The 55,610-nt window shown below is 71.1% G+C and carries 54 protein-coding genes and 1 tRNA gene (2 of these 55 cut by a window edge); 29 read left to right on the top strand and 26 right to left on the bottom strand.

Translation table 11 applies throughout. The annotated features are described in order from the left end of the window. Positions 1-25, top strand: a tRNA-Arg gene (locus tag MFF64_RS16310) (it extends 152 nt beyond the left edge of the window). Between the two features lie 110 nt (positions 26-135). Continuing rightward, positions 136-927: a class I SAM-dependent methyltransferase gene (locus MFF64_RS16315; protein WP_099900869.1), complete on the top strand. Its 792-nt coding sequence runs from the start codon at positions 136-138 to the stop codon at positions 925-927. Between the two features lie 8 nt (positions 928-935). Here MFF64_RS16315 and MFF64_RS16320 read toward each other — a convergent pair whose 3' ends face one another. Further along, positions 936-1,904 carry a class I SAM-dependent methyltransferase gene (locus MFF64_RS16320; RefSeq protein WP_238191545.1) on the bottom strand — a complete coding sequence of 323 codons (969 nt, stop codon included), beginning with the start codon at positions 1,902-1,904 and terminating at the stop codon, positions 936-938. Positions 1,905-2,426: 522 nt separating this feature from the next. Between MFF64_RS16320 and MFF64_RS16325 the strand changes: the two genes are divergently transcribed. Then, positions 2,427-2,765 (top strand): hypothetical protein, encoded by a 339-nt coding sequence (locus tag MFF64_RS16325; RefSeq protein ID WP_133123552.1) that lies wholly within the window; start codon positions 2,427-2,429, stop codon positions 2,763-2,765. 77 nt (positions 2,766-2,842) lie between these two features. On the opposite strand, the gene MFF64_RS16330 is transcribed toward MFF64_RS16325, so the two are convergent. From MFF64_RS16330 to MFF64_RS16345, 4 genes are read right to left on the bottom strand one after another with little or no spacing between them, the layout of a single operon-like run. Continuing rightward, the gene (locus MFF64_RS16330) at positions 2,843-4,459 is read right to left on the bottom strand and encodes a hypothetical protein (protein WP_099904190.1); all 1,617 of its coding nucleotides are present in this window, start codon (positions 4,457-4,459) and stop codon (positions 2,843-2,845) included. Next, positions 4,456-6,423, bottom strand: a complete 1,968-nt coding sequence (locus MFF64_RS16335; RefSeq protein WP_238191547.1) for an NAD-dependent epimerase/dehydratase family protein — start codon at positions 6,421-6,423, stop codon at positions 4,456-4,458. The genes MFF64_RS16330 and MFF64_RS16335 overlap by 4 nt, the downstream gene beginning before the upstream one ends. Beyond that, entirely contained in the window at positions 6,420-7,319 is a 900-nt protein-coding gene (locus MFF64_RS16340; RefSeq protein ID WP_238191548.1) for a transketolase family protein, read from the bottom strand. The genes MFF64_RS16335 and MFF64_RS16340 overlap by 4 nt, the downstream gene beginning before the upstream one ends. Continuing rightward, positions 7,319-8,176, bottom strand: a complete 858-nt coding sequence (locus tag MFF64_RS16345) for a transketolase (protein ID WP_238191550.1) — start codon at positions 8,174-8,176, stop codon at positions 7,319-7,321. The genes MFF64_RS16340 and MFF64_RS16345 overlap by 1 nt, the downstream gene beginning before the upstream one ends. A gap of 390 nt (positions 8,177-8,566) precedes the next feature. On the opposite strand from MFF64_RS16345, the gene MFF64_RS16350 reads away from it, so the two are divergent. The 3 genes from MFF64_RS16350 (at position 8,567) to MFF64_RS16360 (ending at position 11,173) form a co-directional block, all read left to right on the top strand. After that, entirely contained in the window at positions 8,567-9,697 is a 1,131-nt protein-coding gene (locus MFF64_RS16350) for a polysaccharide deacetylase family protein (protein ID WP_238191551.1), read from the top strand. Positions 9,698-9,756: 59 nt separating this feature from the next. Continuing rightward, positions 9,757-10,926: a L,D-transpeptidase gene (locus MFF64_RS38020; RefSeq protein ID WP_309296455.1), complete on the top strand. Its 1,170-nt coding sequence runs from the start codon at positions 9,757-9,759 to the stop codon at positions 10,924-10,926. A 73-nt stretch (positions 10,927-10,999) separates the two neighbouring features. Then, positions 11,000-11,173 carry a hypothetical protein gene (locus MFF64_RS16360; RefSeq protein WP_165795693.1) on the top strand — a complete coding sequence of 58 codons (174 nt, stop codon included), beginning with the start codon at positions 11,000-11,002 and terminating at the stop codon, positions 11,171-11,173. Between the two features lie 227 nt (positions 11,174-11,400). On the opposite strand, the gene MFF64_RS16365 is transcribed toward MFF64_RS16360, so the two are convergent. The 3 genes from MFF64_RS16365 to MFF64_RS16375 form a co-directional block, all read right to left on the bottom strand. After that, positions 11,401-11,844: a DUF421 domain-containing protein gene (locus MFF64_RS16365; protein ID WP_238191553.1), complete on the bottom strand. Its 444-nt coding sequence runs from the start codon at positions 11,842-11,844 to the stop codon at positions 11,401-11,403. A 28-nt stretch (positions 11,845-11,872) separates the two neighbouring features. Further along, positions 11,873-12,391 carry a hypothetical protein gene (locus MFF64_RS16370; protein WP_099901503.1) on the bottom strand — a complete coding sequence of 173 codons (519 nt, stop codon included), beginning with the start codon at positions 12,389-12,391 and terminating at the stop codon, positions 11,873-11,875. Positions 12,392-12,660: 269 nt separating this feature from the next. Further along, complete coding sequence (locus tag MFF64_RS16375) at positions 12,661-13,020, bottom strand: hypothetical protein (RefSeq protein WP_133123329.1); 360 nt, start codon at positions 13,018-13,020, stop codon at positions 12,661-12,663. A 194-nt stretch (positions 13,021-13,214) separates the two neighbouring features. Here MFF64_RS16375 and MFF64_RS16380 point away from each other — a divergent pair, with 194 nt between their 5' ends. From MFF64_RS16380 to MFF64_RS16405, 6 genes are read left to right on the top strand one after another with little or no spacing between them, the layout of a single operon-like run. Then, entirely contained in the window at positions 13,215-14,807 is a 1,593-nt protein-coding gene (locus MFF64_RS16380) for an ABC transporter substrate-binding protein (protein ID WP_238191555.1), read from the top strand. 10 nt (positions 14,808-14,817) lie between these two features. Next, positions 14,818-15,759 (top strand): ABC transporter permease, encoded by a 942-nt coding sequence (locus tag MFF64_RS16385; protein ID WP_099899654.1) that lies wholly within the window; start codon positions 14,818-14,820, stop codon positions 15,757-15,759. Then, positions 15,756-16,679 carry an ABC transporter permease gene (locus MFF64_RS16390; RefSeq protein WP_099899652.1) on the top strand — a complete coding sequence of 308 codons (924 nt, stop codon included), beginning with the start codon at positions 15,756-15,758 and terminating at the stop codon, positions 16,677-16,679. The genes MFF64_RS16385 and MFF64_RS16390 overlap by 4 nt, the downstream gene beginning before the upstream one ends. Beyond that, the gene (locus MFF64_RS16395; protein WP_238191557.1) at positions 16,672-17,682 is read left to right on the top strand and encodes an ABC transporter ATP-binding protein; all 1,011 of its coding nucleotides are present in this window, start codon (positions 16,672-16,674) and stop codon (positions 17,680-17,682) included. The genes MFF64_RS16390 and MFF64_RS16395 overlap by 8 nt, the downstream gene beginning before the upstream one ends. Next, positions 17,679-18,674: an ABC transporter ATP-binding protein gene (locus MFF64_RS16400; RefSeq protein ID WP_099899650.1), complete on the top strand. Its 996-nt coding sequence runs from the start codon at positions 17,679-17,681 to the stop codon at positions 18,672-18,674. The genes MFF64_RS16395 and MFF64_RS16400 overlap by 4 nt, the downstream gene beginning before the upstream one ends. Positions 18,675-18,709: 35 nt before the next feature. Further along, positions 18,710-19,849, top strand: coding sequence for an amidohydrolase/deacetylase family metallohydrolase (locus MFF64_RS16405; RefSeq protein ID WP_099899649.1), 1,140 nt, complete (start codon positions 18,710-18,712; stop codon positions 19,847-19,849). A gap of 14 nt (positions 19,850-19,863) precedes the next feature. On the opposite strand, the gene MFF64_RS16410 is transcribed toward MFF64_RS16405, so the two are convergent. Further along, on the bottom strand, positions 19,864-20,784 hold the full coding sequence (locus MFF64_RS16410; RefSeq protein WP_099899647.1) for a LysR family transcriptional regulator: 921 nt from the start codon (positions 20,782-20,784) through the stop codon (positions 19,864-19,866). A 95-nt stretch (positions 20,785-20,879) separates the two neighbouring features. Between MFF64_RS16410 and MFF64_RS16415 the strand changes: the two genes are divergently transcribed. The 4 genes from MFF64_RS16415 to MFF64_RS16430 all read left to right on the top strand — a co-directional run bounded on the left by MFF64_RS16415 (position 20,880) and on the right by MFF64_RS16430 (position 26,168). Beyond that, positions 20,880-22,379, top strand: coding sequence for a CoA-acylating methylmalonate-semialdehyde dehydrogenase (locus MFF64_RS16415; protein ID WP_099899645.1), 1,500 nt, complete (start codon positions 20,880-20,882; stop codon positions 22,377-22,379). Between the two features lie 107 nt (positions 22,380-22,486). After that, positions 22,487-23,629 (top strand): isobutyryl-CoA dehydrogenase, encoded by a 1,143-nt coding sequence (locus MFF64_RS16420; RefSeq protein WP_099899643.1) that lies wholly within the window; start codon positions 22,487-22,489, stop codon positions 23,627-23,629. Positions 23,630-23,685: 56 nt separating this feature from the next. Then, entirely contained in the window at positions 23,686-24,573 is an 888-nt protein-coding gene (mmsB, locus tag MFF64_RS16425) for a 3-hydroxyisobutyrate dehydrogenase (protein WP_238191559.1), read from the top strand. A gap of 1,232 nt (positions 24,574-25,805) precedes the next feature. After that, positions 25,806-26,168: a response regulator gene (locus MFF64_RS16430; RefSeq protein ID WP_238191561.1), complete on the top strand. Its 363-nt coding sequence runs from the start codon at positions 25,806-25,808 to the stop codon at positions 26,166-26,168. A gap of 138 nt (positions 26,169-26,306) precedes the next feature. Here the strand turns inward: MFF64_RS16430 and MFF64_RS16435 are convergent, their stop codons facing one another. Next, entirely contained in the window at positions 26,307-26,792 is a 486-nt protein-coding gene (locus MFF64_RS16435) for a GNAT family N-acetyltransferase (RefSeq protein ID WP_238191564.1), read from the bottom strand. A 280-nt stretch (positions 26,793-27,072) separates the two neighbouring features. After that, positions 27,073-27,987 (bottom strand): outer membrane protein, encoded by a 915-nt coding sequence (locus MFF64_RS16440; RefSeq protein WP_207768079.1) that lies wholly within the window; start codon positions 27,985-27,987, stop codon positions 27,073-27,075. Positions 27,988-28,205: 218 nt separating this feature from the next. Here MFF64_RS16440 and MFF64_RS16445 point away from each other — a divergent pair, with 218 nt between their 5' ends. From MFF64_RS16445 to MFF64_RS16470, 7 genes are all read left to right on the top strand, one after another. Beyond that, positions 28,206-29,642: a cobyric acid synthase gene (locus MFF64_RS16445; protein WP_238191566.1), complete on the top strand. Its 1,437-nt coding sequence runs from the start codon at positions 28,206-28,208 to the stop codon at positions 29,640-29,642. A 210-nt stretch (positions 29,643-29,852) separates the two neighbouring features. Next, positions 29,853-30,344, top strand: coding sequence for a DUF1800 family protein (locus MFF64_RS16450; protein ID WP_273557155.1), 492 nt, complete (start codon positions 29,853-29,855; stop codon positions 30,342-30,344). 5 nt (positions 30,345-30,349) lie between these two features. Further along, a complete protein-coding gene (locus MFF64_RS16455; RefSeq protein ID WP_099901290.1) occupies positions 30,350-30,667 on the top strand; it encodes a DUF1501 domain-containing protein in 318 nt (105 codons plus the stop codon). Between the two features lie 6 nt (positions 30,668-30,673). Next, positions 30,674-30,961 (top strand): hypothetical protein, encoded by a 288-nt coding sequence (locus MFF64_RS38025; RefSeq protein WP_099901288.1) that lies wholly within the window; start codon positions 30,674-30,676, stop codon positions 30,959-30,961. A 172-nt stretch (positions 30,962-31,133) separates the two neighbouring features. Further along, positions 31,134-34,427: a helicase-related protein gene (locus MFF64_RS16460; protein WP_238191570.1), complete on the top strand. Its 3,294-nt coding sequence runs from the start codon at positions 31,134-31,136 to the stop codon at positions 34,425-34,427. Positions 34,428-34,534: 107 nt separating this feature from the next. Continuing rightward, positions 34,535-36,025, top strand: a complete 1,491-nt coding sequence (locus MFF64_RS16465) for a DUF2252 domain-containing protein (RefSeq protein ID WP_238191572.1) — start codon at positions 34,535-34,537, stop codon at positions 36,023-36,025. Between the two features lie 490 nt (positions 36,026-36,515). Beyond that, a complete protein-coding gene (locus MFF64_RS16470; protein ID WP_238191574.1) occupies positions 36,516-38,216 on the top strand; it encodes an IlvD/Edd family dehydratase in 1,701 nt (566 codons plus the stop codon). Between the two features lie 120 nt (positions 38,217-38,336). Here the strand turns inward: MFF64_RS16470 and MFF64_RS16475 are convergent, their stop codons facing one another. The 6 genes from MFF64_RS16475 to MFF64_RS16500 form a co-directional block, all read right to left on the bottom strand. Beyond that, positions 38,337-39,329, bottom strand: a complete 993-nt coding sequence (locus tag MFF64_RS16475; RefSeq protein WP_099905862.1) for an energy transducer TonB family protein — start codon at positions 39,327-39,329, stop codon at positions 38,337-38,339. 4 nt (positions 39,330-39,333) lie between these two features. After that, positions 39,334-39,813, bottom strand: coding sequence for a protein TolR (gene tolR / locus MFF64_RS16480; protein WP_099905864.1), 480 nt, complete (start codon positions 39,811-39,813; stop codon positions 39,334-39,336). A gap of 62 nt (positions 39,814-39,875) precedes the next feature. Continuing rightward, complete coding sequence (locus tag MFF64_RS16485) at positions 39,876-40,568, bottom strand: MotA/TolQ/ExbB proton channel family protein (RefSeq protein WP_099905866.1); 693 nt, start codon at positions 40,566-40,568, stop codon at positions 39,876-39,878. Between the two features lie 39 nt (positions 40,569-40,607). Next, positions 40,608-41,150 carry a Tat pathway signal protein gene (locus tag MFF64_RS16490; protein ID WP_425324396.1) on the bottom strand — a complete coding sequence of 181 codons (543 nt, stop codon included), beginning with the start codon at positions 41,148-41,150 and terminating at the stop codon, positions 40,608-40,610. A 299-nt stretch (positions 41,151-41,449) separates the two neighbouring features. Then, the gene (locus tag MFF64_RS16495) at positions 41,450-41,893 is read right to left on the bottom strand and encodes a photosystem reaction center subunit H (protein ID WP_099905868.1); all 444 of its coding nucleotides are present in this window, start codon (positions 41,891-41,893) and stop codon (positions 41,450-41,452) included. Positions 41,894-41,924: 31 nt separating this feature from the next. Beyond that, positions 41,925-42,329: a response regulator gene (locus MFF64_RS16500; RefSeq protein ID WP_099905870.1), complete on the bottom strand. Its 405-nt coding sequence runs from the start codon at positions 42,327-42,329 to the stop codon at positions 41,925-41,927. A 247-nt stretch (positions 42,330-42,576) separates the two neighbouring features. On the opposite strand from MFF64_RS16500, the gene MFF64_RS16505 reads away from it, so the two are divergent. From MFF64_RS16505 to MFF64_RS16515, 3 genes are all read left to right on the top strand, one after another. Then, positions 42,577-43,590, top strand: coding sequence for a WD40 repeat domain-containing protein (locus tag MFF64_RS16505; protein WP_099905872.1), 1,014 nt, complete (start codon positions 42,577-42,579; stop codon positions 43,588-43,590). A gap of 4 nt (positions 43,591-43,594) precedes the next feature. Beyond that, positions 43,595-43,861 carry a hypothetical protein gene (locus MFF64_RS16510; protein ID WP_099905874.1) on the top strand — a complete coding sequence of 89 codons (267 nt, stop codon included), beginning with the start codon at positions 43,595-43,597 and terminating at the stop codon, positions 43,859-43,861. Positions 43,862-43,993: 132 nt separating this feature from the next. After that, positions 43,994-45,223: a peptide ABC transporter permease gene (locus MFF64_RS16515; protein ID WP_238191576.1), complete on the top strand. Its 1,230-nt coding sequence runs from the start codon at positions 43,994-43,996 to the stop codon at positions 45,221-45,223. On the opposite strand, the gene MFF64_RS16520 is transcribed toward MFF64_RS16515, so the two are convergent. The 5 genes from MFF64_RS16520 to argB all read right to left on the bottom strand — a co-directional run bounded on the left by MFF64_RS16520 (position 45,147) and on the right by argB (position 48,261). Continuing rightward, positions 45,147-45,479 carry a hypothetical protein gene (locus tag MFF64_RS16520; RefSeq protein WP_207767980.1) on the bottom strand — a complete coding sequence of 111 codons (333 nt, stop codon included), beginning with the start codon at positions 45,477-45,479 and terminating at the stop codon, positions 45,147-45,149. The genes MFF64_RS16515 and MFF64_RS16520 overlap by 77 nt on opposite strands. A gap of 396 nt (positions 45,480-45,875) precedes the next feature. Then, a complete protein-coding gene (locus MFF64_RS16525) occupies positions 45,876-46,298 on the bottom strand; it encodes a metallopeptidase family protein (protein WP_238191578.1) in 423 nt (140 codons plus the stop codon). Between the two features lie 20 nt (positions 46,299-46,318). After that, a complete protein-coding gene (locus MFF64_RS16530; protein WP_165795711.1) occupies positions 46,319-46,465 on the bottom strand; it encodes a hypothetical protein in 147 nt (48 codons plus the stop codon). Further along, on the bottom strand, positions 46,462-47,193 hold the full coding sequence (locus MFF64_RS16535; RefSeq protein WP_099902586.1) for a pyrimidine 5'-nucleotidase: 732 nt from the start codon (positions 47,191-47,193) through the stop codon (positions 46,462-46,464). The genes MFF64_RS16530 and MFF64_RS16535 overlap by 4 nt, the downstream gene beginning before the upstream one ends. Before the next feature lie 129 nt (positions 47,194-47,322). Then, positions 47,323-48,261 carry an acetylglutamate kinase gene (gene argB, locus MFF64_RS16540; RefSeq protein WP_099902584.1) on the bottom strand — a complete coding sequence of 313 codons (939 nt, stop codon included), beginning with the start codon at positions 48,259-48,261 and terminating at the stop codon, positions 47,323-47,325. 291 nt (positions 48,262-48,552) lie between these two features. On the opposite strand from argB, the gene MFF64_RS16545 reads away from it, so the two are divergent. Further along, entirely contained in the window at positions 48,553-48,762 is a 210-nt protein-coding gene (locus MFF64_RS16545; protein WP_099902582.1) for a hypothetical protein, read from the top strand. An 18-nt stretch (positions 48,763-48,780) separates the two neighbouring features. On the opposite strand, the gene MFF64_RS16550 is transcribed toward MFF64_RS16545, so the two are convergent. After that, entirely contained in the window at positions 48,781-49,557 is a 777-nt protein-coding gene (locus MFF64_RS16550) for an MOSC domain-containing protein (protein ID WP_238191580.1), read from the bottom strand. 332 nt (positions 49,558-49,889) lie between these two features. On the opposite strand from MFF64_RS16550, the gene clpB reads away from it, so the two are divergent. Next, positions 49,890-52,526: an ATP-dependent chaperone ClpB gene (gene clpB, locus MFF64_RS16555; RefSeq protein WP_099906612.1), complete on the top strand. Its 2,637-nt coding sequence runs from the start codon at positions 49,890-49,892 to the stop codon at positions 52,524-52,526. 51 nt (positions 52,527-52,577) lie between these two features. Here clpB and MFF64_RS16560 read toward each other — a convergent pair whose 3' ends face one another. Next, complete coding sequence (locus MFF64_RS16560) at positions 52,578-53,282, bottom strand: haloacid dehalogenase type II (protein ID WP_099906610.1); 705 nt, start codon at positions 53,280-53,282, stop codon at positions 52,578-52,580. Positions 53,283-53,443: 161 nt separating this feature from the next. Here MFF64_RS16560 and MFF64_RS16565 point away from each other — a divergent pair, with 161 nt between their 5' ends. Beyond that, positions 53,444-53,653: a hypothetical protein gene (locus tag MFF64_RS16565; RefSeq protein ID WP_238191583.1), complete on the top strand. Its 210-nt coding sequence runs from the start codon at positions 53,444-53,446 to the stop codon at positions 53,651-53,653. Between the two features lie 378 nt (positions 53,654-54,031). Here the strand turns inward: MFF64_RS16565 and MFF64_RS16570 are convergent, their stop codons facing one another. After that, on the bottom strand, positions 54,032-54,691 hold the full coding sequence (locus MFF64_RS16570) for a YoaK family protein (protein ID WP_099906608.1): 660 nt from the start codon (positions 54,689-54,691) through the stop codon (positions 54,032-54,034). A 14-nt stretch (positions 54,692-54,705) separates the two neighbouring features. After that, a protein-coding gene (locus MFF64_RS16575; RefSeq protein WP_238191585.1) for a bifunctional acetate--CoA ligase family protein/GNAT family N-acetyltransferase crosses the window boundary here: on the bottom strand, positions 54,706-55,610 show its 3' portion. The gene runs 1,837 nt beyond the window's last position; only the last 905 of its 2,742 coding nucleotides appear in the window; the start codon falls outside the window, past its right edge; its stop codon occupies positions 54,706-54,708.

Genomic DNA, 55,610 nt, shown 5'->3' on the forward strand with positions numbered 1-55,610 from the left:
CTTTCGAATCCTTTCGGGCGCGCCACTTCACTTCTTCACTCACACTCAAAATGCCGGGCCGCTTGTGCCTCCGGCCGACACTCCCGGCAGGCTGGCTCGGCGCACGAGCGGCCTCACCGATCAGGAACTCGCCGGATGAGCACGCACGCCACGCGCCGCAACCTGGTCGAGCAGGAGGCGGAACGCTTCAAGCCGCCGGTCTTCCGCCCCCGGCGCTCCCGGTGGGACGACCTGCTCGCGGCGGGACGGCGCTTCCTCGATCTCCAGGCCGGGTCGGCCTGGCGCGACATGCGGGTGGAGCTGTCCAAAGCCTCCGGCATCGTGCTCGATGTCGGCTGCGGCGCCCAGGTCTTCCGCTCGCTCCTGCCTCCGGCGGCGCGCTACCGCGGCATCGACACCCGCGACGCCCTCGACCGGTTCGGCTACGCGGTGCCGGACACCGAGTATTTCGAGGGGACCGACTGGAACGTCCCGCCCGAATCCGTCGACGTCGTCCTCTGCACCGAGGTCCTCGAGCATATCGAGACGCCGGCGCCCTTCGTCGACAACCTCTTCCGCTGCCTGCGGCCCGGCGGCCGCCTCGTCATCACGGTGCCGTTCGCGGCCCGCTGGCACTTCGTCCCCTACGATTACTGGCGCTACACGCCGTCCTCGCTGGACCTGCTGCTGCGCCAGGCGGGGTTTCGCGACGTCCGCGTCACGGCCCGCGGCAATCCGGTCACCGTCGCCTGCTACAAGGCGATGGCCCTGTGCCTGATCCCGCTCATGGGCGAGGGCGGCCACCCGGCGCGCCGGCTCCTCGGCGCGGCCCTGCTGCCACTCCTCGGCGGGCTCGCCGTGATCGGCACCCTGTCGCTTCGCTCGGACTGGGGCGAGGATTGCCTCGGCTACACCGTCACGGCGCGCCGGCCCGACGCGGGCTCATAGCGGCTCGGTCACAGCGGCTTGCGCGCCACGCTGAGGAGATTGCCGACATTCAGGCCGACGCTCCGCCGACCCAGGCCCAGGGCCTCCGCGGCGGCCAGGGCGGACGGCTTGAGCGGTCCCGGCAGGGGCAGCAGGCGCAGCCAGTAGCGCAGTGGGTATCGATTCCGGATGGCGCCGGTCGCGATCTCTCCGAACCCCGCCTCGTCGAGGAGGCGGCGCAGGCTCGCCGGGCAGAACAGCTGCATGTGCTCGATGTCGATGATCGGCGAGCGGCGGCCGAGGAGCCGGTTGATCGGCGCCCGGTAATCGTGGGTGACGAAGGCGATCAGCCCGCCGGGCCGCAGCAGGTCATAGGCAGCCTGCGTCAGGCCGCGCGGATCGGGGACGTGCTCCAGGGTCTGGAAGCAGCACACCAGCGACAGGCTGCCCGGCCGGTGCGCGCCGGGCTCGAACACCCCGACCCGCAGGTGCGGGCGGAGCGCGGCGGGGGCCGCCGCGACGGCGTCGTGCGAGGGCTCGACACCGATGACCTCGGCAAACCCGAGATCCAGCAACTCCTGCAGGAAGACCCCGCTGCCCGCACCGATCTCGAGAGCCGTGCCGCCGCGATGCTCCGCGCCGAGCCGGGGCGCCAGAGCCTGCGCATAGGTGCGCGCCGCGTAGCGGGCCTCCTCGGCGCTGTCGTAGCCGGCATCCCGATAGGCACGCGCCAGGGCCTCGGCCCCCGGTGCCTCGGCGGCGAACACGGTCTCGCAGGTCTCGCAGCGGACCAGGCGGAACGTCATGAATTCGGGGACTTTTCGCGAGGCGAAGCTGAGCGCGCCGATCCGGGCGGGGTCGATCGAGGCCGACAGGAAGGCCCGCGCGGCGTGCTCGGGCGCCCCGCAGACCGGGCAGTCGCGGCCCTGGAGTCCGTCCAGGATCGCGGCCGGGGCAGTGATGGTCTGGCTGTTCGGGGTCACAGGCGACGTCCTCACGATCGGGATCGCGGCACGATGGCGGACGCGGGACGCGGCGGCTCGCCGCCCGCGCCCCGTTGATCCTCTGCCCGTTCGTCCGTCTTCCGCATGGTAAGGTCGATGAAACGGTATTCTTGGTTAGCGGATCCTTAAAAGATCCGGGCGGTGCCGGCCCGCGCCCTGTCTCGGCTCATGACATCCCGGCTCATGCGACGACCATCGGGTCGAAACCCGGCCAGCGCGACCCGGCGAACGATCGGTGAGGGGGCGGCCACCGTTCAGCGACCGCCTGTCGAACATCCTCGCCTCACTCTTCGACTTGAGGCGTAGTTTGAAGCGATTCAATGCCAGAATAATTATTGTATTTGACGTTGAATTCTTCTACGGTCTTGTCTTTCAAGCAAAGGCTGGGTGGGACGTATGACCGGTTACGGAAGGCGCCTGCGAACGAACTCCATCCTGGTTTCGGCATGCTTATCAGTTTTTTGTCTCACCCCTCTGGTCGGGCAAGCGCGCGCTGAGGGTGCTGGTCGAAAAGCGTTGATCGCTCTCGAGAAAAAAAGGATCAAGGGAGCGGATTACGTTCAAGTCCATCCGTTCTTTGGCGACTTCACAGGAGATCGACAGGAGGATGCGCTCACCGTTTCCTATTATCATCCCAAGGATGGCGGCAATTCGGATTCGATCGAGGTGAGCCTCTACCAGGGAACGAGCAACGGATTTCGATTCATCAGGACGGTTCCCGATGTGTACGGCCAGTCGCCACGGGCCGCGAAGTTCAGTCGCGGCCGGATCAGGATGACGCTGACGACCTTGGGCCCGAACGATGCGCGGTGCTGTCCCTCTGTGCCCAAGGAGTATGTCATTGCGGCACCATAGTGCCCCCAGCGCCGCGTGAACGCCTGGAGGGCGTCGCAAGCCGTCCTTCGCCTGGTGAGGCGATCGGGTTCTCGACCCTAGAACGCCTCCCCGGCACGCTCCTGGTGCGCCGGGTGATCGGGCCAGCACGGGCCCTGCGGCACGAGCCGCACCAGCGCCCCGGGCCTGGCGAGGACGCGGCCGGCGAGGCGTCCCTCCAGGGCGTCGATCCGGGCGATGTAGTGGAAGAGCGGCCCGTCATTGGGTGGGGTCCGGGCGGCGGCCAGGAGGTTGCAGGCGCTGATCGAGAAGGCCGGGACGACCATGGCGCGGGTCACCTCGTAGAGGGGCGTGACCGCGCCGATGCCGAGGATCGCCACGGCGAGCGCCGCGGACCGGCCGTGGAGCCTCGGCACCGCCGTGCCGACCCGCAAAGCCATGAGGGCAAGGGCCGGGATCGAGGCGCGCATGACGAAATCCGCCCCGCCGAGCCGGTAGAGCGGCGCCAGCAGCAGGAGGCCGAGGACGAGTCCGGTCTCCCGCCTCGTCCAGCGGTCGGCACCGAGGATCGACCCCGGCCCGAGGCCGAGGACGACCAGGGCCGGGACGATCTCGATCGTGAGGAAGAGGACGTACCGGGAGGCGAACTCCCCGGTCATATCCTGGAATCCGTGCGGGACGCGGCCGGCATCCGCTCCGAGATAGATCGCGACCGGCAGGAGCCCGAGTCCGGCGAGGCCCACGGTCGCGACGGCGCCGGGCGTGAGCCGGCCCGCGGCCCGGTCGACGAGGAGCGCGACGATCAGGAAGGGCAGGGCGCCGATGGCGCTCAGCGGCGACCAGAATACGCACAGGCCGAACACCACCGCCAGCGAGGAGGCCCGCAGGGCCGAGGCGCGCCAGAGGCAGTAGGCTCCGACGAAGATCCAGCCCGAGGCCGCGTGGTTCGGTACCCAGAAGAGTTGCGTCACGTGGGACGAGAATTGCAGGTTCCCGAGCCATTGCTCGAGATGGATGCCGGGCGTGGTCGGACCGCCGAGCTTCCACGCGCCGACGACGTCCCAGCCGCTGAACGCGACGAAGACCGCGAGCAGCGCGAGGCCCTGCCGGTGCGACGGGGCGAGGCGGGCGAAGCCGTAGAACAGGCAGCCGAACAGGAGCGCGTTCTGTGCGAGCAGCGCGCCGTGCGCCCCGTACAGGCCGGCGACCTTGCCGATGGCCGCCGGCAGCAGGTAGAGCCCGAGCGGCGCGCGCAGCATCGTCGGGTCGCCGGCATAGAGGTAGCCGACCGGCCAGGGCTCGGCGACGAGGTCGCGCAACACCGCGTCGCGGATCAGCCAGTCGTCGTTGGCGAAGAACAGGTGGGTCTGGCCGCCGAGCAGGCAGAGCCCGATCCCCGCCGCGAGGGCGGCCGTGAGGAGCGGCCCGTCGATGGGCGCGCGGGTCCGCGCGAGGTCGCGCAGGACGAGGAGCAGCGCCGCCGACAGGAGGGCGACCGTGCCCGCCGCGAGCGGCGCGCTCGCCAGATGGGTGGCGAGGAACAGGAGGTTGGGGGCGGCCGCGAGCACCAGCACGATCGCGAAGGGCAGGTGGCCGAGGCCGGCCCCCGCCGCGCTCCGGGTGGAGGGCCGGATTCCGCCATCGTCCCTGACCGCGTCCGGTGCGGCGCGGTCGCGGTGCAGGGCGGGGGCGTCCTGTGCGAGCGCGCGGGTCATGGACGTGCTCTCCCCTCGGGCGGCAGGTCGGTCGCGACGCCGCCGCGGATCAGCGCCGCTCGGATCAGGCGCGGGCGTCCCTTCACCTCCTCCATGATCTTCGCCACGTACTCGCCGATCAGCCCGATCGCGAACAGGTTCAGGGCGCCGAAGAACAGGATCGCCAATTGGGTCGAGACCGCACCGCGCGGGGCGATGTCCGGCACGAGCAGATGGGCGGCGACAAGGATCGTCCCGATGAGGCCGGCGAGGCCGAGCAGCACGATCCCTGCGGCGGTGAGCATCTTCAGCGGCGTGTTGCTGAACGAGAAGATGCCGCGCTTGGCCCATTCGAGGTTGGAGAGAAGATTGTTCGTGCTCGTGCCGAACATCCGCTTCGGGCGCACGTAATCCACCCCGGTCTGGCGGAAGCCGACATAGGCGCGAAGCCCCCGCATGAACAGGTCGCGCTCCGGGCAGTTCAGCAGCCAGCCGACGACGCGCCGGTCCATCAGCGAGAAGTCGCCGGCATCGTGCGGGATCCGCACGTAGCTGAAGGCGGCGAAGACCCGGTAGAACGCCTTGTAGAGCAGGCCCCAGACCAGCGGCATCTCGCGCTTGACGCGGCGGCCATAGACCACGTCGTGGCCCGCGACCCAGGCCTCGTAGAACGGCGCGATCAGCTCGGGCGGGTCCTGCAGGTCGCCGTCGAGGAGCACGCAGGCCTGGGCGGTCGCCAGCTCCATGCCGCTGCGGAACGCCATCTGCGAGCCGAAATTGCGTGAATGCGTGATGCCGAGCACGTGCGGGTCGGAGGCCGACAATTCGCGGATCCGCTCGCCGCACCCGTCCGGGCTCGCGTCGTTGACGAAGATGATCTCGTAATCGACGTCGATCTTGCGGAACACCGCCGTCAGGCGGGCATGCATGATCGGCACCGCCTCCTCGTCCTTGTAGCAGGCGATGATGGCGGCGATGCTCCTGCGCCGCGTCGCGCCGGCCTTGGTGAGCCCGGACAGGTCCGCCCCGGCCTCGCGCATCCAGGCGGCGGTGCGCGCGAGCCCCTCCGCGAGCGAGGTCTCAGGGCGCCAGCCGAGCAGGCGCTCGGCTTTCTCGGGGTTCGCCTGCCAGCGCGCGAGGTCCCAGGCGCGGGGCGCCATCGCGCCGAAGCGAGGGGGCTCGGCGATGCCGAACAGGTCCTTCGCCGTCAGCGCCAGGTCGCCGATCGTCGTCTCGATGCCGGTGCCGATGTTGAGCGATTCGCCGTAGAGGTCGAGCGACATCTTGGCCGCCGCGCGCACGAAGGCCTGGCAGACATCCTCGACGTAGACGAAGTCGCGCGCGATCGTCGGGTCGACGAGGTCGGGATAGCCCCCGTCCATCCCGCGCGACACCACGGCCGGGATCAGGCGGCCGGCATCCTCGTACGGGCCGTAGACCGAGTAGAGCCGCAGGTTGACCACCGGCCAGCGCCGCGTCTTCCCCGCATAGGCGAGGTACTGCGCGGCCGCCGCCTTGGAGACCGCGTAGGCGCTGTTGGGGACGAGGGCCGCGTCTTCCGCCGGGGCGGCGGAGTTCAGGCCGTACTCGGACGACGAGCCGGCATGGACGTAGGCCGCGAGGGTGCCACCCTGGGCCAGCCGCTCGACGCGCCCGACGAGGGCGGTGAAGTTGGTGGCGTAGATCAGGTCGGCGTCGGTCTCGAAGGAATAGGCGCCGTAGGCGATGCAGTCGAACACCGTCGCCGGGCGGATCGCCTCGACGAAGTTGGCGGTGGCCGCCTTGTCGGTGAAATCGACCGCGACCAGGTGCGAGGGGTCGATGCCGCGCAGGCGCGGCGCCGGCAGGACGCGGGCGACGGCGTAGACGTCGCGGCGCCGCGCCAGGATGTGGCGGAACAGGTTGCACCCGACGAAGCCCCCCGCGCCGAGCACGGCGATGGGACCCTTGAGGGTGTCGATCCAGTCGGCGGCGGAGCCGTTCATGCCGAGAGCCTCTGGCGGAGCGACTCCGGATCGAGGCCGCTCTCGCGCCGGTGGAAGCTTTGCGAGCCGTAGGTGCCGGACGGGTAGCCGGCGGCGGCGACCGGGCGGAAGCCCGCCACCGCGATGCCGCCCTCCAGGCACCAGGTGGCGAGGCTCTGGCCGAGGCCGCCTTGCGCGACGTGCTCCTCGACGACACAGAGCGTGCGGCCGGACAGCGCCTCCACGAAGGCCCGCGGCGGCGGGCTCATCGACAGGGGCAGTTCGCTCACGGCCCACACTTCCGGCCCGTCCTCCGTACCGTCCGCGAAGGCCGACCAGGCGAGGCCGGCCATCGGCCCCACCGCCACCACGATCGGCCCGCGTCCCGCGCGCAGGCGGCGCCAAGGCGCGTAGGGAGGCGCGGTGCACCCCGCCGGCACCTCGCCGCGCCCGAGCCGGACGTAAGCGGGCCCAGGATCGCCCCCGGCCGCCTCCACCACGGCAGCGACATCGGTGTCGAAGGCGGGCACGAAGATGCGCAAGGACGGCAGCGTCGAGAGGATGCCGTAATCTTCCAGCGCGTGATGGGTCGGGCCCATCACCCCGTAGGCGTAGCCGCCGCCATTGGCGAGCAGGCGCACCGGCAGGCGGTGAAGGCAGACGTCGTTGCGGATCTGCTCGAAGGCACGGGCATAGCAGAACGGCGCGATGGTGTAGGTCCAGGGCTCGAGCCCCTCGCTGGCGAGGGCCGCCGCCACCCCGATCATGTTCTGCTCGGCGATGCCGGCGTTGAGGAAGCGCGCGCCGAGCGCGTCGCGCAGCGGCTCCAGGGCGCCGAAGCCGAGATCGCCGGTGAGGAAGACGAGGTCGGGGCGCGCCGCCCGGGCGACGAGCGCCGCGCAGAGTTCGCGCCGCATCAGGCATTCTCCCCGGTGCCGAGGACCGCGTCGCCGAGGATCGCAGCTTGCACCTGCTCCTCGGTGAGCGGCAGGTAGTGGCTGTCCAGGCGCCCCTCGATGGCGGGCACGCCGTGTCCCTTCACGGTGTGCAGGACGACGACCACCGGCCGGTCGGTTCCGGGCGCGAGGGCACGGCGCATGGCGGGAAGGTCGTGCCCGTCCGCCTCGCGGATCTCGACGGAAAAGCCGGCCAGAACCCGCCCGATCGGGTCGAGGGAGGCGACCTCGTCGGTCGTGCCGAAGCCCTGGAGCCGGTTGTGGTCGATCAGGATCGTCAGGTTGGACAGCCGCCGGTGGGCGCAGAAGATCAGCGCTTCGAGGGTCGAGCCCTCCTGCCACTCGCCGTCGGAGGTCAGGCAGAAGACCCGGCCCTCCCGGCCCTGCAGCCGGGCCGCGAGGGCGAGCCCGCCGGCCAGCGAGAGGCCGTGTCCGAGGCTGCCGGTGCCGAAGCGGATTCCGGGGAGGCCGCGGGCGGGAGGATGGCCGGGAAGCCGGGTACCGTCGGTGTGGAAGCTGTCGAGCTCGGCGTCAGTGATCAGGCCCCGGCTCCACAGGGTGACGTAGAGCGCGCCCGCCGCGTGGCCCTTCGAGAGGACGAAGCGGTCCGCGTCAGCCAGCATCTCGTGATGCACCAGCATCATCGCGTCGAGGGCCGAGAGGTTGCCGCCGACATGGCCGACGCCGGCCGTCCGGTGCATGGCGAGCAGTCGCCAGCGCGCCAGCCTCAGGAGACCGGGCGCGAGCGGCGCAAGGCCCGCCGGGACGGCGCCGTGCGGCGGGGTCTCCGCCCGAAGGGTGTGTCCGCGCCGTGCCATCCGCCCGAGATTCCGCTGCCCTCCGGCGACGGAACGACGGCCGTGGTTAGCGTCGGGTTAAGGGGCGCGTCGCCGCGATGCGCCGCGACGGCGCGACCATCCTGCCCGCCTTCTTCTTCCGGGTCGACCGCTGAAGAGACGGGCGCGATGCCGTTGGTGCGACCCGTCGATGCCCGATCTATACAGGTCTTTCCTGGCGAACAGGCCGGCTGTGTCGGTATTAATCGTGATTAACCATGCCGGCCGCGTGATCGCCGGCTGCTCCGTGAGAGGCGAGTCACACAGTCAGGTCCCGAAGCGACTGCGGCGGAAAGATGGCGCGTTTACCTGTGACTCAGGTTTGCGTGGGAAATTGTCTGGGATGGTCGTTCGGCGTGGCGGAGTTAGTTCGTGCGTTGCTTCAAGCTCCTGCTGCTGTCCGGAATCCTGTGCCTGCCGCCGGCCCTCGCCGCGGCGGAGGAGTGCCGGCCCGGAGCGCTCGGCACCGCGCGCACCCTCGAAGTGCCGTTCACGCAAGGGCCGGTCGGCAGGGCGAGCTACGGCCGCACCCTGCCGCTCGAGCGCGGCGAGGTGGTGCTGACCTTCGACGACGGGCCGCTACCCCGGCGCACCAACGCCGTGCTCGACGCCCTCAAGGCGGAATGCGTCAAGGCGACGTTCTTCGTCATCGGCAGCATGGTGGCGCAGTTCCCCGACACCCTGCGCCGGACCGCCGCCGAGGGCCACACCATCGCGAGCCACACCTGGTCGCACCGCTATCTCGACCGGGTCCGCAGCCCGGAGGTGCGGCGCGACCAGATCAATGGCGGACTCGAGGCCGTCCGCACGGTCCTCACCGACGACGAGCCGACCCTGTCGCCGTTCTTCCGCTTCCCCGGCCTCGGGCACAGCCCCGCCCTCGACCGTTACGCGACGGCGCAGAGGCTGGTGCCGTTCAGCATCGACGTCGACGGCGACGACTGGAAGAAGATCACCCCGGCCGCGGTGATGGAACGCGTGCTCAAGCGCCTCGACGCGGCGGGGCGGGGGATCATCCTGCTCCACGACATCCAGCCCCGGACCGTCGCGATCCTGCCCGAGCTGCTGCGCCAGCTGAAGGCGCGCCATTACCGCGTCGTCCACGTCGTACCGGCGCAAGCTGATACGAGAGCCGCCCTGGCGGCGCTCGACGCCCCGCAGGGGCGCCCGATCCGCCTCGCCCTCGACCGGCTCGGCGCCCGCATGGCGTCCATGCGCGTGGCCGCCCGCACCCCGGAGGGCGCGCCGGCCTCCGTCGCCGAGGACGCGCCGCTCCTGCTGCGGGCGGGCCTGTTCGAGGAGGCGGAGGTGCCGTCCACGCCGCCGGCCCGCGACCAGACCCGGTCCGGCGAGGCGGTGCGCGTCGCCCTCGTCGCCGATGCCGGGCCGGGCGGCGGTCCCGCGCCCCGGGACGGCTGGAGCGGGTTCGTGGTGATCGGCACGGCCCCGCAGGCCGGGGGCTTCCGCGCCGTCGCCGAGGCGGGACGCCCGCCCGCGCGATGAGCCCTGCCGCGTCGAGCCAGCCCTTTCCCCGTCAAGCCCCTCTCCGGAAAGCCTTCACGATGCGACGTCTCGGCCGGCTCCTGCCCGCCCTTCTTCTCTGCAGCGCGAGCGCCGCCCAGGCGATGAGCGCCGACGAGTCGCCGGCGGGCTGGTGGGCGCCGACCCTGCGGGATTGCGCCGATCCGGCGAGCCCGCGGGTGTTCGAGATCCGGCTGAAGCCGGCCGGCGCGGCGCGGCTCGAGGCGCACGACCTGCGCTGCCGGATCGACAGGGTCTCCGACACGGCGATCGGCTACCGCCTGCACATGCGCTGCTTCCGCTCGGCCGAGGATCTGCGGGCGGAGGCCCATGCCGAGCCTCGGCAGATCGTCGTCGATGCGATCGGCCCGGTGACCATGCGGGCGGACGGGCAGCGCGTCTATCGCTGCCGCTCGCGCCCGGCCGCCGCCATCGAGGCGCTGCGCAGCCCCGTCGCGGACGAGGCGCCGGCCACCGTTCCGGCCCTGCCTCTGCCGGACGCGCCCATGCGCCTGGCCGCGCTCGCCCCCGAGCCGGCTCCTTCCACGCCAATTCTCGCCACGCCAATTCTCGCCACGCCAATTCTCGCCACCCCGCTTCCTGCGGCACCACCCCCCGCCGTGCCGCCTCCTGCGGCGCCGCCTCTCGCCACGCTGCCTCTCACGACTCCTGGTCTCGCGCCGGACGCACCCGCGCGCTTGGCCGCGCTGCCCGCCGAGCCACTGCCGGTGCCCTCAGCGCCACGCCTCGCGCCGCCCGTCGCCTTGCCGGCTTTGCGGCGCGGCAAGGTGGTCGGCTACCCGGGCTCCCAGGCTCCCGGCACCATCGTGGTCGATACGGCGGCGCGCCTCCTCTATCTCGTGCGCGGCGACGGCACGGCGGTCCGCTACCGGGTGGCGGTCGGGCGCCCCGGCACGACCTGGAAGGGGGTCCAGACGGTCACCGCCAAGCAGGAATGGCCGCAATGGACGCCGACGCCGGAGATGCGGCGCAGCCGGCCCGGCCTGCCGCGCACCGTCGCCGGCGGCCCGCGCAATCCGCTCGGGGCGCGGGCGCTCTATCTCGGCTCCACGCTCTACCGCATCCACGGCACCACCGATCCGGGCTCGATCGGCCGGGCCGCGTCGGCCGGCTGCTTCCGGATGCTGAACGAGGACGTGATCGAACTCTACGGCTTCGTGCCCGTCGGCACGAAGGTCGAGGTCATCTGACGCTCTCTCGGAACGATGCGCCGGCCTCCCGATTGCCCCCTGCAGCGGCACATGTGCTGACAAGGAGGCATCGATGGCCAAGGACGACGAAGACCGGCCGGCGAAGATCTCGAACGGCCCCAACGCCCGTCCGCGCGACGAGACGATCGCCCAGACTGGCCCGGGCCTGCCGAACGACAGCAGCGCCCCGGTCACGATCGACGAGGAGGAGGCGAAGCGGATCGAGGAGAAGATCCGGTCGATCTGAGGTCGGAGCGGCGGTTGCGAGTCAGCCGATAGGGCAATGTTGGCCGGCCTCTCATGATTGGGAGCCCGTTCGTTTGACTCCAAGAGATTTCACGCCCTCCTGGTCGTTCCGGGCAGCGAAAGCGCGGCCCGGAACGACCAGGAGGGCGTTCATAGTGTCGAGAAAGTTAGGTAAGCCAGGCAGACTTCATGGCACCCATCGCCGAGAGAGACCGGCTCGATCTCGCATCATTTCTGCTTGGTCACGATGGTGATGCCGCCGGTATGCTCGATGATCGCCGACTGCACCTCCGCGAAGCTGCGGACGCCGTTCTGGCGCATCTCCGCGACCACGTCGCGCTCGTCGATGCGCAGGCGGTGCATCTGGTGCCAGTCCCAGGTGCCGTTGGAATAGATCACGACCGGCGTGCCTTCCGCCACCTGCCCGACCACCGGCCACCACAGCTTCAGCCGCGATGCCGCGAGATGCATCCCCGCGACCGTGCAGGCGGCGAGCACCGCTCCGGTGATCGAGCGATCGGCGCCGAGGATCGGCTGCACCGCCATGCCGCCGAACAGAAAGACCACCGCCATGTCGAGGGGCGTGGCCGAGCGCATGATGCGCCGCGTGGTGACCCGCAGCAGGATCAGGATGATCCCGTACATCAGGGCGGCAGTGAGGACGGTGCGCATCGGGGGCTCGCATCTTCCGAAGAAGCGGTCACGGATAGATCAGGAGAGGCAGATCGACCGGCCGGCCGAGGGCCGAGACCCTGGCCGCGACGGTGCCGGCCTCGCGCGGCGACAGCATCAGGGTGATGTCGCCGCGGCGCTCGGGCCCGAGGCGGAAGCGGTAGGTGACGCCACCGGGCGTCGCGTCCACCGCCTCGGCCCGGGGCTGGGTCGCGGTCACCGAGACATGCTCGAGGAAAGCGGCGTTGAGGCCGATCGCCAAGTGTTCCCCGTCGAGGTGCTCCGCGTCGAGCGGCCGGGTGATCGCGACCCGCATCTGCGAGGGCAGGCCGGCGCGCAGGAAGCGGTCGTAGCGCAGCACGATCGGCGTGTCCGGCACGGCGCGTTCGGCATGCGCCAGGGGGCCGTCGCCGAACAAACCGGCGAGGCCCGCCGCGATCACCACGCCGATCGCGCTCTGAACGCCCGTCTGGAACCAGTTCCAGCGCCGCTCGAACACCGGAAAGGTCCGGATCTCGGTCGCGGTGTCGTCGGATTGGCTCAGCATCGGGGCGTGCTCCGCGTCGGACCGGCGCGCCCGGACGCGGCACCCGGTGCGAACGGCATCGGGTCGCGAGCACGCCGCACCCGGCCGGATCTTCGTGCGTGAGATACGGTCATGCTCACGATAAATCGAAGGTCTCTGCGCCCATGCGTCGTTCGAACCCCGCCGGACATCAGGTGATCATCCTGCGGAGACGGTCGGACTTGCCGGCCTCAACGTGCGGATCCTGAGGGGGTTCGCCTGCAGCGCGCTTGAAGACATCTCACGCTGGGTCAGGCTGGCATCTCGAACGCCACGCCGACGCGGCCGCGCCGACGCCACACCACGCGGCAGCGGCGCATCACGACCTCGCCGGCGATCGCCAGCGTGAACCCGTCCGGTACCACGAGGCCGGCCGGGACCGTGAGCGTGGCGGCGAATGCCGTAAGGTTCGAGACCCGGCAATCGACTGCGGGCGACGGCGAATCGAAAATGATCTCACCGTAGGATCCCATCGGCCCGTCCCTCGATGCCGACGACACGTTCATCGTCAGGTCCGAACGCTCGCACGAAGAGCAATGATCGCTCAAAATTGCCGATTGTTCGCGCAGGAAATCGACCAGAGGCGATAGACACGAGGGCTTAGGGCGCATGGATCCGGCCCCGCCGCGCGCCTCCACCCTGCAGGCTCTGGCGCGAAGCTTGCTCCCTCGGCGAGCGTGACCGTGACGACCCCCGCATTCCGCCTTGACCGAGAGATCGGACCGGGGCGAACCTCGCGGGAGAGCCGGCCCTTTCGGGGCTCGGGCACGGCTCACGACCAGAGGCCCCGCAGGCAGGATACGCCATGGACCGCAGGACGTTTCTGAAAGGCTCGGCCGCCCTCGGTGCCGCCGGCATGGCGCCTCAACTGGCCGCCCCGGCGCTCGCGCAGCCGGCGAAGGTGCTGCGCTTCGTGCCGCAAGCCAACCTGGCGAATTTCGATCCGATCTGGGGGACGCAGTACGTCGTCCGCAACGCCGCCGCCCTCGTCTGGGACATGCTCTACGGCGTCGATGCGCAACTGAAGCCCCAGCGCCAGATGGTGGAGTCGGAGGAGGTCTCGGCCGACGGCCTGACCTGGACCTTCCGGTTGCGGCCCGGCCTCAAGTTCCACGACGGCGAGCCCGTCCTGTCGAAGGACGTGGTGGCGAGCCTCACCCGCTGGATGGCCCGCGACCCGATGGGTCTCATGATCCGGGCAGTGCAGGTCGAACTCAGCCCCGTCGACGATCGCACCTTCCGCTGGCAGCTCAAGAAGCCCTTCCCCAAGCTCCTGCTGGCCCTGGGCAAGAACAACGCCCCGTGCGCCTTCATCATGCCGGAACGGATCGCCAAGACCGATCCGTTCACGCAGATCACCGAGTATGTCGGCTCGGGACCGATGAAGTTCGCCCGAGCCGAGTGGGTGCCCGGCGCCCGCGCGGTGTTCGAGAAATTCGCCGATTACAAGCCGCGCGACGAGCCCTCCTCGTGGCTGGCCGGCGGCAAGCGCATGCTGCTCGACCGGGTCGAGTGGGTGATCATGCCCGATCCCGCTACCGCGTCGGCGGCGCTCCAGAACGGCGAGGTCGATTGGTGGGAGAACCCGATCCCCGACCTCGTCCCGCTCCTGCGCAAGAATGCCAACATCAACGTCGACATCGCCGACCCCCTCGGCAATATCGGCTCGTTCCGGATGAACCACCTGCATCCGCCCTTCGACAACCCGAAGATCCGCCAGGCCGTCCTCATGGGCATGAACCAGGAGGATTACATGCGGGCGCTGATCGGTGACGACGACAAGCTGTGGAAGCCGCTGCCCGGCTTCTTCACGCCGGGCACCCCGCTCTACAGCGAGGCGGGCGGCGCCAAGATCGGTAAGGGCGACATCGCGGCGGCGAAGAAGCTCCTGGCGGAGGCCGGCTACAAGGGCGAGCCGGTGGTCTGCGTGGTGGCGCAGGACCAGCCGATCACCAAGAACATGGGCGACGTCACCGCCGACCTGCTCAAGCAGATGGGCATGAAGGTCGATTTCGTCGCCACCGACTGGGGCACCGTCGGCACGCGCCGCGCCTCGAAGGCGCCGCCGTCGCAAGGCGGCTGGAACATGTTCCACACCTGGCATGCCGGCGCCGACTGCATCAACCCGGCGGTCTACCCGGCGATCCGCGCCAACGGCGACAAGGCCTGGTTCGGCTGGCCGGACCTGCCGCCGGTCGAGGCCGGCATCACCGAGTGGTTCGACGCGGCCGATCCCGCGGCCGAGAAGGCGGCGATCGACAAGGTGAACGCCGCGGCGGTCGCCGGGGGTGTCTACGTGCCGACGGGCTACTTCCTCGGCTACCAGGCCTGGCGCAAGACCATCACCGGCGTCGGCAAGGGGCCGCTGCCCTTCACCTGGGGGGTGTCCAAGGCCTGAGGACGATCCCGTGTTCGGCTTCCTCGTCAGGCGCGTCCTTGCCGTCATCCCGGTGATGGCGGTGGTCGGGCTGTTCGTGTTCAGCCTGCTCTCGTTGGCCCCCGGCGACCCGGCGGCGCTCATCGCCGGCGACCAGGCCTCGCCGGCCGATATCGAGCGCATCCGCGCCTCGCTCGGCCTCGACCGGCCGTTCCTGGTCCGCTTCGGCGAGTGGGCCTGGCGCATCCTGCACGGGGATCTCGGCACGTCGATCTTCACCAACCTGCCGGTCACCACCATGATCGGGCAAAGGGTGCAGCCGACCGTCTCCCTGATGCTCGTCACGCTGATCTTCGCCGTCCTGGTCGCGGTGCCGCTCGGCGTCGTCGCGGCCTGGAAGGCGGGGCGGCTCGTCGACCGGCTGGTGATGGGGGCGGCGGTGCTCGGCTTCTCGGTGCCGGTCTTCGTCGTCGGCTACCTTCTGGCCTACGTCTTCGCCCTCGAACTCGGCTGGCTGCCGGCGCAGGGCTACACGCCGATCGAGCAGGGGGTGGGCCCCTGGCTCGCCAACCTCGTCCTGCCGGCGCTCACCCTCGGCCTCGTCTATATCGCGCTGATCGCCCGGGTGACCCGGGCGACGATGCTCGACGTCCTGCAGCAGGATTACGTCCGCACGGCGCGGGCCAAGGGCGTGGCGCAAGGGAGCGTGCTGTTCGTCCACGCCTTGAAGAACGCCGCGGTGCCGATCGTCACGGTGATCGGCATCGGCATCGCGCTCCTCATCGGCGGCGCCGTCGTCACCGAGACGGTGTTCGCGATTCCGGGCCTCGGCCGCCTCACGGTCGATGCGATCCTGCGGCGCGACTATCCGGTGATCCAGGGCGTCGTGCTCCTGTTCAGCTTCACCTACGTGCTGGTGAACCTGGCGATCGACCTCCTCTACACCCTCATCGACCCGAGGATCCGCTATTGAGCGCCGCCCATCCCTTGGCGCCCGAGGTGCCTGCCGGCCTCGCGGTCGCCCAGCCGCTGCCCGACCTCTACCCGCCGCGAAAAGCCTATGGGCGGATCCACCGGACTTGGCGGCGCCACCCGACCATCATGATCGGCGGCGCCATCCTGGTGATCGTCGCCCTGATGGCGATCCTCGCGCCCTACCTCTGGACAGTCGATCCCACCGCGATCAGCACGTCGCGCCGCACGCGGGTGCCCTCGGCCCAGTACTGGTTCGGCACCGACATGCTCGGGCGCGACGTCTATTCCCGCGTCGTCTACGGCGCCCGGGTCTCGCTCCTCGTCGGCTTCGCGGTCGCGCTGCTGGCTTCCCTCGCCGGCCTCGCGATCGGCCTCGTCTCCGGCATGGTGCGCTGGGCCGACGGAATCATCATGCGGATCGTCGACGGCCTGATGTCGATCCCGCCCATTCTCCTGGCCATCGCCCTGATGGCGCTGACCCGCGGCTCGATCGAGAACGTGATCCTGGCGATCACCGTGGCGGAGATTCCCCGTGTCGCGCGGCTGGTGCGCGGCGTCGTCCTGTCCTTGCGCGAGCAGCCCTACGTCGAGGCGGCGGTGACCACCGGCACCCGCATGCCGATGATCATCTGGCGCCACATCCTGCCGAACACGCTGGCGCCGATGACCGTGCAGGCGACCTATATCTGCGCCTCCGCCATGATCGCCGAGTCGATCCTGTCGTTCATCGGGGCCGGCGTGCCGCCCTCGACCCCGTCCTGGGGCAACATCATGGCCGAGGGCCGGGCGCTCTGGCAGGTGAAGTTCTACATCATCCTCTTCCCGGCGATCTTCCTGTCGCTCACCGTGCTCGCCGTGAACCTCGTCGGCGACGGGCTGCGCGATGCCCTCGATCCGCGGATGGCCAAAGATGCCTGATCTCAAGGAATCGGCCCTCCTCTCCGTCGAGAACCTCCAGGTCCATTTCCGCACGCCCGACGGGGTCAACCGCGCCGTCGACGGCGTGTCGTTCTCGATTCAGTCGGGCGAGACCCTGGCGATCGTCGGTGAATCCGGCTGCGGCAAGTCGGTGACCTCGATGTCGATCCTGCGGCTCCTGCCCGAGCCGCCGGCCCGGCTCGCCGGCGCCATCCGGTTCGAGGGGCGCGACCTCCTGAGCCTGCCCGAGCGCGAGATGCGCCGCATCCGCGGCAACGCCATCAGCGTGATCTTCCAGGAGCCGATGACCTCGCTCAACCCGGTGCTGAGCGTGGGCCGCCAGATCGGCGAGACCCTGCGCCTGCACCAGGGCCTGTCGCGGAAGGACGCCGAGGAGCGGGCGGTCGAGATGCTGGCCCTCGTCGGGATCCCGGAGCCGCGGCGGCGGGTGCGGGAATACCCGCACCAGCTCTCCGGCGGCATGCGCCAGCGGGTGATGATCGCCATCGCGCTCGCCTGCTCGCCCAAGCTCCTCATCGCCGACGAGCCGACCACGGCGCTCGACGTCACGATCCAGGCCCAGATCCTCGACCTGATGCGCGACCTCAAGCGCCGGGTCGGAGCCGCCATCATGCTGATCACCCACGATCTCGGCGTCGTGGCGGAGGTCGCCGACCGGGTAGTGGTGATGTATGCCGGTCGCAAGGTCGAGGAGGCGGCGGTGCGCGACCTCTTCCGTACGCCCCGCCACCCCTACACGCGCGGCCTGATGGGCGCGGTGCCGCGCCTCGGCGCCGCCGAGAGACCGGGCGCGCCCCAGCGCCTGGCGGAGATCCCCGGCATGGTGCCGAGCCTGAAGACCCGCATCGACGGCTGCGTCTTCGCCGGCCGCTGCCCCTCCGTCACCGATCTCTGCCGCAGCCACGCCCCGGCCCTGGAGCCGAAGGCGCCGGGCCACCTCGCCGCCTGCCACTACGCGCCGAAGGACGCGCTCGCCGCGTGAGTCAGCCCCTCCTCGCCGTCAACGACCTGCGCAAGCACTTCCTGCTCGGCGGCGGCCTGCTGGGCCGCGGCGCCCGCAGCCTGAAAGCCGTGGACGGCGTCTCGTTCACCCTGGAGAAGGGGGAGACCCTGTCCCTCGTCGGCGAGTCCGGCTGCGGCAAGTCCACGGTCGCCCGCAGCTTGATGCGGCTGTTCCCGCCGACCTCCGGCCAGGTGGTACTCGGAGGACAGCGCATCGACGACCTGTCCGCCGGGGCGCTCCGGCCCCTGCGCCGGCGGATCCAGATGGTGTTCCAGGACCCGTTCTCCTCGCTCAATCCCCGGATGCGGGTGCGCGACATCCTGGCCGAGCCGATCCGCAATTTCGGCCTTGCCCGGAATCGCGCCGATCTCGACGGGCGCCTCGCCGCCCTGATGGAGCGGGTCGGCCTGCCGCGAGAGGCCTTGTCGCGCTTTCCGCACGAATTCTCCGGCGGCCAGCGTCAGCGCATCGGGATCGCCCGGGCGCTGGCCGCCGAGCCGGACCTGATCATCTGCGACGAGGCGGTCTCGGCCCTCGACGTCTCGGTCAAGGCGCAGATCGTCAACCTGCTGCAGGACCTGCAGCGGGAACTGGATCTGGCGTTGCTGTTCATCTCGCACGACCTCGCCATCGTCGAGCACATGACCCACCGGGTGGCCGTGATGTATCTCGGCAAGATCGTCGAGATCGGCCCGCGCCGGGCGATCTTCCTGGCGCCGAAGCACCCCTACACCCAGGCGCTGCTCTCCGCCGTGCCGGTGCCGGAGCCCGATGCCGGGCGCACCCGCATCGTCCTGCGCGGCGACGTGCCGAGCCCGATCAACCCGCCGAGCGGCTGCCGTTTCCACACCCGCTGCCCGCACGCCTTCGCGCGCTGCCGCACCGAGGAGCCGCAACTCGACAAGGTCGGCGGCGACCATTTCGCGGCCTGCCACCTCGACGGCGCCGCCATGCCGGCGCAGGCCGCGTGACCGGTCCATCGCCCCTGCTCGAGAAGGAAGAAAACGTGCAGCACGAGCTGATCCTGCGGGGCGCCCGCATCATCGATCCCTCGCAGAACCACGACGGCCTCGCCGACGTCGCCTTCCGCGACGGCCGCGTCTCGGGCTTCGGCCGCGACCTGCCGGCGGGGGAGGGGACGGTTGTGCGCGAGATGAACGGGGCGATCGTCACCCCGGGCCTCATCGACCTGCACACCCATGTCTACTGGGGCGGCACCTCGCTCGGCATCGACGCCGACGAATTCTGCCGGGTCTCCGGCGTCACTACCTCGGTCGATACCGGCAGCGCCGGGCCCGGCAATTTCCCGGGCTTTCGCAAGCACGTGATCGAGCGCTCCGAGGCCCGCATCCTCGCCTACCTGCATGTCTCGTTCGCGGGCATCTACGGCTTCTCCAAGACCGTGATGGTCGGCGAGAGCCAGGACATGCGCCTGATGGCGCCTCGGGAGGCGGTCGCGGTGGCCGAGGCCAACCGCGACGTGATCGTCGGCATCAAGGTGCGGGTCGGCGCCCACGCCTCGGGCACGCAGGGGACGGCCCCCCTCGAGATCGCCCTCCAGGTCGCCGAGGAGACCGGCCTGCCGCTGATGGCCCATATCGACGAGCCGCCGCCGAGCTACGAGGCGGTGCTGGCGATGCTGCGCCCCGGCGACGTGCTCACCCACGCCTTCCGGCCGTTCCCGAATTCACCGGTGACGGCGCAAGGAGCCGTGAAGCCGGCGGTGCGCGAGGCGCGCGAGCGCGGCATCCTGTTCGATATCGGTCACGGCAAGGGCTCCTTCGCCTTCAAGACCGCCCGCGCCATGCTGGCCGGCGGCTTCCAGCCCGACACGATCTCCTCGGACGTCCACGCGCTCTGCATCGACGGTCCGGCCTTCGACCAGGTCACCACGATGTCGAAGATGCTCTGCCTCGGCATGAGCCTGACCGAGGTCGTCGCCGCCTCGACGGTGAATGCCGCCGTGGCGCTCCAGCGCATGGAATACGGCAGCCTGAAGGTCGGGTCGCTCGGCGACGCGACCGTCCTGGCCGTGCGGGAGGGGGAGTTCGACTACGTCGACGTGCTGGGCGAGCACATGACCGGGGACCGGCGGATCACCTCGGAGGGCGTGGTGCTGCGCGGGCGGTGGTGGCATCCGGTGTGAGGGCCTGAAACGCCTCACCCCCCAGGCGCGAACAGCTCCCGCTCCGCCTCCACCACCGCGTAGATGTGCTCGGCGACCGCGCGGATGCGGGCGAGGTCGCGGCTGTCGGCGTGCATCATCAGCCAGAAGCTGCGAGTGAGCGACACCGCGTCCGGCAGCACGCAGGCAAGGTCAGGGCGCCGGGCGGCCATGAAGCAGGGCAGCACCGCGAGGCCGAGACCCGCCACCGTCGCCTGCAATTGGGCGTTGAGGTTGGCGCTGCGCAGGCGCGCGCTGGCCCCCGGCGCGACCTGGTGCAGGTAGTCGAGTTCCGGCGAGTAGAGCAATTCGTCGATGTAGCCGATGAAGCGGTGGCCCTCGAGGTCGCGGCGCTCCCGGATCGGCGGATGCGTCGCGAGGTAGGCGGGGGCGGCGTAGAGCTTGAGCGCGTAATCGGTGAGCTTGCGCCCGACGATGCGGCCCTCCGGCGGCAGGCTCAGGCCGATGGCGATATCGGCCTCGCGCTTCGACAGGCTGAACAGCCGGGCGGTGGCGACGAGTTCGATGTCGAGCTCGGGGTGGCGCTCGATGAGGGCGGTGAGGCGGGGCGCCAGGAAGGCGCTGCCGAAGCCGTCCGGCGCGCCGATCCGCACCGTCCCGACGAGCTGCGACGCCGCCCGGCCGATCGTCGCCTCGCCGTGGATGATCTCCGATTCGATCGCATCGGCGGTCGCCACCAGCGCCAGGCCGGCTTGCGTCGCGGTGTAGCCCGAGGCGCGGCGGTGAAAGAGCTTCTCGCCGAGGCGCCGCTCGAGTCGGTCGATCCGCCGGATCACCGTGGCGTGGTCGACCCCGAGCCGGCGCGCCGCCGCCGAGACCGTGCCGGCCCGGTGCACCGCGAGCACGAAGCGGTAATCGTCCCACACGTCCCCTTTGGGCCCATCTCGTTCCCGCATCTGCGCACACCCGTTCCGCTCTCCCGCCCCTTCCGCTATGGGGATCGCCAGGGCAAGGTGGCCCCAACACACGATCGATCCAGGGAGGATCCCTCATGGCGCGCGAAGTCGGGCACTTCATCGGCGGCGAGCACGTTCCCGGCCGCTCGGGCCGGTATTCCGACATCTACCAGCCGATGACCGGCGAGGTGGTCGGGCGCTTGGCGCTGGCGAGCCAGGCCGAGATGCGCACTGCCATCGAGAACGCCGCCAAGGCGCAGGTGACGTGGGCCGCCACCAACCCGCAGCGTCGCGCCCGCGTCATGATGCGCTTCCTCGACCTCGTGGCGCGCGAGATGGACAGCCTCGCCGACCTGCTCGCCCGCGAGCACGGCAAGACCATCCCCGACGCCAAGGGCGACATCCAGCGCGGCGTCGAGGTGGTGGAGTTCGCCTGCGGCATCCCGCACCTGCAGAAGGGCGAGTACACGGAGGGCGCGGGCCCCGGCATCGACATCTACTCGATGCGCCAGCCGCTCGGCGTCGTGGCCGGCATCACGCCGTTCAACTTCCCGGCGATGATCCCGATGTGGAAGTTCGCCCCCGCCATCGCCTGCGGCAACGCCTTCATCCTCAAGCCCTCGGAGCGCGATCCGGGCGTGCCGATGCGGCTCGCCGAGCTGATGATCGAGGCAGGGCTCCCGGCCGGCATCCTCAACGTCGTCAACGGCGACAAGGAGGCCGTCGACGCGATCCTCGACGACGACATCATCCAGGCGGTCGGCTTCGTCGGCTCGTCCGACATCGCCCAGTACGTCTATGCCCGGGCGACCGCGAGCGGCAAGCGCGCCCAGTGCTTCGGCGGCGCCAAGAACCACATGATCATCATGCCAGACGCCGACATGGACCAGGCCGTCGACGCTCTGATGGGCGCCGGCTACGGCTCGGCCGGCGAGCGCTGCATGGCGGTCTCGGTGGCGGTGCCGGTCGGCGAGAAGACCGCCGACGCCCTGATGAGCAAGCTGATCCCGCGGGTCGAGAGCCTGAAGATCGGCCCCTCGACCGACCCGAGCGCCGATTACGGCCCGCTGGTGACGAAGGCCGCCCTGGAGCGGGTGCGCAACTACGTCGAGATCGGCGTGAGGGAAGGCGCCAAGCTCGCGGTCGACGGCCGGGCCTTCAAGATGCAGGGCTACGAGAACGGCTTCTACATGGGCGGCTGCCTGTTCGACCACGTGACGCCGGAGATGCGGATCTACAAGGAGGAGATTTTTGGGCCCGTGCTGTCGGTGGTGCGGGCCAAGGACTACGCCGAGGCGCTGCGGCTGCCCAACGAGCACGAATACGGCAACGGCGTCGCGATCTTCACCCGCGACGGCGACGCAGCCCGCGACTTCGCCGCCAAGGTCCAGGTCGGGATGGTCGGCATCAACGTGCCGATCCCGGTGCCGCTCGCGTACTACACCTTCGGCGGCTGGAAGCGCTCGGGCTTCGGTGACCTCAACCAGCACGGGCCCGACGCCGTGCGCTTCTACACCAAGACCAAGACGGTCACCCAGCGCTGGCCGTCGGGGGTGAAGGAAGGCGCGCAGTTCTCGATGCCGGTGATGCAGTAAGCGCACCCCGACGCGCAGATTTCCTCCTCTCCCCGCCCGCGGGGAGAGGGGACACCCGCGCCTCTCCGGCCGGGCAAAGACCAAATCCGAACAGGAGAACCGCCGCCATGACCCTGTTCACCCTCCCCGAGGACCAGGTCGCCATCCGCGAGATGGCGCGCAGCTTCGCGGCCGAGCGGATCGCGCCGCACGCCCTCGACTGGGACGAGCGCAAGCACTTCCCCCTCGACGTGCTGCGGGAAGCCGCAGGGCTCGGCATGGGCGGCATCTATATCTCCGAGGAACATGGCGGGTCGGGGCTCACCCGGCTCGACGCCGCGCTGATCTTCGAGGCGCTGAGCCTCGGCTGCCCGACGGTCGCGGCCTTCCTGTCGATCCACAACATGGCCGCGTGGATGATCGACAAGTTCGGCTCGGCGGCTCAGCGCGAGCGGTTCCTGCCCTCGCTCTGCCGCATGGACGCCGTGGCGGCCTACTGCCTGACCGAGCCGGGCTCGGGCTCGGACGCCGCCTCGCTGCGCACCACCGCCCGGCGCGAGGGCGACCATTACGTCCTCAACGGCGCCAAGCAGTTCATCTCGGGGGCCGGCGCGGCCGACCTCTACGTCACGATGGTCCGCACCGGCGAGGCGGGGCCGAAGGGCATCTCGACCCTGGTGGTGCCGGCCGATGCGCCGGGCCTGTCCTTCGGGCCGAACGAGCGCAAGATGGGCTGGAACGCCCAGCCGACCCGGGCGGTGATCTTCGAGGAGTGCCGGGTCCCGGTCGCGAACCGCCTCGGTGAGGAGGGCATCGGCTTTCGCATCGCCATGGCGGGGCTCGACGGCGGCCGGCTCAACATCGGCGCCTGCTCGCTCGGCGGCGCGCAAGCCGCCCTCGACAAGAGCCTCGCCTACATGGCCGAGCGCAAGGCCTTCGGGAAGTCCCTCGACGCGTTCCAGGCCCTGCAATTCCGCCTCGCCGACATGGCGACGGAGCTCGAGGCCGCCCGCGCCCTCCTCTACGGCGCCGCAGCCAGCCTCGACCGGGGCGATCCGGACGCCACCCAGCGCTCCGCCATGGCCAAGCGCTTCGCCACCGATACCGGATTCCGGGTCGCCAACGAGGCGCTGCAGCTCCACGGCGGCTACGGCTACCTATCGGAATATGGGGTTGAGAAGATCGTCCGCGACCTGCGCGTGCACCAGATTCTGGAGGGCACCAACGAGATCATGCGGGTGATCGTGGCGCGGGGGCTTGTTGCGGGCTGACGATCAGGCCTTCAGCTCATCACGAAAGCAGACATCAGCAGAGGAAACGCTGAGCCATGACGCAGATCGCCTTCCTGGGCCTCGGCAACATGGGTGGCCCGATGGCCGCCAACCTCGTCGCGGCCGGGCACGCGGTGACGGGCTTCGACCTGGTGCCGGAGGCGCTCGACGCCGCCCGCACCGCCGGGATCGCCGTGGCTTCGAGCGCCGAGGCGGCGGTGAAGGGGGCCGAGGTCGTTGTCACCATGCTGCCGGCGGGCAAGCACGTGCTGGCGGTCTACGACGCGGTGCTGCCGCACGTGGCAAGCGGCGCCCTGATGATCGACTGCTCGACCATCGACGTCGCCAGCGCCCGGGGGGCGCACGAGAAGGCGCAGGAGCGCGGCCTTGCCGGCCTCGACGCCCCGGTCTCCGGCGGCGTCGGCGGCGCCAAGGCGGCGACCCTGACCTTCATGGCGGGGGGGACGCCGGACGCTTTCGCCCGGGCCGAGCCGATTCTCGCGAAGATGGGCCGCAAGGTGGTGCATTGCGGCGAGGCCGGCGCCGGCCAGGCGGCCAAGATCTGCAACAACATGATCCTCGGCATCTCGATGATCGGCGTCGCCGAAGCCTTCGTGCTCGCGGAAAAGCTCGGCCTGTCGCATCAGGCGCTGTTCGACGTCGCCTCGACCTCGTCGGGCCAGTGCTGGTCGCTCACCACCTATTGTCCGGTCCCCGGCCCGGTGCCGGCCTCGCCCGCCAACAACGATTACAAGCCGGGCTTCGCCGCCGCCCTGATGCTGAAGGACCTGCGCCTGGCGCAGGAGGCCGCCGCGGGCTCCGGCGCCGCGACGCCGCTCGGCGCCCACGCGGAGGCGATCTACGCCGCGTTCGAAGCGGCAGGGCAGGGCGGCGCCGACTTCTCCGGCATCATCCGACACCTGCGCGAGGCCGGGCGGGACTAAGCAACATTGCAGGGCGCTATGTTGCTTGGACTCTTGTCTTTGCGTCGCTTCCATTGCCGAGCGGGTGACCGCGTCGGCAAATGATGCTCAGGCCCGCTCCCTAAGCGCCGCCGAGGACGAGATCGAAAGGTCGATCGCGGCGGCCTCTCCCGCGGCGGCCTCCCCCTCGCAAGTCGAGGCTCCCGGGCAGCCTCTCCATCCGTTCACGATCGGATGCGAGGCCTGGGGGCACCTTGCGGCGCGTGGGCGCTTAACAGAAGACAAAGATCCTAACTCGCTTTCGGTGTAGGGCCGATCGCATCGGATCGGGCGAAAGCGCGTCGATGGGTGGAGACGAGAAGAGGCTGCTTCGTGCTCGGCCGCCTGCCGCAGCGCATCTCGATGTCTCGTCGTCAGATACTTGGCCTTCGGATGCCTATCCTTTCGGCGTCGGCGAGAGGGCCCGGCGCATCCGTACCCACGATTGCGGCATGCCGGGCGCGTATGCCCGGTGCGTGGACGATGTCTCGATCTCCCTCGACTCGCTCGCCTGCGGTTTCGCGGCCGCGCGGCGAGAGCCGGTCATCACCCCCAGCTCCGAGACGACCGACGGGCTCGACCGCCGGGCGGCTATGCGCAGCGACAACAACGCGGGCTGGCTCAACCTGATCCTGCCCGAGGATCGCGGGCACGCGCTCGCCCGCATCCGGCGGGTACTCGCGGGCGAGCGCGTCGATGTCGAGGTCCGCGTCCGGCGACCTAGCGACGGCGAGGTGCGCAACACCGACTTTCCCATGCACGATGCGGCCGGCGCAGTGCGCTGGCTCGGCGGCCGGGACATCACGGAGGAGCGGGACACGGGGGGCGCGCGGCGCGCGCATCCGGCTCGACGGGCCCGAGGTGAAGCTGCGCAGCTCGGTCATCCAGACCCTGGCCCTGTCGCTGCACGAGCTGGCCACCAATGCCCGCAAGGGCGGCGCCCTCGCGACCGGGCGGGGGCGCCTCGCGGTGACGTGATCGGTCCACGAGGCGGGCGAGGGCCCGCGGCCGGTCGTGGACTGAACCGAGCACGAGGGCACTCCGGTCGCGGCCGGAGCGGAGCCGGAACAGCGCGGCTTCGGCCGCGAGCTGATCGAGCCGGAGCTCCCCCACGCGCTCAAGGACCGGACGCACTACACCCTGAGCGAGGGCGGCGTGCATTGCTCCATATATCTGCCCCTCGCCAAACGACCTCGACGCGAGGGAGCCCGATCATGACCAGGCTGGACACGCCTCGCGGCTACCGGGTGCTGCTGGTGGAGGACGAGTACTTCATCGCCATGGAACTGGCCGACCTCTTCCGGCGCCGGGGCGCCGAGGTGCTGGGACCGGTACCGACGGTCGACCAGGCGCTCGACCTCATCGCCGCGACCTCACGGCTCGACGGTGCCGTGCTCGACATCAACCTGCACGGCGAGATGGCCTACGACGTCGCCGACGTGCTGGAGGCGCGCAAGGTGCCGTTCGTCTTCGCCACCGGCTACGACCGCGAGGTTCTGCCGCCACGCTTCGCGGGTGCCCGCGTCTGCAACAAGCCCGTGGTGGCGGAGCAGGTGGTGCGGGCGTTGCTGGGGTAGGCGGTACCGGGCTCCAGGCGAGCCCGTCCGGCGGCGATACTCGGCCGTCGATCCGTCTCGCCACACTGGGACGGCGGTGGTTCGGGATTCTCCGATGTGACGATGCCGCAGACCTGCGCCCAGCTCGCACGGGGCAGGCTAACACCCCGCGAGCGGAAGCTCGAAGCGTGGACCACCAGGCGAGAGAGCCGCGAAGCCGAGCATCCGGTAGAATGATTGCGCGCGATGGTTGTCGGGGTGGGTCCCGACCACGAGCCGGGCGCACCCTTGTGCCTCAGCCTCGGTTCTCGCCGCGTTCACCAATGACCGTCCGGCTCCGGAGCCTCTGGCCGCAGGGGCGACGAAGAGATGGTGAAGGTCCATGGCGCGAGCCGCATATTGGGCACGATACAAGCGGATGAGAAGAGCATAGCCGGTCAAGCCCTGCTCTCGCTCTACAACCAGCGCCGTCGCCCAGGGCGGCGAGGCAAAGAGATCTGACCGAAGGGTTTCGGCGTCGGTGGTCGCGCGGTCGCCGTGATGCGCGGCCAGCTGACAGATCAGCCCGGCCAGCGCCTCGGCATCGTCCGGGACGGCGTGACGGATGACGATGGCGGTCCGCATCCGGGAAGGGTTGTCCAGCATGAGCATCGCCTTGTGATGATAGGCGCCGCAGCGTGAAAGTTTGTTTGATCCGCTGCGTCGATCAACCTGGCACTCAGGCGGACATCTCTCTGCGTTACTCAGGGTTCCGCTGAGCGGCCCTGGGATGACGAGTGGGGTTCGTTCGATCCGCTGATCGCACCTCGAGCCGACACGCAACAAAAACGGCCGCCGGGCAATCACCCAGCGGCCGTAGAGACGGGCGGTCCTCAGCAGGCCCGCCAAAGCGGCTCAGCCGATCTGTCGATCAGAGGCCGTTGAATCAGAGGCCGTTGAACTTGTAGCTGAACCCGGCGCGGACCAGGTTGCCCTCGGTGTGGAAGCGCGAGGTGTAGGAGCCGCGGGGCTGGGGGCCGACGCCGCCATTCACCGCCAGCGCGGTGTTGTTGACGAGCACGTTGCGGCTGCCGAGGTCGTAGTGCAGGTACTCGGCCTTGATCGTCACGGCCTGGGATTGCACGCCGAGCAGGCTCAGCAGGCTGAAGCGCGCCAGGAACGAATCGGTCGGCAGGGCGTACTCGATACCGCCGCCATAGGCGTAGCCGGTCGCGAGGTCGTTGTAGCGGCCGGTATAGGCCAGGGCCAGCGGCGGGGTGGCACCGGCCGTGGTGTAGAAGTTGGCGCGGTAATCGACGCCGCCATAGGCGAAGCCGCCCATGCCATAGACGAAGAGGCGGTCGAAGGCGTAGCCGGCGCGGCCGACGACGGTGCCGAGCCAGGACAGCTCCTGACGGAAGGCGCTCGGGTCGGGGAAGCCGCCATTCGCGGCGAGCTGCGGGCCGAGATAGAAGGTGTTCTTGTGGATGTCGGTCCAGGCCCAGTCGGCCTGGACGCCGACCACGAAGCCCGAGCCCGGCGTGAACTGGTAGTTGTAGCCGAAGCCGCCGCCGATATTGGCGAGGCCGTCCTGCTCGTTGCGCACCGACGGCGGGCGACGCAGGGTCGCGACGTTGCCGATCGTGTTGGTCGGCACGAGGTCGTTGCCGAGCGTGGTGATGCGCTGGCGGTCGGTGAAGGTGTAGTCGGTGTGCAGGCCGGCATAGAAGCCGGTCCAGGTGAAGACCGGCACCGGCGTGAAGACCGGCGGCGGGGCGACGCGGCGCGGCAGGTCCGCGGCGGAGGCCGCTCCGGCGAGGAGCGACGTCGCGGCGCCGGCGAGCATGAACTTCTTGAGCACTGGAGTACGCCCCGGTTGAGCGAAATTATGGCCGCAGGCTAGCTTGGGCGTGGCCCGGCGCCTATGACCGCCGTGCCACACCCGGCGGTTGACCGACCGGGTTTCCATTTTTTTTCCGTGTGCTGCCGCACAGGGCGGCCGGCGACCCGCGAGGAGCCATGCCCGCAGGAGACTTCCCCGCAGGAGACCTTCCCGCACGAGAGGGCGCGAGGGCCCTGATGATCCAGGGCACCGGCTCGGATGTCGGCAAGTCGCTGATCGTCGCCGGGCTCGCCCGCGCCTATGCGCGCAGGGGCCTGCGGGTGCGGCCGTTCAAGCCGCAGAACATGTCGAACAACGCCGCCGTCACGGCCGACGGCGGCGAGATCGGCCGGGCCCAGGCGCTCCAGGCCCGGGCGGCGGGTGTCGCTCCTTCCGTGCACATGAACCCGGTGCTCCTGAAGCCCCAGAGCGAGACCGGCTCGCAGGTGGTGGTGCAGGGGCGGATGGTCGGCACGGCGCGGGCCCGGGAGTTTCAGGCCTGGAAGCCGCGGCTGCTCGCGGCCGTCGTCGAGAGCTTCGGACGCTTGCAGGCGGAATCCGATCTGGTGCTGGTCGAGGGCGCGGGCTCGGCGTCGGAGGTGAACCTGCGCCGGGGCGACATCGCCAATATGGGGTTCGCCCGTGCCACCGGCACGCCGGTGGTGCTCCTCGGCGACATCGACCGCGGCGGGGTGATCGCGAGCCTCGTCGGCACCAAGGCGGTGATCGACCCGGAGGATGCCGCGATGGTGCGGGGCTTCCTCGTCAACCGCTTCCGCGGCGATCCGGCGCTCTTCGCCGACGGCATGAGCCTGATCGCCGCCCGCACTGGCTGGGAGGCGCTGGGGCTGATCCCGCACTTCCCGGACGCCGCACGGCTGCCGGCGGAGGACGTGCTGGGTCTCAAGGGCGCCGAGCGCCCGGGCGGGAAGGTCGTGGCGGTGCCGGTCCTGCCCCGCATCGCCAATTTCGACGACCTCGACCCGTTGAGAGCCGAGCCCGGGGTGAGCGTGGTGCTGGTCGAGCCGGGCCGGCCGATCCCGGCCGAGGCGGATCTCGTGCTGCTGCCGGGCTCCAAGACCACGATCCCCGACCTCGCCTTCCTGCGCGAGCAGGGCTGGGACATCGACATCCTCGCCCATCGCCGCCGCGGCGGACGGGTGCTCGGCCTGTGCGGCGGCTACCAGATGCTCGGCACGACCGTGAGCGACCCGCAGGGCATCGAGGGACCGTCCGGCACGGTGGCGGGCTTGGGCCTCCTCGACGTCGCGACGGTGCTCACCGCCGAGAAGCGGCTGGCGGCGGCGCGCGGCGTCAGCCTGCCGGACGAGACGCCGTTCACCGGCTACGAGATGCATGTCGGCGAGACCGAAGGGCCCGACGCGGCCCGGCCGCTGCTTCGCCTCGCCGACGGCCGCGCCGATGGTGCGGTCTCGGCCGACGGCCTCGTCTGCGGCACCTACGTGCACGGCCTGTTCTCCGACGAGGGCCAGCGCGCCCTCTGGCTCGACCGCCTCGGCGCCGTACCGGGGCCGGAGGCCTACGAGGCGGTGATCGAGCGCGTGCTCGACCGCTTCGCCGACCACCTAGAGGCGCATGTCGATTGCGACCGGCTGCTCGCTTTGGCGGACTAAGCAAGATTGCGGCACGCAATTTTGCTTGGTCTCCTGTTTTCGCGTCGTTTCTGCCGCCGAACCGGCGACCGCTCCGGCGAATGATGCTCAGGCTCGCGATCCGGGCCGACGGGCGGTGAGACCGCCCGTGCGCCGTTTCAGCGGCGGGCCTCCGTCCTGGCCGGCACCGTCCCCCTGCCGGGCGGGGCGGACCTGTCCTCCGCGCCGACGCTGCTCACCGCCCTCCAGGTCGAGGAGCACAGCCGCAAGCTCGCCCGGACCTTCCTCGACCAGGATGGCGACCTGTCGCGCTTGGCGCTGGCGCTGATCGAGGCGCCGGAGGCCTGGGACTCGGTCCAGCGCAAGATCCGCTCGCCGCAGGAATTCCTGGTCGCGGCTTTGCGCGGGCTCGCCCTCGCGCCGGATCCGCGGATGGTGATGGGCGGCCTCACCGCGCTCGGCCAGCCGTTCTGGTCCGCCCCGGCGCCGAACGGCTATCCCGACGAGGCCGGGGCCTGGGCCTCGCCGGAGGGCCTGCGCGCGCGGATCGACCTCGCCGCCCGGATGGGCCAGCTCGCCACCGGTGCCGATCCGATGGCGTTCGCCGAGGCGGTGCTGGGGCCTCTCGCGACCGACGAGACCCGCACGGCGCTCCGCCGGGCCGAGAGCCGGGCGCAAGGTATCGCCCTCGTTCTGATGGCCCCCGAGTTCCAGCGACGGTGACCCCCATGGCCGATGTCTGCGAATCCCATCCGACCCGCCGGGCGATTCTCGGCACCGCCGGGGCGCTGTTCGCCTGGGGCGCGCTTCCCCGCACCGCCACCGCGGCGCCGGGCAGCCGCGACGCCCGCCTCGTCGTGGTGATCCTGCGCGGCGCCCTCGACGGGCTCTCGGCGGCGCCGCCGCTCGGCGACCCGTCCTATGCCTCCTTGCGCCCCGGCATCGCGCTCACCGGCGACGGGTCCGGGGCGGCTCCGCCCCTCGACGGCTTCTTCGCTCTGCATCCGGCGCTGCCGACCTTCGCCCGGCTCTACGCCGCCCGGTAGGCCCTGGTGGTGCATGCCGCCGCCACCGGCTGCCGCGAGCGCTCCTACTTCGACGGGCAGGACGTGCTCGAGAGCAGCCAGCCCGGCCCCGGCCACACCGCGAGCGGCTGGCTCAACCGCCTCGTCGCGGCCCTGCCGGCCGGGGAGGGCCGCGACCTCGCCCCGACCACCGACGTGCGGGCGGTCGCCAAGGGCCTGGCGGCGGACCTGTTCGGCCTGTCTCCGGCAGTGCTCGCCCGCAGCGTCTTCCCGGGGACGGAGCTGTTGCGGCCGGTGGGTGGGCTGGCGGTGTAGGCGGCATCGGGCGGCCATCCCGGAGCCGGGAACAGCGATCCGGTTCGGCCGCCCCGTACTCCCCCACATCATTCCTGTGCATGCGACAGCCTTCCTGTGCATGCGACAGCCCTGGCCCGGACCCACGGCAGCCGACGGGCGTTTCCCGGTCCAGAGAACAGGAGGGGGGCCGATGGCGAAGCGCAAGGTAAGCCGGCGCGCGAAGGTGGGGGCCGAGGAGGGCGTGGCGCCGCTGGTGCCGCCCGGGGCCCTCGCGGTGGCGCTGCTCGGCCTGCGCGACCGGGGCCGCCCCCTCGTCCACGTCGCCCGCGATGCCCGCCGGCTGGAGGAGATCGCCGCCCTGCTGCGCGGGCTGGCGCCCGGCCTCGGCGTCGCGGTCTATCCGGAATGGGACTGCCTGCCCTTCGACCGCGCCTCGCCCTCCCGCGGCACGATGGGGGCACGGGCCGGCGTGCTGCGCTGGCTCACCGATGCCGACCATCTGCCGGACATCCTGCTCACCACCGCGCCGGCTCTGATCCAGCGGGTCCCCCCGCCCGAGACCTGGGCCGAGGCCCGGGTCGAGATCACCGCCGGCGACGCCCTCGAGCCCGGCCGCTTCACGGCGGAGCTGCAGCGCCTCGGCTACATCCTCGACGACCGGGTCGACGAGCCCGGCGAGGTGGCGGTGCGCGGCCGGACCATCGACGTGTTTCCGGCCGCCGCACCGCGGCCCTGCCGCATCGAGCATGCCGGCGGCAAGGTCACGGCGATCCGCACCTACGATCCGGTCTCGCAGCGCTCCCTCGACGAGGTCGGGACCCTGGTGGTCGACCCGGCGACCGAGATCGTCCTGGCGCCGGATTCGCCCGTGTGCCTGCGCCCCTTCACCGGCCAGGAGCACCAGCTCCCGACCCTCTACGGCCGCCTCGTCACGGTCCTGGATTACGTGCCGGAGGCCCGCCTGGTGGTCGAGGCGGGGGCGGAAGGCCGCGCCGAGGCCTTCTTCGAGCAGATTGCCGAGGGGCGAACCTCGGAGGCCGCGACCCGCGGCAAGGCGGCGCCGCTCTACCTCTCGCCCGCCGAGTGGCGGGAGACCCGCGACGCCCGCAAGGCCGCCGTCGCCAACGACGCGGATGCCCAGTCCATCGCGGTGCCGGCCTTCCTGCGCGAGCGCCGGCCGGGTCCGGCCTTCTCGGCCTACCTGCGCGAGCGCCTGAAGGCCGGCGAGCGGGTCGTGCTCGCTGGAGACGGGGCCGCGCTCAAGCGCTTGTCGCGCCAAGCCGCCCGGGCGGCGGAGCGCAGCGTCCGCCCGGTGCCCGCCTGGTCCGAGGCCGTCGCCGCCAAGGCCGGCGAGATCGTGGCCCTGCCCGCCCCCCTCGATGCGGGGTTCCGGGTGCCGGACCTCGGCGCCACGGTGATCGCCGCGCCGGACGTCTATGGCGGCACCTCCGTCAGGCCCAGCGCCGGCCAGCCGGTGATCCTGCCGATGGGCGAGGTCGATCTCCGGGTCGGCGACGTCGCGGTGGACCGCGACCATGGCCTGTGCGTGTTCGAGGGGCTGGAGCGCGTCGCCACCGGCGACGGCGGCAGCACCGAGGCCCTGCGCCTGCGCTTCGCCCACGACGCGATCCTGATGGTGCCGGTGGCCCAGGCCGACCGGATCTGGCGCTACGGCTCGGAGGAGGAGGCCGTCACCCTCGACAAGCTCGAGGGCGGCACCTGGCCGAAGCGCCGGCTCACCACCGAGGCGGGACTGGCCCGGGCCGCCCGCGCCATGCTGGAGGCGGCGGAGATCCGCAGCACCGCCAGGGCCCCCGCCCTGGTGCCGCCGGAGCGCGAGATGGAGCGCTTCGGCGCCGGCTTCGGCTTCCCGCTCACCCCCGATCAGGCGAAGGCCGTCGACGGGGCGCTCACCGATCTCGCCGGCGAGCGGCCGATGGACCGGCTGGTCTGCGGCGATGTCGGCTTCGGCAAGACCGAGGTGGCGCTCCGCGCCGCCGCGGCGGCGCTGCTGGCCGGCAAGCAGGTCGCGGTGGTGGCGCCGACGACCGTGCTGGTGCGCCAGCACCTGCGCACCTTCGAGCGGCGCTTTTCCCGCTTCGGCATCGGTGTGGCGCAGCTCTCGCGCCTCGCGAACCCGGCTGAGGCCAAGCGCGTGCGCCAGGGCCTCGCCGACGGCTCGATCCGCCTCGTGATCGGCACCCACGCCCTGGCCGGGCGCGGCGTGCAATTCGCCGATCTCGGCCTCGTGGTGATCGACGAGGAGCAGCGCTTCGGCGCCGCCCTGAAGGAGCGTCTGCGGGTCATGGCGGGCGACGCCCACGTGCTGACGCTCACCGCGACGCCGATCCCCCGCACCCTGCAATCGGCGCTCGTCGGCCTGAAGTCGCTCAGCGTCATCGCGACGCCGCCGGCGGTGCGCCAGCCGATCCGCACCATGCTGACCCCGCTCCACGACGACACCCTGCGGGCGGCGCTGATGCGCGAGAAGGGCCGCGGCGGCCAGAGCTTCGTCGTCTGCCCCCGCATCGAGGAGATCGGCCCGATGGCCGAGCGCCTGAAGCGGCTGGTGCCCGAGCTCGAGACCGTCGTCGCCCACGGCGAGATGAAGCCGGCGGCCCTCGACGAGATCATGGTGCGCTTCGCCGACGGCGAGGGCGACGTATTGCTCGCCACCTCGATCATCGAGAGCGGGCTCGACGTGCCGCGGGCCAACACGATGCTGGTCCACGATGCCGAGCGCTTCGGCCTCGCCCAGCTGCACCAGCTCCGCGGCCGCGTCGGCCGCGGCCAGCGCCGGGGCGTCACCTACCTGCTGACCCGGCCCGACCGCGACTTGGCCCCGGCGGCGGAGAAGCGCCTGCGCACGCTGGAGGCCCTCGACCGCCTCGGCGCGGGTTTCGCCATCAGTGCGCGCGACCTGGATCTTCGCGGCGCCGGAGACCTCGTCGGCGAGAACCAGGCCGGCCACGTCAAGCTCATCGGCCTCGGCCTCTATCAGCACCTGCTCCAGCTGGCCTTGCGTGCCGCCAAGGGCGAGCCGGCGGAGGATTGGGCGCCGGAGATCAATCTCGGCCTCGCCGGCGACGTGCCGGAGGATTACGTGCCCGAGCCCGAGGTCCGCCTGAGCCTCTACACCCGTCTCCTGCGCCTCGGAAGCGCGGAGGAGGTCGAGGCCCTGCGTGGCGAGGTCGAGGACCGGTTCGGGCCGCTGCCAGTGGGCGTGCGGGCGCTGTTCGCCTTGGGCCGCCTGCGGGTCGCCTGCCTCGCACTCGGCATCGCCCGCCTCACCGGCGGGCCGCAGGGGCTCGCGGTCGATTTCCGCCCCGGCTGCACGCCGGCCGCGATGCCGCTGACCGACGAGGTGACCGCCCGCGACGGGCGCCTGATCCTGCGCCGCGCGTGCGACGATCCGGACCGGCGCGGCGAGCTGGCGGCCGAGTTCTTGCACCTGATCCAGGAGGCCCGCGACCAGCAGGGCTGAGGCGACGACACGTTTCGGGGCGGGAGCGTCATCCCGCGCCCGGAACGATCGGCCAAGGCCAAGGTTGACCTCGGGACCGGATCGAGGCCGCCGACGAGCTGCGCCCCATGGACAGAGCCAACCCCGACAGGGAGCACGAGAGCGAGGCGGCCGATGCGGTCGCGGCGCCGGCCGAGGACATCGTGCTGGAGCCCCTGGCCGACTTCCCCCACATCGACCTGCGCACGCCAGGCGAGCCGTGGGAAAAGCGCCGCGCCGCCGGCAAGGGCCTGCGTGCCAAGGTCCCGCACGACAGCCACGGACCGGTGCCCGTGCCGCAGGACCGGCCCGACCCGGTGAGGCTGATCGAGAAGGCTCAAGGCGGGCGTCAGGAGTGGCTGATCCCGCTGCGCGTCGCCCGGATGGCGAGTTCGCCCTTCGCCTTCCTGCGTGGCGCTGCGACCGTGATGGCCTGGGACCTCGCCCGGACGTCGACGAGCGGGATCGACGTGGTGATGAACGGCGACGCCCACATCTCGAATTTCGGCCTGTTCGGCACGCCCCAGCGCGACATCGTGCTGGATCTCAACGACTTCGACGAGGTCACGATCGGCCCCTGGGAATGGGACCTGAAGCGGCTGTGCGCCAGCATCGAGGTCGCCTCCCGCGACCTCGCCGTGCCGGAGGCGGAGCGCCGCGAGGCGGTGATCGCCGCGTCCTACGGCTACCAGCACACCATGACCGAGCTGGCGCCGCAGGGCCCCCTCGACGTCTGGCACCGGGCGGCGCGGGCCGAGGAGCTGAACATCAGCGGCATCGCGATCGATGACGAATCCCGCGCCGTGGTGCAGCGTGCGGTCGAGAAGGCGCGCAAGCGCCACAACAAGAGCCTGCTCGCGCAGATCGGCGAGCGCCGGGTCGATGGCGGCTGGCGCTTCCGCAACGACCCGCCGATCCTGACCTGGGTCGATGCCGACGCCCGCGAGGCGGTGACCGCCGGGCTCGAGCGCTACGCCGAGACCCTGCCGCGGGAGCGCCGGTTCATGCTGAGCCGCTACCACGTCGTCGACGTCGCCCACCGGGTCGTCGGCGTCGGCAGCGTCGGTACCCGGGCCTACGTCGCGCTGCTCTGCGGCAATTCGGACCAGGACGTGCTCTTCCTCCAGGTGAAGGAGGCGGTGCGCCCGGCCCACGCGCCGTACGTCGCCGGCATGCCCGAGCCCTACGCCTCGCACGAGGGCGAGCGGGTGATCTACGGCCAGCGCCTGCTCCAGGCGGTCGGCGACCCGCTGCTCGGCTGGACCAGCATCGACGGTCGGCCGTTCTACGTCCGCCAGATGAAGAACATGAAGGGGGAGATCCCGGTCACCTGCATGCGCGGGCAGCCGCTCGTCTACTTCTCCTGGGCCTACGGTGCGCTGCTCGCCCGGGCCCATGCCCGCACCGGCGACGCTGCGGCCATCGCCGGCTATTGCGGCCGCGATCGCCACGCCGATTTCCGCGAGGCCGTGGCCGACTGGGCACGGGCCTGCGGCGATCGCAACGCCGAGGACCATCGGCTGTTCCTGGAAGCGATCGCGGCCGGGCGTCTGGAGGCGGCGGAGGATCCGGAACTGTGAGAAGTCCTCGAGGCGTTACCCGAGCTTTTTGACGGGCGCCTGAAGACGTCATGCCCACCGGGTCGTTCCGGGGCCGCGCAGCGGAGCCCAGGATCCAGAAACGCGTATCGTACAGGATAGGGCGGACGGCCATCCGCGTCATTCTGCACGGCCGGAGCGTCTGAATTCCGGGCTCCGCTGCGCGGCCCCGGAATGATCCCGTGGGCGGCAAGACTATCGGAGATAGTCGAATAGCTCTCAGGCACCCGACCGCGAGTGCCATCTCCCATAGATACCCTATCAAAGGCTCGCGCGAGACACGCGACTGGCGTATTGCCCACGAAGCAATATTGCAATGTGCCGCACGCTCCAGCTGCGATACGCCGATGATGATCGACCGCACCGTCGGCTCGTCGTTCCCATGACGGCTCTCTACCCTCACCGCGCGCTTCGTTGACAACGACCCACCCGCCCGTAGAACCGGACAAAACGCCGGCGGGAGGAGCACGCGATGGGCAAGGGGCTGCGCAAGGGACTGACCAGCTACGGGGATGCGGGTTTCTCGCTGTTCCTGCGCAAGGCCTTCATCAAGGCGGCGGGCTATTCCGACGACGCCCTCGACCGGCCGATCGTCGGCATCACCAACACCGCCTCCGACTACAATCCCTGCCACGGCAACGCCGCGCAGCTGATCGAGGCCGCCAAGCGCGGGGTGATGCTGGCCGGCGCAATGCCGATGGTGTTTCCGACGATCTCGATCCACGAGAGCTTCGCCCACCCGACCTCGATGTACCTGCGCAACCTGATGGCGATGGACACCGAGGAGATGATCCGCGCCCAGCCGATGGACGCGGTGATCGTCATCGGCGGCTGCGACAAGACCCTGCCGGCCCAGGTGATGGCGGCGGCCTCGGTCGACCTGCCGACGGTGGTGATCCCGGTCGGCCCGATGGTGGTCGGCCATCACCGCGGCGAGGTGCTCGGCGCCTGCACCGATTGCCGGCGCCTCTGGGGGGCGCACCGGGCCGGCGAGATCGACGAGCAGGAGATCGAGACCGTCAACGGGCGGCTCGCCCCCTCCGTCGGCACCTGCATGGTGATGGGCACCGCCTCGACCATGGCCTGCATGATCGAGGCGATGGGCCTCGCCCTGCCGATGGCCGGCACCATCCCGGCGCCCCACGCCGAGCGGATCCGCCTCGCCGAGGCGAGCGGCGCCTGCGCCGCCGCGATGGCGAAGACCGGGGGCCCGCGCCCGAGCGAGATCCTGACCCCGGCCTCGATCCGCAACGCGCAAGTGGTCATGCAGGCGATCGGCGGCTCGACCAACGGGGTGATCCACCTCACCGCCATGGCGAACCGCGCCGGCATCGACCTCGACCTCGCGAGCCTCGACGAGATCGGCCGCGAGGTGCCGGTGCTGGTCGATCTCAAGCCCTCGGGCGACCACTACATGGAGCATTTCCACCATGCCGGCGGCGTGCCGAAGCTGCTGCGCGAGCTCGGCGACCTGATCGACCTCGACGCCCCGACCGTGACGGGCGCGACCCTGCGCGACGTGGTGGCCGGTGCCGAGGACGTGCCGGGCCAGACCGTGATCCGTACGCCGGCCTCACCGATCAAGCCGGTCGGCGCCATGGCGGTGCTCACCGGCAACCTCGCGCCCCGCGGCGCGCTCATCAAGCATTCGGCGGCGACGCCGCGCCTGCTCCAGCACGAGGGCCGGGCGGTGGTGTTCGAGTCGATCCCCGACATGGCGGCGCGGATCGACGATCCCGACCTCGACGTGACGGCCAACGACGTGCTGGTCCTGCGCAATGCCGGGCCGAAGGGGGCACCGGGCATGCCGGAGGCCGGCTACCTGCCGATCCCGAAGAAGCTCGCCCGGGCCGGCGTCAAGGACATGGTGCGGATCTCGGATGCCCGGATGAGCGGCACCGCCTTCGGCACGATCGTGCTGCACGTCACGCCGGAATCGGCGGTCGGCGGGCCGCTCGCCCTGGTGCGCACCGGCGACCGCATCCGGCTCGACGTGGAGGGCCGACGCATCGACCTCCTGGTCGACGAGGCCGAGCTGGCCGCCCGGGCCGCTGCCCTGACGCTCCCGGAGCGGCCCGCCTGGGCGGCCCGCGGCTATGCCCGCCTGTTCCACGACACCGTCACGCAAGCCGACCAGGGCTGCGACTTCGATTTCATGCGGCGGGAGGGGTGAGACGGTTTCCCGACCTACTCCGGAAATAACGATAATCGCGGGATCCCCTCTCCCGTGCGGGAGAGGGGAGGCGCGCCTTCCGCTTATTCAAAGCTGTCGCCGACAGACTTCGCCACCCCGTCAGTTGAACCGCACCGGCAGGGTGAAGCTCTGCTGCGCGCCCGTGAACTCCGCCGGGGCCGGCGGCAGGCTGCCGGAGGCCGCCGCCACGGCCGCGGCGTCGAGGCTGCCGTTGCCGCTGCTGCCGGCGAGCGAGGCGCCGAGGACCCGGCCGGACCGGGACACCGTGAAGCGAACCGTGGCAGTTCCGCTCGCCCCGCCGGCGCCGCGGGCCCGGCTCTGGATCACTCCGCGTACCATCGCGCCCCAGGCCCGGGCGGCGTTGGCGCTCGCGGCGGCGGACGCGCCGCCCTGGTTCATCTGCGAGGCGGAGGCCGCGGCGCGGCGCTGGCGGGCAGCCTCGGCATTGCGCTCGGCCGCTCTCGGAGCCTCGCGCTTGACGTCGCGCACGGGCTTCGGCGGCGGCTTCCTCGCCTCGACCGGCTTCTCGACCGGCTTCGGCTTCTCGACCGGCTTCGGCTTGGCCACAGGCTTCGGCACGGGCTTTGGAACCGGCTTCGGCTCCTGCACCGGCTTCGCCACCACCGCGGCCGGGGCCTCAGGGTTGGTCGAGGTGACGACCTGCTCCTCGGGCTCCTGCACCGCTTCCACCGCCTCGGGCGGCTTCTCCATCGGCACAGCCTCGGCCGGGACCTGCTCGACCGGGGTCTCCTGCGGCGTCTCCTCGACCTTGGTGTCCGGCGGCGGCGGGGTCTCGACCGGCACGGTGTCGGACGGTGGTTCGGCGGTCGGCACCGTCGTCGGCTCGGTGACGTCGGTGGGCGTCGGCGCGGTCTCGATGTCGTTCGCCTGGTTCGGCACGTCGACCGCCGCCATGTCCGGCGCGAGATCGATGGCGATCTCGTTCTCGCCGGGCGGCGCCGGGGGGCCGCGCCAGTAGGTCAGGGCGAAGAGGCCGCCCGCGTGCAGGGCGAGCGCCACCAGGAAGGCGAGGCCGAGGCCCGTCCCCGGTTCCCGCGGCTCCGGCGCGTCGGTCGTCACGGTGTGGCTCATCGTCTTACCGGGGGGCCGCCGGCGCGGGGACCGCCCCGCCAGAGGGTGCCCCTGAGGGCGCATTGGCGATCAGCGAGACCTTGGCGAAGCCGGCCTGGCCGACGAGGCCCATCACCTCCATGACCTTGCCGTACGGCACGTCCTTGTCGCCGCGCACCAGCACGGTCTGGCCCGGATCCTCGGCGGCGGCCGCCTTCAGGCGCGCGAGGGCGGTGTCGGCCGGCAGCGGCTCCTTGGCGAGGAAGGCCTGGCCGTCCTTGTCGACCGAGACCACCACCGGCTTCTTCGATTCGGACGTCTTGGCGGCGGCGGTCTTCGGCAGCTGAACCGGCACTCCGACGGTCATCAGCGGGGCCGCGACCATGAAGATGATCAGCAGCACCAGCATCACGTCGACCATCGGGGTGACGTTGATCTCGGACATCGGCGCGGCGTCGAAGCCATCCTCGTCGCCGGCGCCGGCCTGCACCGGTCCCATACCCATCTGGCGGGCCTCCGGCCGCCTGCCCGGCGGGGCAGGGGCTCTCTACGCGTGAAGGAAAAGGCTTACTCGGCGGCGGCGCTGCGGGCATGGTGGCTGCGGTCGCGCGCCAGCCGGTTGCCCAGGGTGCCGATGCCGGCGACGAAGGCCGATTGCACCTTGGCGAGGTCGCTCGAGAACTTGTTGTAGGCGAGCACCGCCGGGATCGCGACGACGAGGCCGATCGCGGTGGCGAACAGCGCCTCGGCGATGCCCGGCGCCACCACCGCGAGGCTGGTGTCCTGGCTCTTCGCGATCGACGAGAACGAGTTCATGATGCCCCAGACCGTGCCGAACAGGCCGATGAAGGGCGCCGCCGAGCCGGAGCTCGCCAGGAACGGCAGGCCGACCTGCAGCCGCTTGATGTCGAGGGTGAGGGCGGCCCGCATGGCGCGCTCGATGCGCTCGCGCCGCTCGGCCCGTGTCTCGCTGGGGTCCTGGTCGCGCCAGGCCTCCTGGGCGGCGGCCACCACCCGGGCGGAGATGCCGGAGCGCGCCTCCGGCATGCCGCCGGTGGCGACGAGCCGGCCGAAGGCCTTGGCCTGGCGCCGGGCGCCGGCGAGGCGCACCAGCTTCTCGATGATGATCGTCCAGGAGACCAGCGAGGCCAGGACCAGGAGGATCATCACCCCCTTCACGATCGGGTCGGCCTGCAGGAAGAGGCCGAGGAAGGAGAAGTCGTGGCCTGCGGCCGCGGCGGGCGCGGTGGTCGGATCCATCTCGGCGGTCTCCGGAAGATAAGGAAAGAAGAGGGGCGGTCAGCGCACGAACGGCGCGGCGCCCTTGGCGGAGGCGGGCTCGATGCGCTCCAGGCAGGCTTCGCGGGTCAGGTCCTGACCTTCACACGCCGCCACGTCGTTGAGCAGCACCCGGCCGACCTGCGCGCACGGGGTGGGGGAGATCTCGAACTGGCGGAGGGCCGTCTTGCGCGCCGGCACGGGGCCGAGCTCGACCATGCTGCGCTTCTGTACGATGCCGTCCGGATCGAAGGCGTAGAGGTCGAGGCGCAGCGACCGGATCGGGCCGCCCTTGCCGTTCTCGACGATCAGCACCGCCTTGCAGGTCTCGCCGGCGGTCTCGAGCTTGTTCAGCTCCACCCGCAGCGGCGGGGCGGCGGGCTGGCTCACGGCGGCGGGCGTCACGGCGGCCTGAGCCTCGGCGGGGGTGGCCTGGGCCGTCGCGGCGGCGAGCGGCATCGGCGACAGGGCGAGGCAGAGGGCCAGGACCCGCCGAGTCGTGACGCGCTGGGTCATGGCGCGGCCGATGCGGGCCCGGGACCGGGGCAACCCTTGCATGAGCACGTCGTGCGACTCCTCTGGGACGGCGAGCGCCAAACGGCCATCCGCGCGCGGACCGGCCGCCCCTCGCGGGCGTCGGCGCGACGCTGTCCCGGCTCTCGCTCCTGTTCGTCGGACAAAGCCGGCATCGACCCGAGACGATCCCGGACCGCCGGCAGGAACGAACTAGCGAGGTGGCCGGGCAGGATCAAGGCCACCCGCGAAACTCAGAGGAATTCCAATCTGTTACCGGCGTGCTGGGCGAGGCGGGCGGACCGCCTTGCCACATTATCCCGTCTTCATCCCGTCTTCTGTCCTGTTCTCTACTTTGCCTTCGTCTCCGGTGCCTTCTCGGGAGACTTCTCGGGCGCTTTGGGTGTACGGGCCTTCTCGACGGCCTCGGCCTTCTCCTCGTCGGTATCGCCGCTCTGGTCGATGGCCTGCTCGGGGTTGGCGGTCAATCCGCGCAGGACGGCCAGAACCTGGGCGCAGACCTCCGGGTGCTTGTAGGCGTCCAGCACGACGGCGGCGTCGCGCAGGGTGCGCAGGTCGCGCACCGTCTGCTCGTTGGCCGACCGCTGCAGCTCGGCAGATTTGGCGATCACGTCCTCGAGACGCAGGCCGACGACGTCGCAGGTCGCGCTCGGAGCAGGAGCCGCCACCGGAGCGGCGGGAGCCGGCGCCTGCGCGTCCTTGGCTCCCGCCGTGAGGGCGTGGCCGGCGAGGACGAGGGCGAGGAGGCCGGACAGGACGAAGGGCGGGCGCATCGGTTTCAGGGCTCCGGGAGGAAAGGGATTGTCAGTGTCCGAGGATGCGGTTGGCGAGCGCCACGATCTGGCTCGGGCGGTAGGGCTTGGGCACGAAGACCGAGCCGGTCACCGCCTCGCCGTCGCCGAGGGTCTGGCGGCCGCCCGAGGTGTAGACCACCGGCAGGCGCGGGCAGTGGCGCCGCGCGTCGCGGGCCAGCGCCATCCCGTTGGTGTTGCGGGCGAGGTCGATGTCGGTGAACAGCATGTCGATCCGCTCGGCTTGCAGGATGCGGCCGGCCTCGACCGCGTCGGCCGCGGTGAGCACGCGGTAGCCCTCGTCCGCCAGGGCCTCGGCGGCGATCTCGCAGACCATCGCCTCGTCCTCGACCACCAGCACCGTCTCCCAGGGGAGGGCAGCGGGCGGCACCATCGCCGCAAAGGCAAACTGGATCATGACGCAACTCGCTCCAGGACGATGAGGGGCCGCCGGACCGCCTTGGGCGCTCCGGCGACGGTTCGCATGAAGAACCACCGGAACCTGGGCAGTGTTCGGGCCCGATCCCTCGAATTGACGCGGTTTGGTGAGCGAAGCCTTAACCCTGCGGGAAGGGCGTTAATCCGGGGCGGAACCGGGCCCGCCCTTGCGCGGGAAGCCCCCATGTGACAGGCCCGGCCCAGATCCGAGGTTCACAGGAAGAGCGATGAGCGCCACCGCCGCCCCCTCCCTCACCCAGCAGGTCACCGAGATCGCGGCCGGCGCCCACGTCATCGCGGCGCACTGGCTCGGCCGGCAGCTCGCCCTGGCCCTGGGCGACGGGGCGGTGCTCCTCGTCGCGGAAGGGGCTGAGACCACCCGGGTCGAGGCCCATCCGGAGGCCGGCCTCCTGGTCGCGGTCGGCGACGGCAAGCGCCTCGTCACGGGCGGCGACGACGGCCGGATCGTCGCCGTCAAGGCGGATGGCGGCATCGAGGAGATCGCGGCCGCCAAGGGCGGCGCCTGGATCGACGCGCTGGCGCTTCACGCCGATGGCGGCGTCGCGTTCGCCGCGGGCAAGCGCGTCGTCGCCCGCGACGGCAAGGGCCGCGAGAAGGTGTTCGAGGCGCCCTCCACCGCCCGCGGCCTCGCCTTCGCGCCCAAGGGGTACCGGCTGGCGGTGTCGCATTACGGCGGCGCCACCCTGTGGTACCCGAACCTCGACACGGCGCCCGAGGCCCTGACCTGGAAGGGCTCCCACATCGACGTGACCTGGTCGACGGACGGGCGCTTCGTCATCACCACGATGCAGGAGAACGCCCTGCACGGCTGGCGCCTCCAGCCCGACCGCGGCCACATGCGGATGACCGGCTACCCGGCCAAGGTGCGCTCGTATGCCTGGTCCTCGGACGGGGACTGGCTGGCGACGAGCGGCGCGGAGGCCGTGATCGTGTGGCCGTTCGATTCGAAGGAAGGACCGACCGGCAAGGCGCCGCGGGAATGCGGCGTGCGTCCGGCCCGGGTCTCGCGGGTGGCGTTCCACCCCAAGGCCCCGGTCCTGGCCGCGGGCTACGAGGATGGCTGCGTGCTGCTCATCCGCTTCACCGACGCCTCCGAGCTCCTGGTGCGCCCGGCGGTGAGGGGCAGCGCCGTGACGGCGTTGAGCTGGCATGCCGGCGGCGAGCACCTCGCCTTCGGCTGCGCCGACGGCCAGGCCGGCCTCCTCAGCCTGCCGCGCTGAGACCATGAGCCTTCTCGGCGCCTTCCGGAAGCGTCCGGCGGCGGAGACCGGTGCGCGGGCCCGGGTGGCGGACATCGCCCGCCGCCTCGGCGGCTTCAGCCCGGAGGTCGCGCTCACGGTCAACGAGATCGTCTGCGCCGATCCGGCCTGCCCGGGCACCGAGACGGTGATTCTGGTCATGCCCCCGGGCGCGCGCTCGCGCGCCTGCAAGGTGGGCAAGCCACTGGAGGCGGTGACGGAGGAGGATGTGGCGGCGGCGCTGGAATGCTGATTTCGCGCGCTGCACTGCGCTCTTAGCCAGCACCCGTCCTCAGTGTTGCGCCCCATCTACAGCCCACGGGCCACCCTCTCGACTAGGAGGAAGAACGGCCCCGTTTCGGCGCCGTCATCCGGATTGGCCGCCATGCCGCGCGCGACGTCGCACACTCCCGATCCCGCCGTCGATGCGGCGGCGCTTCTGCGCCGCCTCGCCTTCTTCGGCCTGACGGTGGTGATCCCGGTCACCGCCCTGGTGTCGCGGCGCAGCGTGGTGATCCTGGCGCCGATCGGCATCGTGCTCCTGATCATCGCCGCCGCCCTCGACGGGGCGCAGCGGCCCCTGGGGGCGGGGCTGTCGCGCCTCGGCGGCGCCCGGGCGATCCTGGCCGGCGCCCTGCTCCTCGGCTGGTGCGCCCTGTCGCTGGTCTGGACGCCGTTCCCGGGCCCGGCGAGCGAGCGCCTGCTCAACCTCGCCGCCACGGTGGGGCTGACGGTGGCGGGCTACCTCGCGCTGCCGGACCGGATGCGCTCGGCCAACCTCTACCTCCTGCCCCTCGGAGTCGGGATCGCGGCGATCGGGGCGGTGCTGCTCGGGCTGTTCAGCGGCGCGTCCCTGCGGGGCGGCTTCGAGGATGACAGCGCGCTGGAGCGCGGCGCGATGCTGCTCGCCCTGCTGCTCTGGCCGGCCGCCGCCTGGCTCCGCTCGCGCCGCCGCGACATGGAGGCCCTCGGCCTCGCCGTGGTGGTGGCGCTCGCGCTGGTGCTGGCCCCCGGGCCGGTGCCGCTGCTCGCCCTCGGCTTCGGAGCGGCGACCTTCGCGCTCTCGGCCTGGCGCCAGAGCCTCGGCGTGCGGGTCACGGCGGGGGTCGCGGCGGGCCTCGTCGCCCTGGCGCCCCTGCTGCCCTTCCTGCTGCGGCCGGTGCTGACCCCGATGCTCGGGCCGCTTCACCCGACGATCCTGGCCCTGAAGGCCTGGCAGCGGGTGGTGACGAGCGAGCCCCTGCGGCTCATCACCGGCCACGGCCTCGAGACGGCGATCCGCGGCAAGGCGATCGGCATGCTGCCGGTCAACGCCCCGGCCTCGCTGCTGTTCGAGATCTGGTACGAACTCGGGATCGTCGGCGCCTTCGCGGCGGCCTTCGTGCTGTGGAACGGCATCCGCCATTCCGGCCGCGAGCACCCGGTGCTGACCCCCGGCGCGATGGCCACCGCCGCCACCGCCTTCGCCTCCACCTGCCTCGGCATCGGCACCACGGCGAGCTGGTGGTTCACCAGCGTGACTGTGGTCGTGCTGGTGTTCATCGCCGCCGAGCGAGGCCAGTTCCGGACCAGCCGTCCGAAGGCAAGTGCCCTGCCGCCGCGCAGCCCGGCGTAGAGCCGGCCGTCCGGCCATCGAGCCAGGCGCGGGCCGCGTCGAGGCTCGGGAAAACGGGCGGTCGCGGCTCGGAGGCGATCCGCCCGAACCCCGCTTCGAGGTACCAGTGCCGGCCGAAGCTCAGCTCCCTGTGCAAGTCCGGGTCGAGACGGGTCAGGACGCCGATCAGGCGGCCGTCGAGATAGGCCAGGCGGCCCTCGCTGTCGGCGCTGCCGGTATCGACGAGGACGTGGTCGAGGGTGATGCGTGCGGACATGTCTGATTCATCGTGGCAGGCGGGCCGGTCATCGGTCGCCGCCGATACGAAGACCGTGCCGCACCGGCAATCGCATCACGGTTATACTATCCGGGGTCATATTTCGTCGGCGCGGCGCCGATCGGTCGCAGAAACTGCCATGCAGTCAATACCTTAGGGCACCACAGGATAGCGCCGCGATCGCCCGTCGCCCTAGCTCTTCAGGACTATGCCCCGCCCCATCCAAATTTATTGCCTCTCGAAGGGTATGGACATTTCGAAGGAGGCTGGCCGATGTCTCGGCGCCCGCTTCGGGTGAGCCCGGCCTTGTCGCTGCGGCGTCGATCGAGCGGGGCGGCGATCCGCCGCCGCGGGATCACGAAACGGCGTTCCGATGTCCGTTCTCAGGAAACCGCGTCACGCCTCGGCCGCCGCCTCGATCGCCGCCATGTCGTCGTCGGAGAGCCCGAAATGGTGGCCGATCTCATGCACCAGCACGTGGGCGACGAGGTGGCCGAGCGTCTCGTCGTGCTCGGCCCAGTAGTCGAGCAGGGGCCGGCGGTAGAGCCAGACCATGTTGGGGAACTGGCCTGTGGCGAGGTTCAGGGCGCCGCCCCCCTGCGCCAGGCCGGTACCGCGAAACAGGCCGAGGAGGTCGAACTCGCTCTCGCATCCCATCTCGTTGAGGGTCTCCTCGTCGGGAAACTCCTCCACCCGGATCACCACGCCCTCGCACAGGGCGCGGAACTCCTCCGGCAGGCGCGCGAAAGCGGCCTCGGCCAGGGCCTCGATGGCGGCGAGGTCGGGGGCCCTGAGCGAGTTCCAGTCGGTCTCGGACATGCGCATTCCTGGTTCGAGAATCACCACAGGTGCAACTGCCGGCCGAGCAGCCAGGCCAGGACCAGGAGCGCCACGGCGCCGAGGCCGCGGCCGATGCGCCGGCCCCAGATCTCGGCCGGGTCGTGCCCGTCCGGCTGGTCCTGCCCATGCGGGTCGCGCCCGCTCACGCCGCCAGCGCCGGGGCGACCCGGTCGGTCAGGAATCCCGCGAGGTCGTTGGTGATGTGGTCGATATGAGGGGCGCGCACCGCCTCCTGCTCGAAGCTCTCGCGGAACGGATCGATGGTGCGCGGCACCACCAGCACCGTCGCCATGCCGAGATCGTGCGGGACGACGAGATTCTTGGCGATGTCCTCGAACAGGGCCGAGCGGGTCGGGTCGACGCCGTGGCGACCGAGGAACTTCTCGTAGGCCGAGCGCTCGGGCTTGGGCACGAAGTCGGCTGCCGCGATGTCGAACACGTCCTCGAAATGGTCGAGGATGCCGAGCTTCTTCGCCACGTTCTCGGCGTGCCGGCGCGAGCCGTTGGTGAGGATCAGCTTGCGGCCGGGCAGGCCCTCGATCGCGACGCCGAGGCCTGGGTTCAGCGCGATGCTCGAATGGTCGATGTCGTGGGCGAAGTCGAGGAAGTCGTAAGGGTCGATCTTCCACTCGGCCATCAGCGCGCGGAGCGTCGTGCCGTAGCGGTGGTAGAAGTATTTCTGCAGGGCCCGCGCCGAGATCCCGTCAAGCCCGAACAGGTTCATCACGTAGAGGGTGATGCGCTCGTCGACCTGCGGCCAGACGCGGGCGTCGTGGGGATAGAGCGTGTTGTCGAGGTCGAACACCCAGGTGTCGATCCCGGAGAAGCCGCGCGCCTCAGGCGCGGTGAGGTGGCTCTCGCCTGGCAGGAGCAAGGGACGATCCGGCGACGGGGGCCCCATGGCCCCGGACGCCCAAGATAGGCGAGGCGGGCCGGAAGGGAAGATGAAAGAAAGATCTCACAGACCGGGCGGCCGTCAGGTCGGCCGCCCGGTTCGTCGCCGTCAGGACCGCCGGATCAGCGTGCCGGCGCCGTAATCGGTGAACAGCTCGAGCAGCACCGCGTGCGGCACCTTGCCGTCGAGGATGACCACGGCCTCGACGCCCTGCTCCAGGGCGTAGATGCAGGTCTCGATCTTCGGGATCATCCCGGCCGTGATGGTGCCGTCGGCGATCAGCCGGCGGCAATCCTCGATCGACAGTTCCGGGATCAGCTTCTTGTTCTTGTCGAGCACGCCCGGCACGTCGGTGAGGAGCAGGAGGCGCTTGGCCCGCATCGCCCCGGCGATGGCGCCCGCGAAGGTGTCGGCGTTGACGTTGTAGGTCTGGCCGTCGCCGCCCACCGCCACGGGGGCGAGGACCGGGATCAGCTCCGCCTTGAGCACCGCGTCGAGCACCGTGCGGTCGACATGCTCGGGCTCGCCGACGAGGCCGAGATCGACGTGGCGCTCGATGTTCGAATCGGGATCCATCACCGTGCGGGCGGCGCGGCGGGCCCGCACCATGTTGCCGTCCTTGCCGCACAGGCCGATCGCCTTGCCGCCCTCGGCCGAGATCCAGCCGACGATCTGCTTGTTGATCGAGCCGGCGAGCACCATCTCGACGACCTCGACGGTGGCCTCGTCGGTGACGCGCAGGCCCTCGCGGAACTCGGACTTGATGCCGAGCCGGTCGAGCATGCGGCCGATCTGCGGCCCGCCGCCATGGACCACCACGGGCTTGAGGCCCGACTGCTCGAGGAGCACGATGTCCTCGGCGAAGTCCTCCGCCGCGGCGCGGTCGCCCATGGCATGGCCGCCATACTTGATGACCACGACCTCCTCGTCATAGCGCTGCATGTGCGGCAGCGCCTGGACCAGGACCTCGGCCCGCACGTGAACGTTGGGTAGCTGGACGTCGGGCAGCTGGACGTTGGGCGCTTTGTCCGCTCCGGTATCGCTCATCGTGGCGGGTATCCTCTCGCAAGGTCGGGCCGCGGCGCGAGGCCGAGGATGGCGCGGGGTTCTACGCATCATCGCGCGGCGTGTCACACCGAAATCTCGCGAGATCTCGCGCGTGAGACCTCGCCGGCGGATGCCCGATGCGATGGCCGCGTTCCCTCAGGCCGCCGGGTTCTGGCGGCGGGACGCGACGGTTCGATGACGGTCGCCGGCACGCGTCCGGGTCGGCGTCGTTTTACCCATGCTTAACCACGTTCGGAACATTCTGGGGATGGTCCACCGGATCTCCTGACGATGCGCCTCGCCGATTCGCTCCTGCCGCGTCCCGCCCTCACCAACCCGTCGCTGCTGGCCGCGACGGTCACCTCGCTGAGCCACCGCGCCGCCAGCCGCCAGGACCTCTGGCGCCTGCTCACCGACAGCTACACGGTCGACCTCGATGAAGTGGCCGCGGTGCTGCCGCGCCAGGAGCCGGAGCCGGCCTGGCTGCCGTCGAAGCGCTGAGCCGGTCGTCGGCCTCGGTCAGCGCATCACTCGCAGCACATCCCCGGCCCGCACCTCGCCGCCCGCGACAACCTCGGCATAGATGCCGCAATCGGCGTGGCCGAGGGTCTTCTGCAGGGCCTCCGGGATCGCGAGATCGCGCTGGCCGGTGACGGGGTCGACGTTGGTGGCGGCGCAGCGCACGATGCGCTTGGTCACCTTCAGGCGCAGGCCCGCATCGGTGACGAACTCCGTCCCGACGAGGTCGAGTTCGGCGAAGGCGGGAAGGCCGGTGACGTGCAGGTTGCCGCGGAAGCGCAGCGGGTCCACCGCCGCCCCGACCATGCCCTCGACCGCCGCCACGCTCGCCAGGTTGATGAGCGAGACGAAGCCGCGGGGTGAGTCGGTGAAGCGGTAGCCCTCGCGCGCGGCCAGCACCTTGGGCGGGCCGCGCAGCTCCTTCGGGACGAAGCGACGGAAGAACGCCTCGATGGCGAGCCGCCCCTCCGGCGTCGCGAGATCGCCGCGCGCCACCTCGCGCTCGCCCTCGCGGATGACGAGGACGCCGGTGGCATCGTCGTAGACAGTCCGCAGGCGGGCCAGGGCCTCGTTGCGCATCAGCATCAGGTACTTGATCTTGGGCTGATGCACCGGGGCGGCGGGGTCGAAGCCGCTCGGGCCGTTCTCGACCGCGAACAGCCGGTCGCCCGGGAAATAGCCGCCGGCCTTGAGCGAAGCCGAGGCCAGGGGCTCGGGCGAGAGACCCTTCACGGGGTAGCGGTGGAGGGCGGTGACGGTGAGAGCAGCCTGCGTCATGGCCCTTGGGTAACGGAATTCCGGCCCCCTGAAAATCGGGTGCGACGGACTTGGGCGAGCGGCCGCCGAGGTTCCTGCCGAGTCCCCTGCCGAGTCCCCTGCCAAGTGCCCCCGCCAAGTGCCCCGCCAAGCCATCCCTCGGCCGCATGCCTCCGACCTGCAAATCGCGGCGCCCGCCCCTTGTGTTACCGATATGTCACACCACATGGGGTGGGCCGGTTGCTTCCTGGAAGGACCGGCGCCTGGCGCGCGATCGACGCGCGAGGGCAACCCCCCGGTCCCCCATCGCCTCTTCGCGAGGGCGGGAGGACCGGCCAAGGAGGAGCGAACGCATGAATTTCGAAAAATACACCGAGCGGGCGCGGGGCTTCGTGCAGGCGGCGCAGGCGCTGGCCCTGCGCGAGGGCCATCCGCAGCTGGCGCCCGCCCACGTGCTGAAGGTGCTGCTCGACGATCCCGAGGGCCTGTGCGCAGGCCTGATCGACCGCGCCGGCGGCCAGTCGCGCGTGGCGCTCGCGCAGACCGAGGCGTGGCTGTCCAAGCAGCCGAAGGTGTCGGGCGGCGCGTCGCAACCGCAGGCGACCCGCGAGCTGATGCGCCTGTTCGACACCGCCGAGAAGGCCGCCGAGAAGGCGGGCGATTCCTACGTCACGGTGGAGCGCCTGCTGCTGGCGCTCGCCGTCGAGAAGGACACCGACGCCGGCAAGATCCTGGCGGCGGCGGGCGTCACCGCGGCCTCGCTCAACGGCGCCATCAATGCCCTCCGCAAGGGCCGCACCGCCGACAACGCCACGGCCGAGAACGCCTACGACGCGCTGAAGAAATACGCCCGCGACCTCACCGAGGCGGCCCGCGAGGGCAAGCTCGACCCGGTGATCGGCCGCGACGAGGAGATCCGCCGCACCATCCAGGTGCTGTCGCGGCGCACCAAGAACAATCCCGTCCTCATCGGCGAGCCCGGCGTCGGCAAGACCGCCATCGTCGAGGGCCTGGCCCTGCGCATCGTCAACGGCGACGTGCCGGAATCACTTCGCGACAAGCAGCTCCTCGCCCTCGACATGGGCGCGCTGATCGCCGGCGCGAAGTATCGCGGCGAGTTCGAGGAGCGCCTGAAGGGCGTGCTCTCCGAGGTCACGGCGGCCGAAGGCCAGATCGTGCTGTTCATCGACGAGATGCACACGCTGGTCGGGGCCGGCAAGGCGGACGGGGCGATGGACGCCTCGAACCTGCTCAAGCCCGCGCTCGCCCGCGGCGAGCTGCACTGCGTCGGCGCGACCACCCTCGACGAGTACCGCAAGCACGTCGAGAAGGACGCGGCCCTCGCCCGGCGCTTCCAGCCGGTCTTCGTCTCCGAACCGACCGTCGAGGACACGGTCTCGATCCTGCGCGGCATCAAGGAGAAGTACGAGCAGCATCACGGCGTGCGGATCCAGGATTCGGCGCTGGTGGCGGCGGCGACCCTGTCGAACCGCTACATCACCGACCGCTTCCTGCCCGACAAGGCGATCGACCTCGTCGACGAAGCGGCCTCGCGCCTGCGCATGCAGGTCGATTCGAAGCCGGAGGAACTTGACAGCATCGACCGCGAGATCGTGCGGCTGAAGATCGAGGCCGAGGCCCTGAAGAAGGAGACCGATTCCGCTTCCCGCGACCGTCTGGTGCGTCTGGAGAAGGAACTCGGCGACCTCGAGGAGCAGTCGGCCGCGATCACCGCGCGCTGGAAGGCCGAGAAGGACAAGCTCGGCCGCGCTGCGGAGCTGAAGAAGAAGCTCGACGAGGCCAGGAACGACCTCGCGGCGGCGCAGCGCCAGGGCCAGTACCAGAAGGCGGGCGAACTCGCCTACGGCATCATCCCGGGGCTCGAGCGCGAGCTCGCCGAGATCGAGGCCAGGGGCGCCGACGGCACCCGCGGCAACGGCTCGGGGATGATGGAGGAGGCGGTGACGCCGAGCCACATCGCCGGCGTGGTCTCGCGCTGGACCGGCGTGCCGGTCGACAAGATGCTGGAGGGCGAGCGCGAGAAGCTGCTCGGGATGGAGGCGGCGCTGGGTAAGCGCGTCGTCGGCCAGCACGAGGCGGTGGTGGCGGTGGCCACCGCCGTGCGGCGCGCCCGCGCCGGGTTGCAGGACCCGCACCGGCCGATCGGCTCGTTCATGTTCCTCGGCCCCACCGGCGTCGGCAAGACCGAGCTGACCAAGGCGCTCGCCGGCTTCCTGTTCGACGACGACACCGCCCTCGTGCGCATCGACATGTCGGAGTACATGGAGAAGCACGCGGTGGCCCGCCTGATCGGCGCGCCTCCGGGCTATGTCGGCTACGAGGAGGGCGGCGCGCTGACGGAAGCCGTGCGGCGCCGGCCCTACCAGGTCGTGCTGTTCGACGAGATCGAGAAGGCGCATCCGGACGTGTTCAACGTCCTGTTGCAGGTTCTCGATGACGGTCGGCTCACCGACGGGCAGGGGCGGACGGTCGATTTCCGCAACACGCTGATCGTCATGACGTCGAATCTCGGCTCCGAGTACCTCGTCAACCAGCCGGAGGGCCAGGACACCGACGTGGTGCGCGACGACGTGATGAACGTGGTGCGGTCGCACTTCCGGCCCGAGTTCCTGAACCGCGTCGACGAGATCATCCTGTTCCACCGCCTGCAGCGGCAGGAGATGGGGGCGATCGTCGACATCCAGCTTGGGCGCCTCGCCAAGCTGCTCGAGGACCGCAAGATCACCCTCGAGATCGAGCCCGACGCCCGCGCCTGGCTCGCCGAGAAGGGCTACGACTCGGCCTATGGCGCGCGCCCGCTCAAGCGGGTGATCCAGAAGGCGGTGCAGGATCCGCTCGCCGAGCAGATCCTGGCCGGCCGGGTCCATGATGGCGAGACGGTGCCGGTGCGCCTCGGCCCCGCCGGGCTGTTCATCGGCGACCAGGCGGTCGCCACCGAGCGCCGGCCGGCGAACGCCCTGCTGAATTAAGGGCGTCCCTCAAGGGGCCCGCCTTCCGACCGGAGGCGGGCCCTTTCTTCGTCAGCAGCCGAGCCGGCGGGCGAGATCGGAGAGATCGGACGCCGCATGATCCACCGGCACCAGAGGCGCCGGCTCGCCGGTGCCCGGGCCGCTCTCGTCGGGCCGCGCGACATGGGCGGTGGCGAGGCCGCAGGCGGCCGCCGCCGCGAGGTCGGACGAATGGGCCGCCACCATCATCACCTCGCCCGGCTGGAGCCGCAGCGCCTCGACGGCGCGAAGATAGACGGCGGGCTTCGGCTTGTAGTCCTGAGCGAACTCGGCCCCGAGCACCGCGTCCCAGGGCAGGCGGTTGCGGCGGGCATGCGCGATGGCGAGGCGCACATGCGCGTTGGAGCAGGGCGCCAGCAGGTAGCGTTCGCGGAGACGCGCCAAGGCGTCCGGCACGTCCGGCCAGGCGTCGAGCCGGTGCCAGGCGAGGACCAGCTCGCGGCGCGCCTCCAGCGGCACCGCCTCGGCGAGGCCCAGGCCGGAGAGCACGCCCTCCAGGCTCTCGCCGTGCAGGGTGTCGAGGTCGGCGTACGCGCGGGCGCCCTGGCGGATCGGCTCCATGCCGGGCTGGTAGCGGTCGCGCCAGGCCCGCGCGAAGGCGCCCCCGTCGAGGTCGGGCCGGAACGGCGCCAGGATCCGCGCCGCCTCCCGGGCGACGCCGCCGTGCCAGTCGAGCAAGGTGCCGAAGACGTCGAAGATGAGGGCCTGGATCGCCATGCTGACCGCCTCCCGGGATCGGATGTTATCTCTCGGACTTATCGGCCCGGAGCCCTCCGCTTCAAGGCCGCTCATCACCATCGGGTGAGCTGGGGCGGCGCACCGGGTGGAACTGACGGAAATTCACCATCTGTTAACGATGCCGTCAGAGCATGCCCGGCATGTCGATCCCCCGCAAATCACCCCCGATCCCGAAGCACGAAACGGTTCCGCGCAACACCATCCTGCGAGACCAGGTAGAAACCTTGCGGCAAACTCTGCGGTCCCGGCCGACGATGATCGAAGAATGGGAGCAGGAGATGCGGCGGGATGATTCGGCCGAGCTGGCCGTGATGCGGCTGACACGGCTGAAAGTCAGCGGCAAGATGTAAGGAAGACTTTGAGTGCCTACACGCAAGCGGCGCAGGCGCGGGCTGTATCTCGCACAACGGTTGATCACGCCGGAGAGTGCCTCCGATTTCGTCCCGCTGATCTGAGATGATCGTTCGATGCTTGACGCTGCGATCGAACTATCTGTTCGATATCCGACGAATACAGGCGCGGCGCTGACGGCCTCGAAGGGCCCGCCAATGCGGGGATGAGGCTCGAATCATGCTCGTGGGCACGCGCCCGGCTCTAGCGCAGCCCGGGACAGCACGCCATGGGCGTTGGCCTCTCGGCCACCTGAATCTCACGCCCCGCCGCCGGCAGGGGGATTGAGGACTCGGCTCTGCTGTGCGCGTGCCGGACGCTGTGCGGATCTCGTCCCGTCACGCGGCCGCGCCGCCTCGGACCGCTCGACCGACCGCGAGCGCCAGCACCAGCCCGACGCCCGTGACCGGCACGACCAGCGCCTCCAGCCCGTAGCCCCGGTAGGCTAGGCCCCCCGCCACGGCCCCGCCGACGAGGGCGAGCCAGGTGCAGGCATCCGGCACCCACCCGAAGGCCGGACCTGCCCGCGTCGCCGCCTGGGCCAGGGTGTGGCTGAGGCTGAACAGGGTGCCGGTCACGAAGGTGACGCCGGGGCGAAAGCCCGCGCTCCGGCGCAGGGCCGCGTTCTGCGCCCCCATGGCGGCGGCGAGGAGCGGCGCCACCGGCCCCTGGACCGGGCTGAGGGCCAGCGAGAGCGCCACCGCCAGGAGCCCGGCCTCGACGGCGAGCACGGCGGCCGGGCCCCAGCGCCCGGGCACGCGCAGCGAGACCAGGCTGCCGCAGAACCCGCCGGCCAGGAAGGACACGAACAGGAGGCCGATCTCCCAGGCGACCGGGTGCCCCGTCTGCGCCAGCGAGACCGCGAACTGGGTCGAGTTGCCGCTCATGAACGAGGTGTAGAGCCCGTCGAGCCGCAGGAAGCCGACGGCATCGACGTAGCCCGCGGCGGCGGTGAGCAGCAGGCCGCCGGCGATGTCGAGGGGAGGGGTGTCGCGCATGCGGGAGCAGGGTCTCAAGGGGCGGGCGCGGCACTCTCCTCCGTCAGCGCGCGCCGCACCAGCATCAGGTCGGGATCGGAGGGATCCGTCCTCAACCTAAAGCCGAGCTTGCGGCACATCGCCAGCATGGTGGTGTTCTCGCGCAGGACCTGGCCCTCGACGACCCTCAATCCCTCGGCTCTCGCCCAGTCGAGCATCAGGCCCATCAGGGCCCAGCCGAGGCCGAGGCCCTTGAGGTCGGAGCGGACCAGGATTGCGTACTCGCCGGTCTCGTGGTTGGCGTCGGCGTGGAGGCGCACCGCCCCCATCATCGTGCCGTTCGCCTCCTCGATCGCCACGAAGGCGATCGCGCGGGCGTAGTCGAGCTGGGTCAGGCGGGCCAGGAAGGCGTGGCTGAAATCTCGTACCGGCGCGAAGAAGCGCAGGCGCAGATCCTCGGCGCTGACCTGCCGGAAGAAGGCCTCGAACAGTCCCTCGTCCTCCGCCCGGACCGGCCGCACCAGGATCGCCTGGCCGTCCAGCACGATGCGGCGCTCCCAGGCGCGCGGGTAGGGCCGCACGGCGAAGCGGGCATGGCTCGGGCCGGTACCCGCGTCGCGCCGGCGCTCCGGCGGCAGCGGCGCCACGGCGGCGCGGGCATCGAGCGCGATGACGCCGTCGCGGTCGGCGAGCAGCGGGTTGATGTCGAGCTCGCGCAATTCCGGCAGGTCGGCGGCGAGCTGTCCGAGCTTGACCAGCACCAGGGCGACCGCCGCCTCGTCCGCCGCCGCCACGTCGCGATAGGCTTTGAGCCGGCGCGCCACCCGGGTGCGGCCGATGAGGTCGGCGGCGAGCCGCCGGTCGAGGGGCGGGAGCGCCAGCGCCCGGTCGTCGATCACCTCGACGGCGGTGCCGCCGCGGCCGAACACCACCACCGGGC

It is taken from the genome of Methylobacterium frigidaeris (genome assembly GCF_022179185.1).
Lineage (GTDB): Bacteria > Pseudomonadota > Alphaproteobacteria > Rhizobiales > Beijerinckiaceae > Methylobacterium > Methylobacterium frigidaeris.

What these genes read in the sequence shown, in the direction of transcription:
- MFF64_RS16470 (WP_238191574.1), top strand. Translation starts at nt 36,516, where the DNA reads ATGGGCAAGGGGCTGCGCAAGGGACTGACCAGCTACGGGGATGCGGGT.
- MFF64_RS16520 (WP_207767980.1), bottom strand. Translation starts at nt 45,479, where the DNA reads ATGTCCGCACGCATCACCCTCGACCACGTCCTCGTCGATACCGGCAGC.
- MFF64_RS16550 (WP_238191580.1), bottom strand. Translation starts at nt 49,557, where the DNA reads ATGACGCAGGCTGCTCTCACCGTCACCGCCCTCCACCGCTACCCCGTG.
- MFF64_RS16410 (WP_099899647.1), bottom strand. Translation starts at nt 20,784, where the DNA reads ATGCGGGAACGAGATGGGCCCAAAGGGGACGTGTGGGACGATTACCGC.
- clpB (WP_099906612.1), top strand. Translation starts at nt 49,890, where the DNA reads ATGAATTTCGAAAAATACACCGAGCGGGCGCGGGGCTTCGTGCAGGCG.
- MFF64_RS16485 (WP_099905866.1), bottom strand. Translation starts at nt 40,568, where the DNA reads ATGGATCCGACCACCGCGCCCGCCGCGGCCGCAGGCCACGACTTCTCC.
- MFF64_RS16525 (WP_238191578.1), bottom strand. Translation starts at nt 46,298, where the DNA reads ATGTCCGAGACCGACTGGAACTCGCTCAGGGCCCCCGACCTCGCCGCC.
- MFF64_RS16380 (WP_238191555.1), top strand. Translation starts at nt 13,215, where the DNA reads ATGGACCGCAGGACGTTTCTGAAAGGCTCGGCCGCCCTCGGTGCCGCC.
- MFF64_RS16560 (WP_099906610.1), bottom strand. Translation starts at nt 53,282, where the DNA reads ATGGCGATCCAGGCCCTCATCTTCGACGTCTTCGGCACCTTGCTCGAC.
- MFF64_RS16460 (WP_238191570.1), top strand. Translation starts at nt 31,134, where the DNA reads ATGGCGAAGCGCAAGGTAAGCCGGCGCGCGAAGGTGGGGGCCGAGGAG.
- tolR (WP_099905864.1), bottom strand. Translation starts at nt 39,813, where the DNA reads ATGGGTATGGGACCGGTGCAGGCCGGCGCCGGCGACGAGGATGGCTTC.
- MFF64_RS16370 (WP_099901503.1), bottom strand. Translation starts at nt 12,391, where the DNA reads ATGCTGAGCCAATCCGACGACACCGCGACCGAGATCCGGACCTTTCCG.
- MFF64_RS16335 (WP_238191547.1), bottom strand. Translation starts at nt 6,423, where the DNA reads ATGAACGGCTCCGCCGCCGACTGGATCGACACCCTCAAGGGTCCCATC.
- MFF64_RS16510 (WP_099905874.1), top strand. Translation starts at nt 43,595, where the DNA reads ATGAGCCTTCTCGGCGCCTTCCGGAAGCGTCCGGCGGCGGAGACCGGT.
- MFF64_RS16515 (WP_238191576.1), top strand. Translation starts at nt 43,994, where the DNA reads ATGCCGCGCGCGACGTCGCACACTCCCGATCCCGCCGTCGATGCGGCG.
- MFF64_RS16340 (WP_238191548.1), bottom strand. Translation starts at nt 7,319, where the DNA reads ATGCGGCGCGAACTCTGCGCGGCGCTCGTCGCCCGGGCGGCGCGCCCC.
- MFF64_RS16420 (WP_099899643.1), top strand. Translation starts at nt 22,487, where the DNA reads ATGACCCTGTTCACCCTCCCCGAGGACCAGGTCGCCATCCGCGAGATG.
- MFF64_RS16565 (WP_238191583.1), top strand. Translation starts at nt 53,444, where the DNA reads ATGTCGATCCCCCGCAAATCACCCCCGATCCCGAAGCACGAAACGGTT.
- MFF64_RS16360 (WP_165795693.1), top strand. Translation starts at nt 11,000, where the DNA reads ATGGCCAAGGACGACGAAGACCGGCCGGCGAAGATCTCGAACGGCCCC.
- MFF64_RS16455 (WP_099901290.1), top strand. Translation starts at nt 30,350, where the DNA reads ATGGCCGATGTCTGCGAATCCCATCCGACCCGCCGGGCGATTCTCGGC.
- MFF64_RS16570 (WP_099906608.1), bottom strand. Translation starts at nt 54,691, where the DNA reads ATGCGCGACACCCCTCCCCTCGACATCGCCGGCGGCCTGCTGCTCACC.
- MFF64_RS16365 (WP_238191553.1), bottom strand. Translation starts at nt 11,844, where the DNA reads ATGCGCACCGTCCTCACTGCCGCCCTGATGTACGGGATCATCCTGATC.
- argB (WP_099902584.1), bottom strand. Translation starts at nt 48,261, where the DNA reads ATGAGCGATACCGGAGCGGACAAAGCGCCCAACGTCCAGCTGCCCGAC.
- MFF64_RS16500 (WP_099905870.1), bottom strand. Translation starts at nt 42,329, where the DNA reads ATGATCCAGTTTGCCTTTGCGGCGATGGTGCCGCCCGCTGCCCTCCCC.
- MFF64_RS16545 (WP_099902582.1), top strand. Translation starts at nt 48,553, where the DNA reads ATGCGCCTCGCCGATTCGCTCCTGCCGCGTCCCGCCCTCACCAACCCG.
- MFF64_RS16345 (WP_238191550.1), bottom strand. Translation starts at nt 8,176, where the DNA reads ATGGCACGGCGCGGACACACCCTTCGGGCGGAGACCCCGCCGCACGGC.
- MFF64_RS16445 (WP_238191566.1), top strand. Translation starts at nt 28,206, where the DNA reads ATGATCCAGGGCACCGGCTCGGATGTCGGCAAGTCGCTGATCGTCGCC.
- MFF64_RS16430 (WP_238191561.1), top strand. Translation starts at nt 25,806, where the DNA reads ATGACCAGGCTGGACACGCCTCGCGGCTACCGGGTGCTGCTGGTGGAG.
- MFF64_RS16395 (WP_238191557.1), top strand. Translation starts at nt 16,672, where the DNA reads ATGCCTGATCTCAAGGAATCGGCCCTCCTCTCCGTCGAGAACCTCCAG.
- MFF64_RS38020 (WP_309296455.1), top strand. Translation starts at nt 9,757, where the DNA reads ATGCGACGTCTCGGCCGGCTCCTGCCCGCCCTTCTTCTCTGCAGCGCG.
- MFF64_RS16495 (WP_099905868.1), bottom strand. Translation starts at nt 41,893, where the DNA reads ATGCGCCCGCCCTTCGTCCTGTCCGGCCTCCTCGCCCTCGTCCTCGCC.
- MFF64_RS16505 (WP_099905872.1), top strand. Translation starts at nt 42,577, where the DNA reads ATGAGCGCCACCGCCGCCCCCTCCCTCACCCAGCAGGTCACCGAGATC.
- MFF64_RS16465 (WP_238191572.1), top strand. Translation starts at nt 34,535, where the DNA reads ATGGACAGAGCCAACCCCGACAGGGAGCACGAGAGCGAGGCGGCCGAT.
- MFF64_RS16435 (WP_238191564.1), bottom strand. Translation starts at nt 26,792, where the DNA reads ATGCTGGACAACCCTTCCCGGATGCGGACCGCCATCGTCATCCGTCAC.
- MFF64_RS16415 (WP_099899645.1), top strand. Translation starts at nt 20,880, where the DNA reads ATGGCGCGCGAAGTCGGGCACTTCATCGGCGGCGAGCACGTTCCCGGC.
- MFF64_RS16375 (WP_133123329.1), bottom strand. Translation starts at nt 13,020, where the DNA reads ATGCGCCCTAAGCCCTCGTGTCTATCGCCTCTGGTCGATTTCCTGCGC.
- MFF64_RS16475 (WP_099905862.1), bottom strand. Translation starts at nt 39,329, where the DNA reads ATGAGCCACACCGTGACGACCGACGCGCCGGAGCCGCGGGAACCGGGG.
- mmsB (WP_238191559.1), top strand. Translation starts at nt 23,686, where the DNA reads ATGACGCAGATCGCCTTCCTGGGCCTCGGCAACATGGGTGGCCCGATG.
- MFF64_RS16315 (WP_099900869.1), top strand. Translation starts at nt 136, where the DNA reads ATGAGCACGCACGCCACGCGCCGCAACCTGGTCGAGCAGGAGGCGGAA.
- MFF64_RS16330 (WP_099904190.1), bottom strand. Translation starts at nt 4,459, where the DNA reads ATGACCCGCGCGCTCGCACAGGACGCCCCCGCCCTGCACCGCGACCGC.